Genomic DNA, 43,139 nt, shown 5'->3' with positions numbered 1-43,139 from the left:
GGGCGACTGAAGTCGCCCCAACAGTCTGCCGCGGCCCCTGCGGGAGACGAATGAAATCAATGGGCAGATTCAGGGTTTTGGACTGCTTGAATCCAGCCTCAACCCCACGCCCGTGAGAAAACCTCATCCAGCGCAGCGGTGATGACGTCCCCTTCGTCCGCAAGTGATCCGACTTTGGGGCCAAGTGTCTTGCAGTCCACCGACACGATATCCAGAGTGTCGAGGATCACTTTGATCCCTTCGATTGCGAAAACCGGATTGACCTTCGAGACGGGCAGCGAGCCCGCCAGAGGGAGCGGCACGACAATCCGCCTCAGGTGCCGGTCGAAGCTCGCCGACTGGACGATCACGACAAACGGGATGTGATCGCGAGTCCGACCAAGGTTGCGATGAACATCAAACTGGCTCTCAAGAAAGCGCAGGGCCGCCCCAAGTTTTTCTTGTCCCCCACGGGGGGCGGGCGGGGCGTAGCCCAGCCCTGGGGGTACTCATAAGCGGTTGTGTTCATCCGCAAAGGATTCATGAGCTTCCCTGTATCGGTTCCAGACGTCGCAGAGTGTGTCCCGCTCACGCTGCAGCTCCTCAGCCTCACGAATTTTTCCTGCGATGAACTCGGCAAGAAGGCTATCCACGGTCGCCGACAGATTGTCCGTGTACTGGCGAGCCTTGACGACCGTCCGCTCGTTCAAGGTCAGGTTGTACGGCCGCTTCGCCGCGTGTGTGGTGTTGCTGTTGATCTTCATGGGAGACCTCCTGTGCGCATTATATGCGCACTCCCCCCAGTGAATGGCCTCGCGCCGGTGGGCTGGACGGATGTCCGACACACATCCACCGGCGCAAGATCATCCGCTCAGCCCCGATGCCGCGGCGTCATGCCTCCAGCCTCAGGACCACCCGATGGCTTTGGCCGTCGTCCGCCAGCGGGATCAATCCATCGCTCCGGGCCATGCCATCCAGGCTCAGGCTCGTCACCTCGCCCGCCGCGGCGCGGGAAACCTCGATGTGGAACAGCGTCTCGCCGTAGCGGTACTGGATCGAGCAGCCCGACCAGTCGGCCGGCAGGCGCGGGGTGAGGCGCAGCACGGCGCCTTCCCGGTGCAGGCCCAGCAGCGATTCGACGGTGAGGCGGTACATCCAGCCTGCGGCACCGGTGTGCCAGCTCCAGCCGCCACGCCCGACATGGGGCTGGCGGGCGTACACGTCAGCCGCGACGACATAGGGCTCCAGCTTGTAGCGTGCGGCCTCTTCGGCCGAGCGGGCGTGATTCACCGGGTTGATCATCGACAGCAGTTCCCACGCCCGCGCCGGCGCGCCCAGCTCGGCAAAGGCCATTGCGGCCCACACCGCCGCGTGGGTGTATTGCCCGCCGTTCTCGCGCACCCCCGGCACGTAGCCGCGGATGTAGCCGGGGGACAGGCTTGACGTATCGAAGGGCGGGTCGAGAAGCTGGATCAGCCCGTCGGCCCGGCGCACCAGGTGGGTGTCCACGGCCTGCATCGCCATGCGCGCCCGCTTGGCGTCGGCGGCCCCAGAGAGCACCGCCCAGCTTTGCGACACCGAGTCGATCCGGCATTCCGGGTTTTCGCTGGAACCCAGCGGCGTGCCGTCGTCGAAGTAGGCGCGGCGATACCAGGCGCCCTGCCCGCTGCCTTCGTCCCCGTCCCAGCCGTGGGTTTCGAGCTTGCCGCCGAGGCGGGTGCGCTCGTCCCGGCACAGTGTGGCAAACACGGCGTCGCCGCGGGCCTCGGCCAGCCCGGCAAACTGGTCGAGCACCGCATACAGGAAGAAGCCCAGCCACACGCTCTCGCCCTTTCCCTCGATGCCGACCCGGTTCATGCCGTCGTTCCAGTCGCCGGAGCCCATCAGCGGCAGGCCATGCACGCCGAAGCTGAGGCCGTGGCGGATGGCCCGCACGCAGTGCTGGTAGATATCCGCAGCCTCGCCCGATACGCCGGGCAGATCGTAGTAGGAATCGTCGCCGAGGCTCACTGCGCGGCCGTCGAGAAAGCCCGCGGACTCGTCCAGCACGGCGCTGTCGCCGGTGACGCTCACGTAGCGGCACACCGCCAGCGGCAGCCACAGGTAGTCGTCCGAGCAACGGGTGCGCACGCCCCGGCCCGATGGCGGATGCCACCAGTGCTGCACGTCGCCCTCCACGAACTGGCGGCTCGCCGCGAGCAGCAGGTGGGCGCGCACCCGCGCCGGCTCGGCATGCACCAGGGCCATCACGTCCTGCAGCTGGTCGCGAAAACCGAAGGCGCCGCCGGATTGGTAGTAGCCGCCCCGCGCCCACAGCCGGCAGGCCAGGGTCTGGTAGATCAGCCAGCCATTGACCATCACGTCCACCGACGGGTCGGGGGTCTGGACCTGCACGGCGCCAAGGGTGTGGCGCCAGTAGGCGCGCACGCCATCGAAGGCCTGGTGGGCCGTGGCCGTGCCGCGGAAACGCTCCGCCAGCCGGCTGGCGTCCTCGTTGCCATGCCCGACACCCAGGCGGAAGACGATCTCCCGCGTGTGGCCGGCGTCCAGCTCGAAGCTGGCCTGGATGGCGGCGCACGGGTCCAGCCCGCCGCCGACCCGCCCGGACAGGCGCTCGCGCTGCAGCGCCGCCGGGTTTGAGAGGGAACCGTTGCGACCGATGAATTCGGTACGGTCGCCGGTGACGCTGTGCGAGGCCTCGTCGGTATCGAGAAAGGCCACGCACCCCGAAAATTCGATGCTGTAGGCGTTGCGGGCGAACAGCGCGCCGCTCGCCGGATCGATCTCGGTGGTCACGTGCATGGCCGATTTGTTGCGCAGATCGCCGAGCACCCATTCCACGTAGGCGGTGGCCGACAGGCGCCGCGCGCGGCCGGAATCGTTGCGCAGCTTGAGCACCGAAAACTTGACCGCCGCATCCAGCGCCACGAACACCGTGAGCTCCGAATGAATGCCGTCCACCCGCGTTTCGAAGATGCTGTAGCCAAAGCCATGCCGGATGACCCAGGCCGCTTCGGCGGCAGCGGCCGGCAGCGGCGTGGGCGACCAGACCTGGCCGGTCTCCTCGTCGCGCAGGTAGAGGGCCTCGCCGCCCGGGTCGCCGAGCGGGTCGTTGTGCCACGGCGAGAGGCGGAATTCGTGGGCGTTTTCGGCCCAGGTGTAGGCGCTGCCGCTTTCCGAAATCAGCGTGCCGAAGTGGGGGTTGGACAGCACATTGGACCAGGGCGCCGGCGTGTGGCGGCCGGGCGCGAGGGTGATGACATACTCCCGCCCGTCGGGGCTGAAGCCGCCCAGCCCGTTGGAGAGGATCCGCTCATCCTCCACCACCGCCGACGGCGCCTCCGGCCAGCGGCTGGAGCGGAACCGGCCCGGCACCAGCAACGGCATGCGTGGCTCGGCCCGCACCCGCTGGTCGAGTTGTTCCATGAGCGTGCCGCGGCCGTCGGTAATCACGGCGCGGGCGACGGCCTGGAACAGCAGCCTGTCCTCGGCGGAAATCTGTTCCACCGGACGCAGGAAGATGCCGCCCGGCTGCTCGCTCAGGCTGGCGCTGCTGCCCGAGGCGACCAGATCGATGATCTGTTCCTGCAGGCGCTGCCGGTAGCCGGCGTGATCCTCGTTCCAGATCACCAGATCCACCGCCAGCCCCTTCAGGCGCCAGTAGGCGTGGGCCTGCACGAGCTGGCGCACGAGTTCGATGTTGGTCGCATCGCCGATCTGCAGGAGCACGATCGGCAGGTCGCCGGAAATGCTGTAGCCCCACAGGCCCGATTGGCCGCGGCGGTTGCGGATCAGGAGCGCGGCGTCGACGCGCAGGGCCGGGCTGGCGTACAGCACGGCACCGGCAAGCCGGGCGTAGAGCTGGGCATCCGCTTCCACGGCGTTGATCTGCTGCAGCTCCACCTGGCAGTGGGTCCAGGCCAGATCGAACACCCGGTCGGAGAGATGACGGTCGCGGTACTTGCCCACCAGGCACACGGCCAGCTCGCGGTTGTCGGCCATGCCGGTGACGATATCGACGGTAACCGACTGTTCCGGTTCGAGGAAGAAGCGCTGGCGGATTGCAACGATGGGGTCGAGCACCGGGCCGTCGCGGCCGGACAGCTCGACGCCCACGTCCATCGCCCGGGGTGCGGCGGTGCTGCGCGTGCGGCCGATGAAGGCGGCGCGATCCGTCTCCCAGGACACGGCGCCAACGTCCACGCCGTGCACGGTCATCAGGTGCAGCATCCACGGTGTCGGCTCCTCCGGGGTGCGCGGCCGGCGCATGCACAGGATGGCCTGCTGCCGGGGCAGGATCTCGGTGGTCACGAACAACTTGCTGAAGGCCGGGTGCAGCGCGTCGGCGGCCGGCGGCGCAATCACCACTTCGGCGTAGCTGGTGACTTCGATCTGCCGGCGCTGCGGCGAGCGGTTGGTCAGGCGGACGCGGCGCAGTTCGATGTCGTCCTCGGGCGACACGACGATCTCGGTATAGGTTTCGATGTCGCCACCGCCTTCGATGGCGTCGCGACGGCGAAACTCGGCCCGCCCTTCGGAGAGGATCGCCTCGTAAGCCGTGGGCCGGCGGCGCGTGGGCTGGTGGGCGGTGCTCCAGAAAGCCCCGCTGTCCACGTCGCGGATGTAGCAGAAGGCGCCCTGGTTGTCGCAGGTGGCGTCCTCCTGCCAGCGGGTCACGGCCAGATCGCGCCAGCGGCTGTAGCCGCCGCCGGCGTTGGTCACCATCACGTGGTAGCGGCCGTTGGAGAGCAGCTGGACTTCGGGGGTGGGCGTGTCGGGGGTGTCGAACACGCGCAGCGGGGTTTCGAGCGGCGTGACCCGGGAATGTAGCTCCGAGAGTTCGGCCGCATGGGAGAACAGCCCCGAAGCGCGTGGAATGCGCTCCTGGAGCAGCGGCATGACGGCCTGGAACAGGCGCTCGGATTCGAAGCGGCGCTGCATCGGGCGGTCCAGCACCAGCCAGGCCAGGGCCAGCAGGCTCATGCCCTGGTGGTGGGCCATGAAGGCCCGCACGATGACCCGCTCCTGCCCCCGGCGCTGACGGCTCGGGGTGTAGTCGATGGCTTCGAAAAAGCCGAACTTGTCGACAAAGCCCTCGGCGGCCAGGCGCTGCAGATTGGCGCAGGCCGCCGCCGGGGCGACCATCAGCGCCATCACCGACGCGTAGGGCGCCACCACCAGATCCTCGGCCAGCCCGCGCTTGAGGCCCAGGCCCGGCACCCCGAAGGCGCGGTACTGGTAGTTGAGCTGGGCATCGACGGTGTTGTAGGCCGATTCGGACATGCCCCACGGCACGCCGCGCTGGCGGCCGTATTCGATCTGGCGGGCCACCGCGGCCTTGCCGGTCTGGTCGAGCAGGGTGCGCTCGTAGGTGGGCATCACCAGCTGCGGCATCAGGTACTCGAACATCGACCCGCTCCACGACAGCAGCACCGGCTCGCCGCCGGCCCGGGTAAGCAGGCGGCCGAGGGCGAACCAGCTTTCCTTGGGCAAGGCGCCCTGGGCGATGCCGACAAAGCTCGCCAGCCGCGCCTCCGAGGCCAGCAGGTCGTAGCAGCTGGCGTCCATGCGCCGCTCCTGCACGTTGTAGCCGATGGAGAGCAGATGCCTTGATGCATCGAACAGAAAATCGTAATCCATGATCGCCAGCGCGCCAGCCTGCCGGGCCAGCCCTTCGATGGCGGCGAGGCGGTCGCGGGCGCGGGCAGCGCCTTCGGCCATGCGGTGCATGAAATCCTCGAGCCAGGCGCGCTGGGCCGGGGTGGTTTCTTCGTCGAGGCGGCTCCGGATCAAGGCACAGAGCGGGCCACCCTGGGTTGCCAGGCTGCGCAGGGTCGGCAGCCCGGCCTCGGCGGCCACCTGGTCCGGCACGCCGCCCACGCCGCGGGGCGGATCAATAAGCAGCAGCCACGGCGCCAGGTATTCAAGCTCGTCCTGTGCCCCGCGAAGCTGCTGGAGCAGCGCCTGCGCCCAGCGCAGAACCTCGCGCCCGGTTTCGTCGGCGGCTTTCGGCCCGGCCTCGATCCCCGCCAGCAGATCGGTGGCACACGCGCTCAGCGCGGCAAGCCTCGCATGCAGTGCCGGCAGGGTTGCCGGCGGCGCCAGGCGGGTCGCCTCCAGCGCATTGCGGCAGGCCGACAGGCGCGTACCGGCGGAGGTGTCCGCCGCAAGCTCGAGCGCCTCGGCGAGCACGCCCAGGGTATCGCCAAGACCTTCGAATACCCGCGTGGAGGCGACGGGCTCGTCGGCCAGGGCCAGCAGGCCGGCACGCAGGGTCAGCAGATGGCCGGCCAGGTTGCCGCTGTCCACCGTTGAAACGTAAAGCGGCGGCAAGGGCTGCAGGGTCCGGGTGTCGTACCAGTTGTAAAAGTGGCCCCGGTAGCGGGGCAGCCCGTCCATGGTGCGCAAGGTGTTGGCGGTTCGCTCCATCAGCGGGCCGGCCAGGATGTAGCCGAAATCCCAGGCCGCCAGATTGGCCAGCAGGGCCATGCCCATGTTGGTGGGCGAGGTGCGATGGGCCAGCGTGGCGACGCGGTATTCCTGAAAGTTGTCGGGCGGCAGCCAGTTGTCGGCAGGGCCGACGAAGGTGTCGAAGTAAGACCAGGTACGCCGCGCGACCCGGCGCAAGAAGAGCGTCTGCTCGGCACTCAGGGCCGCCTTGCGGGCAGCCAGCGGCCGGCTGATCCACCAGGCCAGCGCCGGCGAAACAAACCACAGCAGCAACACCGGCGCGGCCACGGCCAGCGCGGACGGCGCCCACACGGCCAGACCGAGGCCCAACCCCACCGCCAGCGCCGGGCCAAAGCCCATCTGGATGAAGGTGGCGACGAGCCCGTCCCGGGAGCGTGCGCCGAGCTTCCGCTCGACCTCGCTGGACGGACACCATTCGAGCAGGCTGCGATGGCTCACGCCCATCCGCCACAGGGTGCGGACGATGGCATCCAGGCTGAAGGCCGCCTCGTAGGGCAGGCAGGCGAATTCGAAGCCGAGTTGTGCGGCCCGGCGCGAGGCCGAATCCAGCACCGCCGACAGGTGCTGGCCGAGCAGCACTTCATCCGGCTTTCTCAGCATGTCGAGCACGGCGGCGCACACGGCCGGCAGCACCACGATGCCGATCAAAAGCGCGGTCCACCGCAACGACGGCACCAGCAGCGCCCAGCCCAGCGCCAGCACCACCACCAGCGCCCCCGGCACAAGGCTGCGCCGCAGGTTGTCCGCGAGCTTCCACTGGGACAGGGTCGACAGGGGGTTGCGCTGGCGATGCTCGCCCGTGCCGTCGGGGCCATTGGCGCAGGCGCAGGGCACCTTGCGCAGCAGCCACGCGGCCAGTTGCCAGTCACCGCGAATCCAGCGGTAGCGGCGGCTCACATCGACGCGGTAGCGGGCCGGAAAATCTTCGTACAGCAGGCCGTCACTGAGCAGGCCGGCGCGGGCATAGCAGCCTTCGAGCAGGTCGTGGCTGAGAATCCGGTTGTCGGGAAAGCGGCCGCCCAGCGCCCGCTCGAAGGCGTCCACGTCGTAGATGCCCTTGCCGATGAAGGAGCCTTCGCCGAACACGTCCTGGTACACATCCGACACGGCGCGGGTGTAGGGGTCGATGCCCGGCTCGCCGCCGTAAAGGCGGGCGTAGCGCGAGCGGCTGGCCCCCGGCAGGCTGATGCCGATGCGGGGCTGGAGGATGCCGTAACCGGCCACGACCCGCCCTGCCCGCTCGTCGTACACCGGCTGGTTGAGCGGGTGGGCCATGGTGGCGACGAACTGCCGGGCCGCATCCCGCGGCAGCTCGGTGTCGGTGTCGAGCGTGATCACGTATTTCACGCCGGCGAGCGCCGCGGTGTCGCCAACGAGGGTGGCAAAACCGTCGCCCGAGCCGCCAAGAAGCAGCGCGTTCAGCTCGGCCAGCTTGCCGCGCTTCCTCTCGGCGCCCATCCAGCAATGCTCCTGCGGGTTCCAGCTGCGCGGGCGGTGGAACAGGAAAAAAATATCCCGGCCGGCCGTGGCGTAAGTTGCGTTGAGGGCCTCGACGCCGGCACTGGCCAGCTCCACCAGCGCTTCATCAGCGGGCAGCGACGCCTCGGCCGCGTCGAGAAAATCGGTAAGCAGGCCAAACTGCACGTGCTCGTCCCGGTTTGCCAGGAAGCGCACTTCCAGCGCTTCGAGCAGGCTTTCGACCCCCGATGCGCTGCTCAGCATGGTCGGCACCACCACCAGGGTGCGCGATTGCGGCGGAATGCCCTCGGAAAAATCCATCCGCGGCAAGGGCCGCGGCGTAACCAGCAGCGTGGCCAGCCAGTTGGTCAGCGCCACCCCGAGCTGGCTGGCCACCGGAATCGCCAGCACCGCCAGCGGCAGCAGCGCCCAGGCCGGCCAGCCGGCGCCCAGGGCCTCGTGGAGCAGCACGCCGCCAACCAGCGCCGTGATCAGGGCAATGCCGCCGAGGTAAATCAGCAAGAGCACGCGACGGGCCAGCCGGCGCAGGCGCTCCGCAAAGCCGGCACGCACTTCGGCCTCCCGCTCCAGCTCCGGCAGCCCCGCGTCGATGAGGTAATAGCCGACGTGGGCCCCGCGCTCCCCGGCCGTCGCCGCGCGGGCGAGGTCCACCGCCTGGCGGGCCACCTCGCGCTCGGTCAGGCGGCCCTTCTTCGCGATGTCCTCGACGGCATGGCGATAGCGGTCGCGGGTGGCAAAATCCATCCGGCCGTAAACATCGCCGGGGTCTCCCAGCAGGGTCTGCTCGACCAGGCTCAGGCTCTCGACGAAATCCCGCCAGTCCATGGCCCCGAGCACGCGCAGGCTGCCGATGCTGTTGCTGATGGAAAGCTGGTCGGCCGCCTGTTGCTGGTTTTCCGATTGCACCAGGCCGGCAATGGTCTGGCCCGACTGGGCCAGACGCTGTTCGACCCAGGTTAGCGGCAAGGCCAGCGCCGGCCCCCGGCCCTGCAGGCGGCGCGCCAGTTCGGCGACAAAGGCACCGCCCATCGGCGGCTCCGAGCGCACCATGTCGGCCACTACCAGGATCAGGCTTTCCGGATCGGTTTCGACGGCAGCGCTCATGCGGTCGGCCCATGAATCGGCCAGCCCCCGCTCGATCCAGCCAGCCGCAACCCCCGCGCTGACCCGCCGGAGGTTCTCGATCACGGCCAGCCGCAGCATGATCGGAATGGCCCACAGCTCCCCCAGCTTGAGGGGGCTGATGGTCTGGTAGGCCGCCACGAAGCGGGCGAGATTTTCCGCATCCACGCGGCCATCCCCGTGGGCCACCGCCTCGAGGGCAATGTCGTAGACCCGCGGCCGGCCGGCCGTTGCCGAGCCGCCGTCCAGGCGCGGGAGTTCGCGGCTGTAGCCCTCGGGCAGCAGCCGGCGGGCCATGCGGATCTGTTCTTCGATGAGATAGAAATTGTCGAGCAGCCACTCGCCGGCCGGAACGATGCGCCGGTTGTCGGCCACCGCGCTGGTAAGCAGCTTGCACGTGTCGAACAGCGTGGTTTCGTTGTCGTCCAGCCGGGCCAGCAGGCGGTCGGGCACCACCCGGCCCTGGGCAAGGAAGTGGGAGTCGGCCAGCACCTTGCCGTGCTGGGCCATCTGGTCGGCGCCGAACAACTCGGCGCGCAGCGGCGGCTCCGTGGCGACGGCTTGCCGCGGCCACATTCCACCCAGCCGGCCAAGCAAGCCGGCCTTGAACTCGCGATAGCTCATCGGCAGGACGCTCACAGGGGGACCACCACGCAGGGGGGCGGCACCTCGCGGCACCCGGAATCGAAAGCCAGAGGCTGCAATTGATGGGCAGAAGCCGCCATGGGACACCTTTAAGCAGTACCGCCATGCAACGGCTGACGATGGACCGGTGCTTGAGCCGGCGTCGCCTTCCGGCGGACCTGCAACCCACCGGAAAAAATGACCCTGGCAAAAGCACCAACACATCCTAACGGGAGCACTGCCGCGGGTCGGTGCGCTGTCGCACATAGGCCCGGCCCCGGCGGATTCGCCATGCCATGGCCCCCATGTGCGCCAACGCACCGACCGAACCCCCCGGCCAGTCCACCCTGAATCCAGAGCTTTGACGCGGCGTGCATCCGATACGCCGAGGATTCCGGCGCCCCGACTCCCCGGGAACGACATCACCGGCCTCCACAAGGCACGCCACGAGGAAAAAACGATGAAAAACCCACCCATGCCATTTGCCACCCTCAACCTCGACACGATGGAGGCCCGCAGGAAGGCACTGCTCGCCGGCATCACCATCCTGCCGGCGATCTTCCTTCTGCTCATGCTGAGCGGCTGTGCGAGCACCCCCGCCCCCACCGAGCAGATGGCCGTATCGAGCGCAGCGGTCGGCCAGGCCGGCAGCGCGGGCGCTGGCGAAATGGCCCCCGTCGAATTGCAGATGGCGCGCGAAAAACTCGACAAGGCCAAGCTCGCCATGACCAAGGAAAACTTCGACGAGGCCCGCAAGCTGGCCGAGCAGGCTCAGGTCGACGCCCAGCTGGCCGAGGCCAAATCCCGCTCCGGCACGGCCCGCAAGGCCGCCGGCGAACTGCGCGAAGGCGTTCGCGTGCTGCGCGAAGAACTCGACCGCAAGAACAAGTGATCGCCCCGACACGCCCCCTCAAACACAAGGAATGACCATGACCCAGAACCGGATCTTCGCGATGAGCCTCATCGTACTTGCAACCCTCGCCGGCTGTAGCTCGCTGCCCGCCAAGAATGCCCTGCTGGACGACGCCCGCAGCGACTACCAGCTTGCCCAGAACACCCCGCAGACCCGCGATTTCGCCAGCAGCGAGATGAAGCTGGCGGATGACGCCCTCAAGCAGGCCAATGCCGCCTCCGAACGGGGCGACAAGCCGGCCGACGTGGATCACCTGGCCTATCTGGCCAAGCAGCGGGTCGCCATCGCACAGGAAACCGGGCGCCAGAAAGCGGCCGAAAAAGCTGTCGACAACGCCGAAGCCAGCCGCGACAAGGTACGTCTGGCCGCCCGCACCACCGAGGCCGACACGGCCCGCCGCAGCGCCGACAGCGCGCGTCAGGACAGCGACGACGCCCAGGCCAGAAATCGCGCCCTGGAAGCCGAGCTGAAGGCCCTCAACGCCAAACAGACGCCTCGCGGCATGGTCATCACCGTCGGCGATGTGCTCTTTGATACCGACCGCTCCGAGATCAGGTCGGGCGGAAACCGCAACCTGGAACAGCTGGTCGCCTTCCTCAAGGCCTATCCCATGCGCAAGGCCGCCATCGAAGGCTTCACCGACAACACCGGCAGCGACAGCCACAACCGCGCCCTGTCGGGCCGACGCGCCGACGCGGTGCTCGCCGCCCTGGTGGACATGGGCATTGCCAGCGAGCGCCTCATCGCCCGTGGCTACGGCGAAGCCTTTCCGGTGGCCAGCAACGCCGACGCCACCGGCCGTCAGATGAATCGCCGGGTGGAAATCGTGCTGTCCGACGAAACAGGCAGGGTCAGCAGCCGCTGAACACCCGCGCCTGAACAGAAGGGGCCGGGGTGGCACATCGCCACTCCGGCCCCTTTTCGTAGCGTCTTTTGCTCAGTTTCGTAGGTCGGGTTAGCCCGCAGGGCGTAACCCGACGCCTCCACCTCGCATTCGATGTCGGGTTACGCTGCGCTAACCCCGACCTACTACCTGCTTTCTTCAGGGCTCCTGGGGCCGAAGGGGGCGCGCAAGGTGAGCAGGCTGCGGATTCGGGGCCGCTCGCACGACCCCCACGCAAAGGCCCAGGATGCCCAGTATCTTGTTCATCGTCTGCACGGTGCCCTCGCTGCGGCCCTGCTCGATGTCCTGCAGCGTCTTGGTTCCGACTCCGGCAAGCTTGGCCATCTCGGGGCTTGTGAGCCGGAGCGTCCGTTTGATGAAGACGACCGACTCACGCAGGGACCACTCGGGGTGCGCCAGCACTGTTTCAACCACGGTGCGCCGCAGCTTGATCTGCTCTGGCAGCGGGATAGGGTTGTAGCGCTTGTCCATCAGCGGACTTCCTTCATCTCGCGCGCAAGTCGGGCAAGCGTCCTTGCCAATGCCGCATGCACATCGGGTTCGAGCCCCATTGCGAGGCCATCCTCGATGATCCGATCAAGGCGCGGCCCCATGTCCTGCAGCCCGGCAACCAGGCACGCCCGGTTCAGCGGGCGCGCGCAATCGCGTGCAATGCCCTCCACGGTATCGAGCACCGTTGTCCAGTCCGGCCGGCTGGGGTCGGTTCTCTCGCACGCCCATCGCGTGCGTCTTGCAATGCCGTCGGGATGCAGGAACATCGGTGCAAAATCGAAAAGCGGCGTGAGCTCTACACGACCATCGAAGCTTCGCTGAATTGCGGTATTTCTGGCGTGGTTATCGGTGTTTTTCAAGGCCAGATTGGCAACATCCCGTTTGATGTATTCGAGCACCTGGGCTTGCGCGTCAGTGCAATAGCGCAGCAGACATTCAACAACCCGCTCGTGTGTCATAGAGGCGCCGAACCCAGGCGTATTGGTCAACGCGGCAACGCTCTCCTGCCCCAGCCTGATCACCCCGTGCTCCACGATCTGGCGGTCAAAGCGCGGGATGAACAGCACGCGCTCATTGAATGTGAGCTTTGCATGGACCCGCAAACCCAATTGCCCGGCAATATCCATGTAGATCGCTTCATGCCGCAGGATTTTAGCCAGCGCCGGGTTGGCCCCCCGGCCAAACTTGACGATGAAGTGCTCCATCGCATCTTCGTCGGCAACGGTATGGTCCAGGTAAAGGAGGCCATCCTTTGCGCGAGTCATGAGCAGCTTGGGCCACTCGCCCTGCACACCCGACGAGCCCGCGATAAAAAGCCCGTGACTGGCCAGATGCTCGGCAAACTCATCGTCTCGCGCCGCGACTTCGGCATCGGTGAAACCATAGCGGGGCCCCGCATTGTGCAGAAGCCAGGTCGCGGCTTCCTTTACCCGAAGGTTACCGATCGAGTTACCCGCGCCGGCCAGGAGCAGCGGCCAATCCGCGGGCGCCCCTGCCGTTTCCGGGAGATCGAGTCGGCGCAGCAGCTCTCCCCGACCAAACCCCTGAGGAAGCAGATCGAGGAGGATCACGGGCCAATGCGCGAATTCCACCGGTGCGAAGCTTACGGGGAGCTGGCTCGAGAGTGCATGCGCATCGATCGCGCCCTTATACATCCCGACCCAAGACCCATCGTAGCCGAGGTAGGTGGCCGCTTGACCGCCCTGCTCTTCGGGGCCGATCAGCGTGACACTGCCTACGTCATGCCACTGGCCATCGACATGCAGCTGGAGTTCGCAGTTTTTTTTCACCCTCTTATTTTAGTGTATTTCTATACAAAAAATAGGGAGGTGTCGCGATTTAATAGATAGAAATCTATACCATTTATATGTTTTGCCGGGTCAGTTCGATGTCGGGTTACGCTGCGCTAACCCGACCTACCCAGGGGCTGCTCGACGAAACAGTAGCTTGAAAAAACAGCTTCCTTTTGCTCAGCCCGGCTCCAGCAACTGCCCGAAAGCCTCGGCGGACAGCGGGCGGCCGAGGTGATAGCCCTGCCCTTCGTCGCAATGCTGGGCGCGCAGGAAGTCGAGCTGGGCCGGGGTCTCGATGCCTTCGGCGATCACCCGCTGCTTGAGGTTGCGCCCCATTTCAATCACCGCGCCGACGATGGTGGCGTCGTCCGGATCGGTGGCCACGTCGCGCACGAAGGACTGGTCGATCTTCAAGGTGTCGATGGGAAAGCGCTTGAGGTAGCTGAGGCTCGAATAGCCGGTGCCGAAGTCGTCGATGGCCAGCTTCATGCCCATCTTCTTGAGGGCGGCCAGCACCTGGGCGGACGAGGTCGCGTCGTGCATCAGGATGCTCTCGGTCAGTTCCAGTTCGATGAAGCGCGGCGCCAGGCCGGTTTCCGCCAGGATCTCGGCGACGCCGGAAATAAAATCCTTGTGGCGGAATTCGGCCGCCGAAATGTTGACCGAAATCGGCACCGTCGCCATGCCCGCGTCCTGCCAGCTGCGGACTTGCCGGCAGGCCTCGCGCAAGACCCAGCGGCCGATCGGCACGATCAGGCCGGATTCCTCGGCAATGGGCACGAATTGCGCCGGCAGAACGATGCCGAGCTGCGGATCCTGCCAGCGGATCAAGGCCTCGGCGCCGGTCATCACGCCGGAGGCCAGATCGATCTGCGGCTGGTAATGGAGCAGGAACTCGCCCTGCTTGAGGGCGCGGCGCAGGCTGCTCTCGACAAACAGGCGCTGGACCGCGCGGGTGTTCATGTCGGTGCGGAAGAACTGGTAATTGTTCCGCCCGTTGGCCTTGGCGTAGTACATGGCCGTGTCGGCGTTCTGCAGCACCGCGTCGGCGCTGCTGCCGTCGTCGGGATAAACGCTGATGCCGATGCTGAGCGTCACATGCAGCTCGTGCCCGCCGATGTGCTGCGGATGGGCGAAGGCCAGCAGCAGCTTGTCGGCGACGCGGGCGGCGTCGTCGATCCGCTCGATTTCGGACAGCAGGATCACGAACTCGTCGCCCCCCTGGCGGCACACGGTGTCGGTGTTGCGCACGCAGGCCACGAGGCGTTCGGCCACCGCCTGCAGCAACTGGTCGCCGATGGCGTGCCCCAGCGAATCGTTGATGTGCTTGAAGTAGTCCAGGTCGAGAAACAGCAGCGCCACCTGCTTGCGGCGCCGCCGGGCGAGGCCGATGGCCTGGGACAGCCGCTCGGTGAGCAGGGCCCGGTTGGGCAGCCCGGTAAGAAAATCGTGGTGGGCCAGGTGGGCCATCTTGGCGGCCATGGCCCGGGATTCGCTCACGTCGTGAAAGACGATCACCGCGCCCGTCACGCGCCCTTCGCGGTTATGGATGGGCGCGGCGGAATCCTCGATCGATGCTTCGATCCCGTCCCGGCGCAGCAGCACGCAGTCCGACGCCAGGCCGACGATGCGGTCCTCGCGCATGGCGAGCTGGGCCGGGTTCGGCGCCGTCTCGCGGCTGGCGCCGTCGACAATGTGGAAAACCTCCGCCAGGGGCCGGCCCAGGGCCTCGTCCCGTTGCCAGCCCGTCATGGTTTCCGCAACCAGGTTGAGGTAGGTGACGTTGCCCGCGGTGTCGGTGGTGAGTACCGCGTCGCCGATGGAATTGAGGGTTACCTGGGCCCGCTCCTTTTCGGCGAACAGGGCCTCTTCGGCCATGCGCAGCACCCGATCGGCGGCCTTGCGCGCGGTGATGTCCTCAACCGTCAGCACATGCCCCAGCGGGCCGGCGCCGTCGGTCATGGCGGCGGCATTCAGGCGTACCCAGACGATCTGTCCGTCGGCCAGCACAAAGCGCACTTCCGACTGGTAAGGCGTCGGCCCCACCGCGGCATTCCACCATTCGGCCAGCGCCCGCTGGCGATCTTCCGGGTGCACCGCAAGCTGCCAGTCGGAGCCCAGGGTGTGCTCGAAATCCAGCCCGACGATCTTTTGGTAGGCGGGATTGGTATACACGCAGGCCCCGTCCCGGTCGGAGACGAAGATGCCCAGCGGCGACGCGTCGCTCATCGCCCGGAAGCGGGCTTCGCTGCGCCGCAGGGCATCCCGGGCCGCCTTGCGGCCCAGCAGGTAATCCAGCGCCCGCGGCAGCCAGTGGGCATCCACGTGGCCCATGACGAGGTAGTCGTCGGCACCGTGCCCCACGGCGGCTCGGGCGGTCGCCTCGTCGCTGGCGGCGGAAAGCACCAGGATCAGCGCGTCCGGGGCCGCCTGGCGAATCTGCTCGAACACCTCGAAGCCGCGGGCGTCCGGCAGCATCAGATCGAGCAGCACCACGTCCACGGCGCCCTTTTGCAGCCGCAGCAGCGCGTCGGCGCAGAGGCCTACCGATTCAACGTGAAAAACCGGCCGCCCCACGCCGGCCAACACCTCCCGGATCCGCTTGGCGTCGACCGCGTCGGACTCGACCAGCAGAACACTTACCGGCGGGTTGATCATGGCAACGTCAGTGCAGGGCCGTGGAGCTGCCAATGGCCTTGCGGCGCAATACGGAAGCACGCAGATTGCCTTCCCAGCTGCAGCCCATCGCCGAACAGCGGTAACGGCGCAGAGCCACGAAAGCGCTCAACAGCACATCCACGAAACGCCGCGGCACCCGGTAAGCCGCACTGTGGCAACGGGGACATTCGACGTCGTGGTGATGGCGTACGGGGTCGCCGGCGGTCATGCACGGGGCGGAACCGTCTCCGTGGCGAGGGCATCCTCCCCCTCCCAGACCTTGAGCCTGGCCTTCGACTTGTTGGCCTGTCGCCGGCTTTCCCGGGCATTCAGGCTTTCGATCATCTGCACGGCAAAGACAGACAGACCCGCATCGTCCGGCGCCAGTGGCGGCGTAAAGCGCATGAAGCTGCTCATGATTCGAATCCTTCCGTCAAAACGCCGGCCCCGCCGGTCCGCCAGCCATGTGCGGCACCTGCGGGGCCAAACGGGGCGCGGCGTTCAATTTTTATTGAGTTCCTCGAAGCGCTTGATCTGCTCCTCGGCCTCGTCCTTGGTGACGCCATAGGCTTCCTGGATCTTGCCGGCCAGGGTGTCGCGCTTGCCGGCAATCACGTCCAGGTGATCGTCGGTGAGCTTGCCCCACTGAGCCTTGACCGTGCCTTTGAATTGCTTCCAGTTACCTTCAACGATGTCCCAGTTCATTTGAATCTCCTTGAGTGCGTTGCTTGGCTGGCCGGCGACATTGCCGGCCAGGCCTGCGGGTCAGCGGCGGTTGATCAGCACGCCGGCCAGGAAGCCGAGCACTGCCGCGCCAGCCAGCACTTGCCACGGGTGTTCCCGGACAAAGTGGTCGGTGACGTCTGCCGTGTGGCGAACCTGCCCGGTGACGTTGCTGCGGGCCTGGAGGAAACGGCTCCGCGCATCGCCCATTGCGTCTTCAACCGCAGTGCGGGCGCTGGCCAGGCCTTCCGTCGTGGAATGGGCAACATCGGTCAGCAGTGCGTCGGCGCTGCCGACCATTCCTTTGAAATCGTTCATGAACATCTCCTCCCGGCAATCGCCGGCATGTAATTCGGGGGCGCCTCGAGCGTCATGTCAGCCATGACGAAAAGCGTCCGGCGCGTCTGCCGTCACGGAGATCCGGACGGCGGACAGCTTTTGCCACAAGCCTGCCGAGGGCCATCGTGGCCTTCGACGCCCGCGCCGTCAGTGCGCCACCGAACACAGCCCGGCCGGAATCTGGCCGCGCCGTATGTGCGCTGTCGTACAGACCCCGCCCATGCCCGTATCCACAATGAATCGCTTATCAAGAAAGGAAGTCCATCATGCTGATCGTCTTCAAATCCGCCGCCAGCGGCGACATCATCACCTTCGAGAAGAACGCCCGGGAAATGCTCGATGTGCTCGGCAAGGACCGGGACGAGGGCAAAGGCATCGTCACCGTGGACCAGCTTCCGGCGGCCATCGACCGCCTGAAGCAGGCCATCGCCGAAGACTCGGCCCGTCATGCCGCAGCACCCGACGACGAAACGCCCGCCGCCAGCGGAGCCGGGGATGGCGTGAGTTTTCACCAGCGGGCGGTGCCGCTGCTCGACATGCTGGAGCGCGCCCTGAAAGACGCGGTGCCGGTTACCTGGGGGGTTTGAAATCCGCCCCCGGCGCCGGGCTGGCGGTCGCCACGGCCTGGCGCCGCGAGTACCACCGCATGAGCGGCTGCACCGAAATGCCGTGGACGAGAATGGATGCGGCCACGGTGAGCAGGGTCAGCGTGATGAGTTCGTTGGCCAGCGCGCCCTCAACCCCATGGTGCAGCGCATACATCAGGTAGAACACCGAGCCGATGCCGCGAATGCCGAACCAGCCGATCATCACCCAATGATGGCGGGGCAGTTTCCGGCCGGGCGTCAGGGCCAGCACGGCCAGCGGACGCAAAACCACGAACAGCAGCGGGATGAACCACCATTTGAGCAGCGACGGCATGGTGTAGGGCAGCATCGCCCCGATGATCAGCACGATGGCCGGTTCGGCCAGTTTTTCGAGTTGCTCGTTGAAGCCCTCCACGGCCCGGGTCATCGCCGCGCTGGCGTGGTGCGAGTGGCTTGCCCGCTCGTCCTCGCCCCGCGACGGATCCCCGCGGGGCGCCCTGCCGAGGGGCACCGAGCCCACCAGCGGCTGCTCCCGCACCCGGTGCAGGGCCAGCCCCGCCGCAAACACCGCAAGAAATCCCGATGCCTGGCACAGCTGTGCCGTGCCGTAGGAAACCGCGATGAGCCCGAGACACAGAAACTCGTGGAGCCCCATCGCGCTGTGGTGCCGCGTGCGCAGATAGACCACCAGCCGGCCGATCAGCTTGCCGAGGATCGCCCCGATCACCAGGCCGCCGGCCGTGGCCCACAGCAGATCCATCACCCACCAGTGCCAGCCGCCCTCGCCCAGATCGTGCAGCCCCATGAGCCCGAGGCCGAGCAGCACGAAGGGAAAGGCCGAACCGTCGTTGAGCGCGCCTTCGCCGGCGAGGCTGAAGCGGACCCGGTCGGGCCGGGTGCCCGGCTCCGCCTGAACCCCCGAAGCCAGCACCGGATCGGTCGGCGCCAGAATGCCACCCAGCAGCACCGCGGCCCCGAGGGGCAGATTCAGCCCCCACACGCCGACCGCCGCGATCAGCCCCACGGTGATCGCCATCGACGGAAAGGCCAGCCCCAGCGGGAGCAGCCAGCGGCGGTCACGCATCGGCACCCCGAGCTTGAGCCCGACCGCGAACAGCGAAATCAGCAGCGCCAGCTCGGCCATCAGCTCGAGCGTGCCCGCACGGAGCACGGGGTCGGGCTGGATCAGCCCCAGCCCTCCCGGCCCGAGGCCATAGCCCAGGCCCAGGTAGATCATCGCGCTGCTGAGGGGCAGGCGCTCCAGCAGCGTCCCCGCCAGCACCATCGTAACCAGAAGCACGCCGATGAAAAGGGACCAGTGAGCAGCAGACATGGGGAGGCACACCGAGGAATCGCGCGCGTCTCTCGTGTCGAGTGTCGCGCAAGCGTTGACTGTCATTCGGCAGCAATGCTGCGCTGTGCGTATCCGGGCTTCTGTGCGCTAGCGCCCCGACAGGCCTTTAGCCCGGCGCCACCCTGCGGGGAATCGCCCCTGGAAGAGCCCCTTGCCAGGAGCCCCCGCCATCAGGAGAGCCCCGTGTCGATTGCCCCCTCTGCTGCCAGTTGCAATCACCTGCTCGCCGCGCTGCCGCAGTGCGAGCTCCTGCAGCTGCTCGACAAGTGCGAAGCGGTGGATCTGAAGTTCGGCGAGATTCTCGCCGAACCGGGGGAGCCCATTCGCCATGTGTATTTTCCGACTCACAGCGCCATCGTGCTGGTGACGCTGATGGATGACCGGGCCAGCCTGGAAGTGGGGCTGGTGGGCAACGAGGGCATCGTCGGCACCGCGCTGGTCCTCGACATGGCGGTGTCGCCCCAGCGCGCCCTGGTGCAGGTGCCGGGCGCCGCCCTGCGCATGGAAGCCGACCTGTTTCGCCAGGCACTCGAGGCCAGCCCCGAGCTGCAGCATGTGCTCAAACGCTATGTGCATGCGGTGATGGCCCAGCTGGCGCAAACGGCGGGCTGCACCCGTTTTCACGTGGTGGAGGCGCGACTGGCCCGCTGGCTCCTGATGACCCAGGATCGCGCCCACGCGGACAGTTTTCATGTCACACACGAATTCCTGGCCCAGGTGCTGGGCGTGCGCCGCGTCGGCATCACCCGGGCGGCCACCACGCTGCAGGGCCGTGGCTTGATCCGCTATGCCCGCGGCAACATCACCCTCCGCGACCGGGCCGGCCTGGAGGCCGCCGCCTGCGGCTGCTACGCGGCTGACAAGCTGAGCTACGCCCAAAGCATGGCCCACCCACCGCTAAGGCCGGCCGCATGACGCGCCCTGCGCTGGTGATCACCTGCGAGCATGGCGGCAACCACATTCCGGCTGTCTATCGCCCGCTTTTTGAGGGGCAGGACGCCGTGCTGCAATCCCACCGGGGCTTCGACGCCGGCGCGCTGAAAATGGCCCAAACCCTGGCCGACGCCTTCGGCGCGCCGCTGGTGTCCGCCACCGTGAGCCGCCTGCTGGTGGATCTGAACCGCTCGACCCACAACCCGACGCTCCACGCCGAAGGGGTCCGCCGGCTGCCGGCAACGCAGCGCCAGGAGATCCTGACCCGCTTCTACCAGCCCTACCGGAGCCGCGCCGAACAGGCGATCCGGCAGGCCATTGCCGACAACGGCGCCGTCATCCACCTCTCGTCCCACAGCTTCACGCCGGAGCTGGACGGCAGGCTGCGCAAGGCCGACATCGGCCTCCTCTACGACCCGCGGCGCCCCGGCGAAGTGGCCCTGTGCCAACACTGGAAGGCCGCCCTCGCCGCCACCGCGCCGCAGCTCACGGTGCGCCGCAACTACCCCTACGCCGGCAAAGGCGACGGGCTGACCGCCTGGCTGCGGCGCTGCCTGACGCCGGATGTTTATATTGGCGTCGAGCTGGAAATCAACCAGAAACACGTGACCGCCGAAGGCGACTGTCCGGCGCTCCGCCAATGGATCGTCGAATCCCTGCGCGAAGCGCTCCCCCACATGCAATCCCATCCCCCCCGCGACAGAGGTTCCCCGCCATGAAAATCCGCATCGGTTTCAGCCTGACCTACGACTGCCCCCAGCCCACCCCGATGATCCTGAACCTGAGCGTGCACTTCTCGCGCATCGACGACATGATCGTCCCGGATCATCTGCTCGCCGACCCGCCCGTGCCGCTCACCGGCTTTCGCGACAGTTTCGGCAACTGGAGCACCCGGCTCGTCGCCCCCAAAGGCCTGTTCACGCTGTCCAACGACGCCCTTGTGCGCGACAGCGGCGAGCCGGACATCATCGCCCCCCAAGCCCGGCAGACGCCGGTGAATGAACTCCCCGACGACACGCTGATGTATCTGCTGGGCAGCCGCTACTGCGAGACGGATCGCCTGTCCGACGTGGCATGGAAGCTGTTTCACCACACGCCGCCGGGCTGGGCGCGGGTCCAGGCCATTTGCGACTACGTGCATGGGCACATCGAATTCGACTACGCCCACGCCCGCCCGACCAAGACCGCCTGGGATGTCTGGCAGGAGAAAGTCGGCGTGTGCCGCGACTTCGCCCACCTGGCCATCACCTTCTGCCGCTGCATGAACATCCCGGCCCGCTACTGCACCGGCTATCTGGGCGACATGGGCGCGCCTCCGCCCTACGGGCCGATGGACTTCGCCGGCTGGTTCGAAGCCTGGCTCGACGGCCGCTGGTACACCTTCGATGCCCGCAACAACGTGCCGCGCATCGGGCGCGTGCTGATTGCCCGCGGCCGCGACGCCACCGACGTGGCCATCAGCAACACCTTCGGCCCCAACACCCTGAAAAACTTCATCGTCCGCACCGACGAGGTGGACGAAGGCGCGTCCGCGTAAACGGGTTTCGAGGCCGCGATGAAACCCGCACATCACCCCGCTCGCAGCGGCATGGCACTGAACGACGCGTCAGCTTCCGGGCGCTGTGTGCCCCAGCGCACCGACCGGGGCACAGCCAGGCCTCATTCTCGATTCACGCCCCAAGTCCATCCCGGATCCAGGCGGCACAGGGCACAGGGCCTGAAATGCGCCCCCGGCGCGGGCATTCGACGCGCGCCGGGCAGGCAGCTGGCCAATCACTCAACGGAGGATTCCATGCTATATACCATCGCAATCGTACTGCTTGTCCTGTGGGTACTCGGCCTCGTCACCTCGACCACGCTGGGTGGCTTCGTCCACATCCTGCTCGTGATCGCCGTCGTGGTCATCCTGCTGCAAGTCATCAGCGGTCGCCGCAGCCTCTGAACACGCTACGCGAACCCGCTCTCTCAACCGCAACCGCCTTACACAGACACGCGCATGGCCAAAGGAAGCACGCCCAGCCCGAAACAGCCCGTTGAACCGAAGCACGCGGTCGACGCCGCCGGCAGCATGGCGCAGCCCGACTTTCCAATCGTCGGCATCGGCTGTTCGGCCGGCGGGCTCGAAGCCCTGGACGCCCTGCTGGGCGGCGCCCCGGCCGACAGCGGCATGGCCTTCGTCATCGTCCAGCACCTTGATCCGCATCACGTCAGCAACCTGCCCGACCTCTTGCAGCGCGCCACGCCGATGCCGGTGTTCGAGGCCGGCGAGCGCATGCTCGTGCGGCCCGGCTGCGTCTATGTGATTCCGCCCAACAAGGATCTGTCGCTGCTCCACGGCGTTCTGCACCTGCTCGAGCCCACCGAAAAACGCGGCCTGCGCCTGCCCGTCGACTTCTTTCTGCGCACGCTGGCCGACGATTGCCAGCACCGGGCCATCGGCGTGATCCTCTCCGGCATGGGCTCCGACGGCATGCTCGGCCTGGGTGCCATTAAAGAAAAAGGCGGGCTGACCCTCGCCCAGGAACCCGCCGACGCCCGCTCCGACAGCATGCCGGGCAGCGCCATCGAGGCCGGCGTGGTCGATATCGTCGCCCCCGCCGGCGAGCTGGTGGCGCGCATCGCCGGCTATCTGCGCCACGCCCCGACGCATCCGTACGCCGAAGCGACACCCGCAGCCGACACCCAAAGCGCCCTCGAACGCATCGTCCTGCTGCTGCGCAACCGCAGCGGCAACGATCTCTCGCTCTACAAGCCCAGCACGCTGCACCGGCGCATCGAGCGGCGCATCGGGCTGCTCCAGCTCGACAGCATTGCCGACTACGTGACCTACCTGCGCAACAACCCGCAGGAACTCGATCTGCTCTTCAAGGAAGTGCTGATCGGCGTCACCAGCTTCTTCCGCGATCCGGCCGTGTGGGAATTCCTGCGCGACACCGCCCTCCCCGCCCTGCTCGAAAAATACCCGGGCGGCCATGTGATGCGCGCCTGGGTGCCGGCCTGCTCGAGCGGCGAAGAAGCCTATTCGCTGGCGATCGTCTTCAAGGAAACCCTCGAACGCCTCAAGCCGGACGGGCACTTCGAGCTGCAGATCTACGCCACCGACCTGGACGGGGATGCCGTCGACAAGGCCAGAAAGGCCTTCTACCCGGTCAACGTGGCGGCCGACCTCACGCCGGAGCGGCTGGCCCGCCACTTTGTTGCCGAAGAAGGCGGCTACCGGGTCAAACGGGAGATCCGCGAAACGGTGATCTTTGCACCGCAGAACGTCATTTCCGACCCGCCCTTCACCCGGCTCGACATCCTGTGCTGCCGCAACCTGCTGATCTACTTCGGCCCGGCGCTGCAAAAGAAGGTTCTGCCGCTGTTCCACTACGCGCTGAATCCCGACGGCATCCTCGTGCTCGGCAGCGCCGAAACCACCGGCGGCTTCACCGATCTTTTTGCGCCGATGGAGAAGAAGACCCACATCTTCAAGCGCATCGACCAGGGCGCACGCTCGCCCTGGCTCAACTTCCCCACCCGGCCCCTGATCAGCGCGCCGGAGGCCGCCGGCGGACGGCCCGAGCAGCGCGAGAGCGTCGAGCACCTGACCGACCAGCTGATCCAGCAGAACTTCGCCCCGGCCGCCGTGCTGGTCAATGGCGACGGCGACATCCTCTACATCAGCGGCCGCACCGGCAAATACCTCGAACCGGCCGCCGGCAAGGTCAACATCAACCTCCACGCGATGGCCCGCGAAGGCCTGCGCGACGCCCTGTGCGGGGCGATCCGCAAGGCCCAGCACGATCCGGCCCCGATCCACCTGAACGGCCTGCAGGTGGACAACGACCGGCACAGCCTGACCGTCAACATCATCGTGCAGGGCCTCGACAAGCCCGAGCCCCTGCGCGGCCGCGTGCTCGTGGTGTTCACCGACGTCGAGAAACCAGCCGGAGGCCGCAAACGCCGCCAGAACCCGGTTTCGGACCGGGAGGCCGCGCTGGTGCTCGAACTGAACCAGCTGCGCGAAGCCCTGCGGATCAACCAGGAAGAAATGCAGGCCTCGGTCGAAGAAGCCCGCTCGGCCAACGAGGAGCTTCAGGTCACCAACGAGGAACTCACCACCTCCAAGGAAGAGCTGCAGTCGATGAACGAAGAACTGCAGACCATCAACGCCGAGCTGCAATCCAAGGTGGACGACCTGACCTGGGCGCGCAACGACATGACGAACCAGCTCAACAGCACGGAAATCGCCACCATCTTTCTCGACAACGACATGAAGCTGCGGCGCTTCACCACCCACGCCACCCATCTCTTCAAATTGATCCCCAAGGACGTGGGACGCCCGCTCTCCGACATCGTCACCGACCTGGATTACCCCGGCCTGCAAAACGATGCGCTGGCCGTGCTGACGACCCTGATCTTCAGCGAAAAGCAGATCGGCACCCGGGATGGCCGCTGGTACCGGGTGCGCATCATGCCCTACCGAACCCAGGACAACGTGATCGACGGCGTGGTGGTCACCTTCATCGACATCACCGCGATCAAGCAGCTCGAAGCCAGGCTGCGCAAGTAAGGAAGCCGTCCATGCCCTTCAATGAATCGCCCGAAGAAAAACGGCTTAGAACCGATCTGCGCAAGAGCGCCGAGGAGCGGCTGCTGAACGCACCGCCACCCTGCCCGGACGAGACCGATGTGATGCGCCTGCTGCACGAACTGCAAGTGCACCAGATCGAGCTGGACATGCAGAACGAAGAACTGCGCAGCGCCTACGCCCGCGCCGACGACGCGCTCGAGCAGATGACCGAACTCAACGCGCAGCTGGAAAGACGGGTGGCCGAACGCACCGCGGAACTGCTCACCGCGCTTGACGCGGCCCGGGCTGCCGATCAGGCCAAGGGCCGCTTTCTGGCCAACATCAGCCACGAAATCAGGACGCCGATGACCGGCATCCTGGGCATGGCCTACCTGCTGCGCCGCAGCGGCCTCAACACCAAGCAACTCGGCCAGCTCGACACCATAGAGATCGCGGGCAATCACCTGCTCGGCGTCATCAACGACATCCTCGATTTCTCCAGGATCGAAGCCGGCAAACTCCAGTTCGAACACACCGACTTCAACCTCGCTGCCACGATTCAGGACACGCTCGCCATAGTCGCCGACATGGCCGCGGCCAAAGGGCTGCAACTCACCAGCGACATCTCGGGCATGCCCGCGCTGCTCTGCGGCGATCGCCGGCGGCTGGCCCAGGCGCTGCTCAACTACCTGGGCAACGCGGTCAAGTTCACCTACCGGGGCAGCGTGACGCTCACCGGCTCCGTTCTCGAAGAAACGGAGCACGACTGCCTGCTGCGTTTCGAAGTCTCCGACACCGGCATCGGCCTGACGCCGAAAGATATCGCGCCGCTCTTCGAAGCCTTCACCCAGGTCGACAGTTCAAACACCCGGCCATTCGGCGGCACCGGGCTGGGGCTCGCCATCACCCGCGGCATTGCCCTGCAAATGGGCGGCGACGCGGGAGTCACAAGCTCCCCGGGCGCCGGTAGCCACTTCTGGCTGAGCGTCCGGCTGGGCAAGGCCGGCCCGCACGAAACGCCCGCCGAAGCCCCGGCACCCTGAAAGGCGCTGCGGACGCAGCGACCCGGGCGGCACCACGCAAGCCCCAATCAGCCCCCGCTCTCCGACGCGGCGATTCCGCATGGCGGCAAGGCCGCGTTCAAGCTCAAGTCCGGCCTGACCTCGATTCCGTCGCCCACGCCCGTCACCCCCACCAGGCGGCGCATCGCATTCACCACGGCATCCCTCTGCCAACGCCAGTCCACCGTGCCGGACAAGGTGATCCAGCCGTTTGCAACCTGGATTGCAACGTAATCCGTCGGCACCTCCGTGATCGACTGCAGGGTTTCGCTGGCCGAGTGCATGAGCTCGGCATCCCCTCGCCGGCAGAACGGTGTCAACGGCAGGAAAATCCGGCCACGCATCGAGCCATCATCATTTGAACGCAGGAGAGGCCCCGCGTCCGCGCCCCTCACGCTCCAGAAGCCAATCCGGGGGCGTGTATGGCAGGGCTCGAAGCGAGGTTCCGCACTTACGTCTGCCGAAAGTTGCGCATCGCGTTTCATCTTCTTGCCCCCCCTGCAAATGACCATGGGTCAATCTGCCCGGAATACCCGCAATGCTCAGTGCGCCAGCGCACTTAACGGGGCGCCACCCGGAGCGCGCCCTCACGACACAGCGCTCAGGCCGGGCAGCTTGGTCTGCTGTCGTCACCGGCCGGAGGAAGCGACACCGCCCCCGCGTGGCGAGCCGCGCCGGTGATGTCGATCACCACCATACGGCACTCCCGTCCGTCGTCGTCCGTAATGGCTTCGATTCGCACCCGCGCCGCGGGGCGACGGCTTGTCGGCATGAGCGGAATCTCGCAAGCCTGTCGGGTCCGGCTCTGCAGAACCGCATCGAAAAAAGCGGTGAATTGCGGCACAAACGCCGGTTCGACCGAGGCGGCGAAACGGAAACGTCCCATCTGCGAACGCTTGATGCCGAGCAGGATCGCCCCCGCCAGATTGACTTGCAGGATGACGCCCTGGGCATCCAGGTTGAAATAGGCGACCGGCGCGAAATCGTAAATGTCCGCGTATTTCTCGCGCAGGGCGTCGGCCTCCTGGTAGGCGTGCTGAAGCTCTTCGTTGTGCATCTCCAGTTCGATCTGGTGCACCTGCAGTTCGTGCACCAGATGTGCCGTGTCCCACGGAGTGGGCGGCGCGGCATCCGGAGCCGCCGCCTGCGCCTGGCGGAGGCGGGCTTCGGCGCGCTGGCGCAAGGTGGACGGGTTGGGCCGGACCCGGTGCCGGGCCAGGCTCGCCGCCGTCATGGCAAAGAGCCGCTCGTATTCGAGCTTGACCGCCCCGTAGCATTCGCACACCCGGGCCTCCAGCCCGGCGCGGTCGATGACCGTGATGTGCCCCCGCCGATAGTGGATCAGCCCGGCCGCCTGCAGTTTTCCGGCGGCCTCGGTAACGCCCTCCCGGCGCACCCCCAGCAGGTTGGAAATCATCTCCTGGGTGACATCCAGCTGATTGCCCGGAATCAGGTCGAGGCTGAAGAGCAGCCAGCGGCATAACTGCTGGTCAACCGAATGGTGCCGGTTGCACAGCACATTTTGGGCGATCTGGGTGAGCAGAGCCTGGGTGTAACCCAGGCCAAGGCGGTGCAGACCCACCCCCTGATCGATCTCCCAGGAGAGCATTTCGGCGCGCAGGCGATAGGCCTCACCCGCGCACTGCACGACCACCTTGTAATTGGTGGTCTCGCCCCCCAGCACCAAGGGAATGCCGACCATCCCGTCATTGCCGGTCATGGCCACCTCGACGGTAGAACCGTCCTCGGTGGTGGAAATCAGTGAAAAAACGCAGGTGGTGGGAAAGTACGCGAACAGCAGACTGTCACCCGACTCGTAAAGCGTCTTGCCAACCGGGAAGTTGACCAGTTCCAGATCGTCCTCCAGCCGCGAAAACTCGTCGGCCGGCAGCGATGCGAGAATCCGGTTCAGCTGGAGCGCCTGGGCTTCAGTGGGCATTTTGATGTGGCTCGATTGGGTGTACCTGATGGGTCCTGCCTGGGGGCCAGCTCAGCCCGACAGATGCAGCATAGACCATAAAGTCTATTGTTCTCCTGTCAGCCCAAATCGGTTTTGACGAAAGCCAAGCAGAAAAGCTGGCCGGGTGAGTGTCACGGCCCTCAGCGTCCGCACGCAAATCGCCTTGTTTTTCGGAAATCCGGCCAGCGACGGGCGCCGTTGTTGTCTATATTAGATATTGCTTATGTTTAGACTGATATAACCAACAACCGCCGAAGGAGACCGTATGGCCAATATCATCGTTATCGGCGCCGGAATAGGTGGCGTGCCTGCGGCCTATGAGTTGCAGGCAAAGCTGGGAAAGTCGCATCACGTCACCGTAGTCAGCGCCAACGAATACTTTCAGTTCATTCCGTCGAACCCCTGGCTGGCCGTCGGCAAACGGGTGCGGGACGAGATTACGGTGGAGCTGCGGCCCCACCTCGAGAAGAAGGGCATCGCCTTCATCGCCCAGCCCGTCGAGTCGATTCTGGCCGACGAAAACCGCCTCACGCTTGCCGACGGTACAGCGCTGGATTACGACTACCTTGTGATCACCACGGGCCCGCGCCTGGCCTTTGAAGAGGTGGCGGGCTCGGGGCCGGTTAGCGGCTTCACCCACTCCATATGCACCATCGACCACGCAGAGCGGGCATTTTCGGCCTACGAGAATTTTCTGCTCGACCCCGGGCCGGTGGTCGTGGGAGCGATGCCGGGCGCCAGCTGCTTTGGCCCGGCCTATGAATTCGCTTTCATTCTGGACGCCGATCTGCGCAAGCGGAAACTTCGCCACAAGGTTCCCATCACCTACGTGACCAGCGAGCCCTACGTCGGCCACCTGGGTCTGGGTGGCGTCGGCGATTCGAAATCGATGCTCGAAAGCGAGTTTCGCAACCACGACATCAAGTGGATAACGAACGCCAAAACCACCCGGGTCGAGGCGGACAAGCTGTTCACCACCGAACTCGATGGCTTGGGCAATGTGCTGCGCGAGCATGAACTGCCCTTCCGGTTTGCGATGATGCTGCCGGCCTTCAAGGGTGTCGACCCGGTGGCGGCCGTTGCCGGATTGTGCAACCCGCGCGGCTTTGTATTGATTGACGAATACCAACGCAGCAAAAAGTACCGCAACATTTTCTCGGCCGGCGTGTGTGTCGCCATTCCGCCCGTGGAAGTCACGCCGGTGCCCACCGGCGCGCCAAAAACGGGCTACATGATCGAGACGATGGTGACCGCCATTGTCGAGAACATCGCCGCAGACATTGAAGGGCGAGCCGCAAGCGCCAAGGGCACCTGGAACGCCATCTGCCTGGCCGACATGGGGGACACGGGCGCCGCCTTCGTGGCCCTGCCCCAGTTGCCACCGCGTAACGTCAATTGGTTCAAGAAGGGCAAGTGGGTGCACCTGGCCAAGATCGCCTTCGAGAAATACTTTCTGCACAAGGTGCGCACGGGTTCATCCGAGCCTGTCTATGAGAAGTACGTGCTGAAGGCGCTGGGTATTTTCCGTCTCGAAGAAAAGTAATCCCCACAACCTGCAAACCCGGGCTTTCAGCGGTCGCGGAAGGCCGGCTTGCGCTTTTCCAGGAAGGCGGCCATGCCTTCCTTCTGGTCGTTCAGCGCGAAGGTGGCGTGCAGGGTGCGGCGCTCGAACAGCAGGCCTTCGTTGAGCGGGCTTTCCCAGGCGCGGTTGACCGACTCCTTGAGCATCATCAGCACCGGCAGCGAGTAGCCGGCGATACCCTGGGCGGCTTTCAGGGCCTCGTCGAGCACCTGCCCGGCCGGGAAGATACGCGATACCAGCCCGGCCCGTTCGGCTTCCTCGGCGTCCATCGTGCGGCCGGTCAGGACGAGGTCCATGGCCTTGGCCTTGCCGACCGCGCGGGGCATGCGCTGGGTGCCGCCGGCCCCCGGAATGACGGCGAGCTTCACTTCGGGCAGTGCGAAGCGGGCGGTGTCGGCAGCAAAAACGATGTCGCACATCATCGCCAGCTCGCAGCCGCCACCCAGCGCCAGGCCCGACACGGCGGCAATCACCGGCTTGCGGAAGGTTTTGAGACGCTCCCAGTTGCGGGTGATGAGATTGCCCTTGTAGGCATCCATGTAATCCAGCGGGCGGATGGCCATGATGTCGGCGCCGGCCGCAAAGGCCTTGCTTGATCCGGTCAGGACCACGCAGCGGATCGCTTCGTCGTCCTCGAAACGGTCGAGCGCCGCAGCCAGGGCGTTCATCACCTCGTCGTTGAGGGCGTTGAAGACTTCAGGCCGGTTGATGCGCAGAAGGCCGACCTGGCCGATGATTTCTACGAGAACGGGTTCGCTCATGCTTCGCTTTCAAATAGGCATTCCGTACAGCGGAAAAAAACGTTGAGACGCGGCCCGGAAACGCAAATCCGGGCCGCAGGGCAGATCGCCTCGCGGCGCTCAGTCCACGTCGCCGAAAGCCTTGGCGACGGTGCGGAGCTTGAACTTCTGCAGCTTGCCGCTCGGCGTGCGCGGCAGGTCGTCGACGATTTCGAGGCGCTCGGGGAAATACTGCTTGGTGAGCTGTAGGCGCTCGAAATAGGCGGTCATCTCCTCGAAGCTGAAGGTGGCGCCCGGCTTGAGCGACACAAAGGCGCAGACGCGCTCGCCGAGCCGCTTGTCGGGGTAGCCGACCACGGCGACGACGGCGATGGCCGGGTGCTTGTAGAGCAGGTTCTCGATTTCGACGACCGGGATGTTCTCGCCGCCACGGATGACCACGTCCTTCGAGCGCCCGGTGATGCGGAGGTAGCCCTCGGCGTCGATGGTGGCCACGTCGCCGGTGTCGAACCAGCCGTCGGCGGAGGTGGCGTTGAGCTGCGGCCGCTTGAGGTAGCCGCCGAACTGGGAGGCACCCCGCACCAGCAGCGAGCCGCTCTCGCCCGGGGGCAGGTCGAGGCCATTGACGTCCACCACCTTCACTTCCATGCCGGGCAGCGGGCGGCCGTCGGAAATGCCGGATTTTTCCATCGCGCGGGACGGCTCGGTCACCGTCACGGCCCCGTTTTCGGTCATGCCCCAGGCGGAACACAGACGCATGCCGAGCACGTTCTGGGCGCGCTCGATGAGCACCGGCGGAATCGGCGCGCCGGCACAGCAGAACTTGTTGAAGCGCGCCGTGGTGGTGTCGCCCGCTTCGACCGCACCGCACAGATCGGAGACAAAAGGCGAGGACGCCATGCTGAAGCTGACGTTTTCGTCGCGCACGATCTGCAGCGCCCGACGGGGCTCCCAGACGTCCTGCAGCACGGTGGTGGAGTTGAGGATCAGCGGCAGCATCGCCAGGTAGCCGTAGCCCGTGAGGTGAGCCATCGGCGAGGCGCCGAGGATGATGTCGTCCGGCCCCAGCTCCATCGTCTCGCGGTAGGCGTGAAGGTTGGAAAACAGGGTGTTGGAGGTGTGCATCACGCCCTTCGGCTCGCCGGTGGTGCCGGAGGTGTACATCAGCAGCAGCACGTCGTCGGGGCCGATGCCGGGGCCGCTGAGCGCGGGCGTGTCGTCGCGCATCAAACGGGATTCGAAACTGTCGTCGCCCTCGCCGCCGATGACGATCAGATTGGTGAGGTGCGGCAGATCGCCCAGCATGCCGCGGGCCATGGCCTCGTGGTCGAAGCCGCGGAAGAGCTTTGGCACGATGAAAACCTTGGATTCGCCGAAGTTGAGCATGAAGGTGAGTTCGTGCTGGCGGAAGATCGGCATCACCGGATTGGCCACCGCGCCGATGCGGGCGCAGGCCAGGCACAGAACGAGAAACTCCCAGCAATTGGGGAGCTGGAAGGTGACCACGTCCTGACGTCCGACGCCCAGGCTGGCGAGGCCGCGCGCGACGCGGTCGACCCTTGCGTCGAGTTCGCGGTAGGTGAGGCGCACCGGCTCGCCTTTATCGGCCGCGTAGGCGACGACGGCCGGCTTGTCCGGGCAGTTTTTGAGCGCCCGCTGAACATGGACGTCGATGGTCTCGTCGCGCCACAGGCCGGCGGCTTTCATCGGCGCCATGCGCGGCGCGAGCAATACGGGATCGAATTTCATTTTGTCTCCTGGAAATCGGTTTGGTGTGGTGTGGCGCGACCGGCCTCGACGCCGGGTGCGCCACGCAGAAAGCCAATGACATTTCCGGCACGACCGGGGAACTGACAAAGCGAGCCAGGCCACGGGCCGGGAGCACTCTGGATTTCCTCTTTTGCATGCCATGCCGCGAGTTCCGGCCCGTCATCAAAAACGGCGTCCCGCGGTGGCTCGCAACGTATCGCCCCGCCCCAACTAAGTCAACATATTTACTTATACGCACACACTCAGACATGAAAAACAAACTTGCATCGCAGCAAATTTTGAATTTATTTATTTGATTAATATTAGTTTTTTGATTTTTGCTATCGCACAATCTAAAACCGATGCGAAATTACAATCGGGCAATTTACGACAATACATTGACAGATTTAAAGTCAATTCCTAGAATCCAGTCACTCGCTACCGGAAAGGATTCAAGATGGACTTCAGCCTCACCGACGACCAGAAAGCGCTGGTCGAATCAGCCAGCCGCTTTGCAAGGGAACGACTCGCCCCGGATTACCGTGCCCGCGAAAAAGCCGAGCGCGTCGAACGGGAGATCGCCATTGAAATGGGTGAGATGGGCCTGCTCGGCCCCGAACTGCCGGAATCCTTCGGCGGCCTGGGTGTGGACTGTGTGACCAGCGGGCTGCTGCTCGAGCAGATTGCCTACGGCGACTTCAACGTGTCCTACGTCAATCTGCTCACGTCACTGTGCGGCCAGATCGTCGCCAACTACGCCCGCCCCGACATCGCCAAGGAATGGCTGGACCAGGTGATCAGCGGCAAGAAGTTCATCGCCATCGCCCTCACCGAACCGAGCGCCGGCTCCGACGCCGCGCGGCTCAAGCTGAAGGCCGTGCGCGACGGCGACGACTTCATCCTGAGCGGCGAGAAAACCTCGATTTCAATGGCCACCCAGGCCGACGTGGCGGTGGTGTTTGCCCGCACCGGCACTGAAGCCGACGGCGCCCGCGGCATCAGCGCATTTTTGGTGCCGATGGATCTGCCCGGCATCTCGCGCACCGCCTTCGACGACATCGGCACGCGCCCGGTCGGCCGCGGCTCGATCTTCTTCGATGGCGTGCGCATCCCGCAGCACATGATGCTCGGCGACGAAGGTCAGGGTTTCATCCAGGTGATGCAAGGCTTCGACTACAGCCGCGCGCTGATCGGCCTGCAGTGCATGGGCGTGGCGCGGGCATCCCTCGACGAAGCCTGGCGCTACGTGCAGGAACGGGAAGCCTTCGGCAAGCCGATCGGCGAATTCCAGGGCGTCAGCTTTCCGCTGGCCGAGGCGGAAACCTATTACGAGGCCTGCCGCGCCCTGTGTCTGCGCACCCTATGGCTGAAGGACCAGCATCTGCCCCACACCGCCGAGGCGGCGATGTGCAAGTGGTGGGGCCCGAAGCTGGCCTGCGAAATCATCCATCAGTGCCTGCTGACCCACGGACACGGCGGCTACGGCAGCGACTACGACTTCGGTCAGCGCTACCGCGACGTGATGGGCCTGCAGATCGGCGACGGCACCGCGAACATCATGAAGATGATCATCGGGCGCCAGAAGATCGCCGAACACCGCATTTAAATCTGGGCCATGTTGCGCTGCAAACGGCTCAGGTAATGGATGAAGGTCAGCCGGTCGTCAAAGGAAAAACCCTTGAGGGCGGCGTCGTAGAAGGTGTGGATGGGTTCGGCGATGGCAGCCCACAGGGCTTCGCCCTTCGCGCTCAGCTTGACCTTGCGGGAACGGCGGTCTTCCTCGCTGGTGAGGCGTTCGATGAGTCCGTCGCGCTCCAGCCGGCCGAGGAGCCCGGTGAGGTTCTGCCGGCTGACCAGCAGGTAGTGGGACAGCTCATTGACAGTCATGCCCGCCGCGGCCTGGGGGCGTGACAGGGCACCGAGCACCGACCATTGCTGGGTCGTGATTCCAAACTCGTCGAGGGCCTGGGTGCCCTTGGTGTGCAGGGTGTTGGCGGCCTGAAAGAGACGGAAGAACAGGCGGTTGTTGATCTCGATGCCAGCGAGGCTCTGTTCGGTGGTGGGGTCAGTCATCAAGGTGGGACGCGGAGCAGGTGAAGCCGCATTGAAGCGCAAAGCAAGACATAAACGCAACCAAACGCAGCATCAAAGGAGAGCAGCATGCGAGGCATCAAAGGAAAAGTAAGCATTGTTACCGGCGGCGCGGGCGGCATCGGCGCGTCGATCTGCCGGCGCTTCGCCGAGGAGGGCGCCATCGTCGCCGTCTTCGACATCAACCAGGACGCCGCCGAAGCCGTCGTCACCGAAATCCGCGCCAAGGGCGGCAGCGCCGCAGCCTTCGGTGTGGATCTCACCAGCCAGGAATCGGTCGTGGCCGCCGTGACGGCCGCCGAGGCCCAGCTCGGCCCGACCGACATCCTGGTGAATAACGCCGGCTGGGATCACGCCGCCCCCTTCCTCAAGACCGACAAGGCCCTGTGGGACAAGATCGTCGCGGTGAACCTCTATGGCCCGCTCTACATGCACCACGCCGTGCTCAAGGGCATGGTCGAACGTGGCCGCGGCAAGGTGGTGAACGTCGCATCCGACGCCGCCCGGGTCGGCTCCTCCGGCGAAGCGGTGTACGCCTTCTGCAAGGGTGGCCTGGTGTCCTACTCCAAGACCATGGCCCGCGAACTGGCCCGCAAGCAGATCAACGTCAACGTCGTCTGCCCCGGCCCCACCGACACTGCCCTCTTCCGCGATTTCGCCGGCGAAGGCGAACAGGGCGAGAAGCTCAAGGGCGCGCTGGCCAAGGCCATCCCCTTCGGCCGCCTTGGCCAGCCGGACGATCTGCCGGGCGCCGTGCTGTTCCTCGCCAGCGAAGATGCCGCCTTCATCACCGGGCAGATCATCAGCGTCTCCGGCGGCCTGACGATGGCCGGCTAGGAGGGGGCGAATAAATCTACTGCGCGCCCCGATCTCGCAACTCCGGTGCTCGCTGTACGCCAGTACAGCTCCGCTCCTCATTGCGACCTCGGGCCTGCTCGCGACGATTTCTTCACCCCCTCCCGCTTCGCGAAAAACAACAAGCACAAACCCTCATCTGTCAGGAGACACACCATGGAATACACGGACATCCTCTACACAAAGGCTGATGGCATCGCCACCATCACCATCAACCGCCCGAAGGCCTACAACGCCTTCACCGCCAACACCTGCGAGGAAATGATCCACGCTTTCAAGGATGCGGACTACGACCGCAGCATCGGCGTGGTCGTGCTCACCGGCGCCGGCGAAAAAGCCTTCTGCACCGGCGGCGACCAGGGCACCCAGGACGGCGGCTACGGTGGCCGCGGCATCATCGGCCTGCCGATCGAAGAAGTTCAGAGCGCCATCCGCGACTGCTCCAAGCCGGTCATCGCCCGTGTCAATGGCTTTGCCATCGGCGGCGGCAACGTGCTGGTCACCATCTGCGATCTGGCCATCGCCTCCGACAACGCCCAGCTCGGCCAGGCCGGCCCGCGTGTGGGCTCGGTCGATCCCGGTTTCGGCACCGCCCTCCTCGCCCGCGTCGTCGGAGAAAAGAAAGCCCGCGAAATCTGGTATCTGTGCCGCCGCTACAGCGCCCAGCAAGCCCTCGAGATGGGCCTCGTGAATGCCGTGGTGCCGCAGGACCAGCTCGACGCCGAAGTGAAGAAGTGGTGTGACGAGATCGTCGAGAAGAGCCCGACCGCCATCGCCCTGGCCAAGAAGTCCTTCAACGTCGATACCGAGATGATCCGCGGCATGGGTGGCCTGGCCATGCACGCCCTCAAGCTGTACTACGAAAGCCCCGAATCCGCCGAAGGCGGCAATGCCTTCCGCGAAAAGCGCAAGCCGGAGTTCCGCAAGTACGTGAAGTAAGCGCGCGTCCGCAGCGGTCGGCCCCGGGGGCCGGCCCTGCCCCGCTTTGCCCCTCAGCCAGCCATTGGAAAGCATCATGATCAGAGACCAGGAAACCCTCAACCTTCTGCTGGACACCATTTCCCGCTTCGTGCGCGAGCGCCTGGTGCCCAACGAAGCGCGCGTCGCCGAGACCGACCGGATTCCGGATGAGCTGGTCAGCGAGATGAAGGCGCTCGGCCTCTTCGGCCTGTCCATCCCCGAAGAACACGGCGGCATGGGCCTGACGATGGAAGAGGAAGTGCTGGCCACCTTCGAGATCGGCCACACCTCGCCGTGCTTCCGCTCGCTGTTCGCCACCAACAACGGCATCGGCGGCCAGGGCATCGTCATCGACGGAACGCCCGAGCAAAAAGCCCATTACCTGCCGAAGCTGGTGACCGGCGAACTCATCGGCTCCTTCGCCCTCACCGAACCGGACAGCGGCTCGGACGCCGCCAGCCTGCGCACCACTGCAATTCGTGACACAAGCGGTGACGGCGATTTCTACGTGCTCAACGGCACCAAACGCTACATCACCAACGCCCCCGAAGCCGGCATCTTCACCGTGATGGCACGCACCGATCCGGCCAAAAAGGGCGCCGACGGCATCTCCGCCTTCATCGTCGAGCGCGGCGCCCCGGGCCTGTCCCTCGGCCAGCCCGATGAAAAGATGGGCCACAAGGGTTCCCACACCTGCGACGTGATCTTCGAGGATTGCCGCGTGCCGGCCGCCAACCTGATCGGCGCCACGGAAGGCATCGGCTTCAAGACCGCCATGAAGGTGCTCGACAAGGGCCGCATCAACATCGCCGCCATTTCGGTGGGCGTGGCCGAACGCATGCTCGAGGACGCGCTGCGCTATGCCTGCGAGCGCAAGCAGTTCGGCAAGCCGATCGCCGAGTTCCAGCTCATCCAGGCCATGCTGGCCGACAGCAAGGCCGAAATCTACGCCGCGCGCTGCATGGTGCTCGACGCCGCCCGGCGCCGCGACCAGGGCCTCGACGTGGGCACCGAAGCCTCTTGTGCAAAAATGTTCGCTTCGGAAATGTGCGGCCGCGTGGCCGACCGGGCGGTGCAGATCTTCGGTGGCGCCGGCTACCTTTCCGAATACGGCATCGAGCGCTTTTACCGCGACGTGCGCCTGTTCCGACTGTTCGAGGGCACCACCCAGATCCAGCAACTGGTGATCGCCCGCAACATGATTCGCAATCACGCGGGCTGAGCCCCGCGACCGCTCCAACCCAGACCAACAGCTACAAGGAAGAGACAATCATGAGTTTCCAATGGGACGACCCGCTGCTCCTGGACCAGCAACTGACTGACGAAGAACGCATGATCCGCGACACCGCCCGCGCCTACTCCCAGGAGAAGCTGGCGCCCCGCGTGCTCGAAGCGTTCCGCAATGAACACACCGACCTGGCGATCTTCCGCGAGATGGGCGAACTCGGCCTGCTCGGCGCGACGATCCCCGAGGAGTACGGCGGCTCCGGCCTCAATTACGTGAGCTACGGCCTGATTGCCCGTGAAGTGGAGCGCGTCGATTCCGGCTACCGCTCGATGATGAGCGTGCAATCGTCGCTGGTGATGGTGCCGATCTTCGAGTTCGGCAGCGAAGCCACCAAGCGCAAATACCTGCCCAAACTGGCCACCGGCGAATGGATCGGCTGTTTCGGCCTCACCGAACCGAACCACGGCTCCGACCCCGGCTCGATGATCACCCGCGCCCGCAAGGTGCCCGGCGGCTTCAGCCTCTCCGGCGCCAAGATGTGGATCACCAACAGCCCGGTGGCCGACGTGTTCGTGGTGTGGGCCAAGGACGACGAAGGCAAGATCCGCGGCTTCGTGCTCGAAAAGGGCTGGAAGGGCCTGTCCGCTCCGGTGATCCACGGCAAGGTCGGCCTGCGCGCCTCGATCACCGGCGAAATCGTCATGGACGAAGTCTTCTGCCCCGACGAAAACGCCTTCCCGGACGTGCGCGGCCTCAAGGGCCCCTTCACCTGCCTCAACTCGGCCCGCTTCGGCATCGCCTGGGGCGCGCTGGGCGCCGCCGAAGACTGCTGGCACCGCGCCCGCCAGTACGTGCTCGACCGCAAGCAGTTCGGCCGCCCCCTCGCCGCCAACCAGTTGATCCAGAAAAAGCTCGCCGACATGCAGACCGAGATCACCCTCGCCCTGCAAGGCTGCCTGCGCCTGGGCCGCATGAAGGACGAGCACATCGACTCGGTTGAAATCACCTCGATCATGAAGCGCAACTCCTGCGGCAAGTCCCTCGACATCGCCCGCATGGCCCGCGACATGATGGGCGGCAACGGCATCTCCGACGAGTTCGGCGTGGCCCGCCACCTGGTCAACCTGGAAGTCGTGAATACCTACGAGGGCACCCACGACGTGCATGCACTGATCCTCGGCCGCGCCCAGACCGGCATCGCCGCCTTCGCCAACTAAGCCCACCCTGCCTGACCTGAGAGACGACCCAATGACCAACACCCGCTTGAGCACGGCCGTCGATCAGGTCATGCTCGACCGCCACTCGATCCGCGCCTTCCTCCCCACGCCCGTTGCCCGCGACGAGATCGAGGACATCCTCCGCGTCGCCGCCAATGCGCCGTCGGGCAACAACATCCAGCCCTGGCGCGTGCATGTGCTCACCGGCGCCACGCTGCAAAAGCTCATCGACGGGGTATGTGCCGCCTTCGACGCCGCCGACGGCAGCCACACGGCGGAATACAACTACTACCCCACCGAGTTCTTCGAGCCCTATCTGGCGCGCCGGCGCAAATGCGGCGGCGATCTGTACGGCGTGCTGGGCATCGCCCGCGGAGAAAAACCCCGCATGCGGGCCCAGATGCGCAAGAACTTCGAGTTCTTCGGGGCGCCGGTGGGGCTGATGTTCACCATCGACCGCCGCCTCGCCCAGGGCAGCTGGCTCGACTACGGCATGTTCATGCAGAACGTGATGCTCGCGGCCACCGCCCGCGGCCTCGCCACCTGCGCCCAGGCGGCGTGGATCGACTACCACCGCATCATCACCGAACTGCTGCAGTTGCCGGACAACGAGCAGGTGGTGGCGGGCATCGCGCTCGGCTACGCCGACCCGGCGGCGCCGGAAAACGCGCTCCTGACCGGACGCGTGCCGGTGTCGGAGTTCGTCAGCTTCCACCCGTAAAAACGGAACGGCGGAATGCGCACGCCGCAGGGCTTCAGGCGCTTTCCGCGGTTACCAGGTAGCGCTCGAAACGGGCTCGCCAGCCGGCGTCGATCACCACCGGGCGGAGGCTGTCCAGCGACATCATCGCGACCACCAGCTCGCCCCGGAAGCGCAGCCGCGCCTCCGCCGTGGCGCGCACCTCGATGGTCATCGACGACGCACCGATTCGCAGGATGCGCAACGAGAAGTCGAGCACGTCGCCGTAGCGGCTGGGAATCATGAACTCCATCTCCAGGCGCACCACCGGCAGGCCAAGGCGCAGCTGCTCGTGCATCTGGTGAAAGCTCACGCCGAGCCCGTCCTTGCACCAGTCCTCCACCACTTCATTCACCAGCTCGACGTAGCGGGGATAGAAGCCGATGCCGGCCGGATCGCAGTGGGCAAAGCGGATGAGTTTGCAGGCATGAAATTCCATTTTTCTGTTCGACCGTCGCTCGTTGCACCCCGAAAGTGGGCGACGGGGATTTTAAACGCCGTTCCGCCCAGCGGAACACACCAGACAGGAATCCGAAAATGAACGAAGTCATCGTCGAACGCCCGTCCGCGCACGTGGCCGTGATCCGGATGAATCGTCCGGAAGCGCGCAACGCGCTGAACCAGGCCGTGCGCAGCGGGCTGGCCGAACACTTCACCGCGCTGAGCCAGGACCGGGAAGTGCGCTGCATCGTGCTGACCGGCGGCGACACGGTTTTTGCCGCCGGCGCCGACATCCGCGACATGGCCGACCGCGGCGCGGTCGAGATCATGCTGCGCAACACCCACACGCTGTGGCAAACCATCGCCGCCTGCCCGAAGCCGGTGATCGCCGCGGTGAGCGGCCTCGCCTGGGGCGGTGGCTGCGAACTGGCGATGCACGCCGACATCATCGTCGCCGGCCGCAGCGCCTCGTTCTGCCAGCCCGAGGTCAAGGTCGGCATCATGCCGGGCGCCGGCGGCACCCAGCGGCTCAACCGCGCCGTCGGCAAGTTCAAGGCCATGAAGATGGTGCTCACCGGATTGCCGGTTTCGGCGGATGAAGCCTCGGCCATGGGCCTGGTCAGCGAAGTGGTGGCGGACGCCGAAGTGCACACCCGCGCGCTGGAACTCGCCCAGCTCATCGCCAGCCGCCCGCCGCTGGCCGTCGCCCAGATCAAGGAAGTGCTCATCGCTGGCGAAGACGCCTCGCTCGAAACCGGCCTGATGCTGGAGCGCAAGGCCTTCCAGCTGCTGTTCGCCAGCCGCGACCAGAAGGAAGGCATGCACGCCTTCCTCGAAAAACGTGATCCGCAATTCACCGGGGAATAAAACCATGCTGAACACCACCACCGGCGAACTCGTGCTGGGCATCGTCGGCACCGGCCTGATGGGCCGCGGCATCGCCCAGATTTCCGCCCAGGCCGGCATCGATGTGTGGCTCTTCGACGCCCGCAGCGGCGCCGCCGAAGAAGCCCACGCCGCCGTCGCCGCCACCCTCGACACGCTGGCCGCCAAGGGCAAGCTCGACACCGCGGCCGTCGCTGCCGCCGTCGCCCGCCTGCACGTGGCCGACGCGCTTGCCGACCTGGCCGGCTGCCGGATCGTCATCGAAGCCATCGTCGAAAACCTCGACGCCAAGCGCGACCTGTTCCGCCAGCTCGAAGACGTGGTGGCCGACGACTGCATTCTCGCCACCAACACCTCGTCGCTGCCGGTCACCAACATCGCCGCCGCCTGCCGTCTGCCCGGCCGCGTGGGCGGCTTCCATTTTTTCAGCCCGGTGCCACTGATGAAGGTCGTCGAAGTCATCGACTCGGTGCTCGGCGAGCCGTGGATTGGCGACGCGCTGAGCGGCCTTGCCCGGCGCATCGGCCATCGCCCGGTGCGCGCCAGCGACACGCCGGGCTTCATCGTCAATCACGCCGGCCGCGGCTATCTCACCGAATCCCTGCGGGTTCTCGGCGAAGGCATCACCCAGCCCGCCGACCTGGACCGCATCATGCGCGGCGCTGGCTTTCGCATGGGCCCGTGCGAGCTGCTCGATCTGACCGGCCTCGACGTGTCGCACCCGGTGATGGAATCCATCTACGGCCAGTATTACCAGGAGCCGCGTTACCGCCCGTCGCCGATCACCCGCCAGCGCCTCGCCGCCGGCCTGCTCGGCCGAAAGAGCGGACGCGGCTTCTACATCTACTTGGACGGCAAGGCGCTGCCCGTGCCCGAAGAAGCCATTCCGCCAGCCGGCCCCACGCCGGTGTGGGTCAGCCGGCGCGATCCGGCCCGGCGTGACCAGGTGCTGGCCCTCATCAAGGCCTGCGATGCCCGCCTCGACGACGGCGAAACCCCCGGCGCCGATTCGGTGTGCATCGTGCTGCCCCTCGGCCATGACGCCACCACCGCGGCCCTCGCCGAAGGGCTCGACGCCCGCCGCACGGTGGCCGTCGACCCGCTCGGCCTTGCCCGGCACATCACCCTGATGAGCACGCCGGTCACCCTGCCGGCCTTCCGCGACACCGCCCGAGCCGCCCTCGGCCACGCCGGGCTGCCGCTCACCACGATCCACGACAGCCCCGGCTTCGTCGCCCAGCGCGTGCTGGCGATGATCGTCAACATCGGCTGCGACATCGCCCAGCAACGCATCGCCACACCGGACGACATCGACGGCGCCGTCACCCTCGGCCTCGGCTATCCGAAAGGCCCGCTGGCCTTCGGCGATGCCCTCGGCGCCCAAACCGTGCTGGACATCCTCGACGCCCTCCACGGCTTTTACCGCGATCCGCGCTATCGCCCCAGCCCGTGGCTGATCCGCCGCGCCCGCCTGGGCGTGTCCCTGCTGACTCCCGAAAACTGAACGCCGCAAAGGAAAAAAATCGTGCTCGACGCCTATCTCTACGCCGGACTCCGCAGCCCCATCACCCGCCACGCCGGCCAGCTCGCCAACCTGCGCCCCGACGATCTGGCCGCCACGGTGATCCGTGAAGTGGTCGCCCGCTCCGGCTTTAGCCCCGAAGACATCGAGGACGTGGTCCTCGGCTGCGCCTGCCAGGCCGGTGAGGACAGCCGCAATCTCGCGCGCCATGCCGCCCTGCTCGCCGGCCTGCCGCCAGAAGTGGCCGGCCAGACGGTCAACCGCCTGTGCGGCAGCGGCCTCGCCGCCGTGCTGGACACCGCCCGCGCGGTGAGCTGCGGCGAAGGCGGGCTCTACGTGGCCGGCGGCGTCGAAAGCATGACCCGCGCGCCCTTCGTCGTTGCCAAGTCGGAATCCGCCTTCGGACGCGACTTCAAGGTCTTCGACACCACCATCGGCGCCCGCTTCCCCAACCCACGCCTTGTCGAGCAATACGGCAACGACACGATGCCCGAAACGGCCGACAACGTCGCCGCGCAATTCGGTCTCGGCCGCGAGGATTCCGACCGCTTCGCCGCCCGCTCCCAGGCCAAATACGCCGCGGCCAGGGCGGCCGGTTTTTACGAGGGAGAAATCCTCCCGATCGCCGTTCCAACCGGCCGCAAGACGCCGCCGGCAATGGTTTTCGATGACGAGCACCCACGTCCCGAAAGCGATTTCGACAGCCTCTCCAGGCTCAAGCCGCTGGCGGCCGGCGGCGTGGTGACCGCCGGCAACGCCTCGGGCATCAACGACGGTGCCGCAGCGGTGCTGATCGGCAGCGCGGCAGCCGGCGAAAAAGCCGGCCAGAAGCCGATCGCCCGCATCCTCGCCGGAGCGGTCTGCGGCGTGGCACCGCGCATCATGGGCGTCGGCCCGGCCTACGCCATTCCAAAGGCCCTTGAGCGGGCCGGGCTAAGCCTCGCCGACATGGACGTCATCGAGATCAACGAAGCCTTCGCGCCCCAGGTGCTGGGCTGCCTGAAGCTGCTCGGCCTCGCCTTTGACGACCCGCGCATCAACCCGAACGGCGGCGCCATCGCCCTCGGTCACCCGCTCGGCGCTTCCGGTGCCCGCATTGCGCTCACGGCCGCCCGCCAGCTGCATCGCTGCGGCGGCCGCTACGCCGTGCTCAGCCTGTGCATCGGCGTCGGCCACGGCATCGCCGTCGTCATCGAACGGGTTTAAGCCAAGTTACGTAAAAACGGGGAGGGTTCGCCCTCCCCGTTCTCTTTAGCGGCTGTCCGGCACGAACAACAAGGCCTGCCAATCCTCGTCGACCACAAAGGCTTCGATGCCCGGACCGAACAGATTGCGCAAGACGCGCCTGACCCCCGTCTTCAGAATTCGCCTCATTTCAGCCCCCGTGCAAGTGATCATTCGTGATGATCGTAAGCAAACCCGATGACAGGCAGGCGACGGGAATCTTGCAGGCGTGCGACGACATCCGGCAGGGCGCCGGGCCAGAAAACGAAGCAAAGTGGACGATGGAGGGAAAACAAGCTTTGAACCGCGGCCACGCCGACCTGCGGATCACCAACGGAAGCTCAAAAGACAAACAGAAGCAGAAATGCAAACGGGGAAAACGAATCATCGTTTTCCCCGTTTTTTATCTGGAGCGGCAGAAGAGTCTCGAACTCTCGACCTCAACCTTGGCAAGGTTGCG

The 43,139-nt window shown here is 66.1% G+C and carries 38 protein-coding genes; 20 read left to right on the top strand and 18 right to left on the bottom strand.

What is annotated here, in order from left to right:
- Positions 1-98: 98 nt before the first annotated feature.
- From Q1W26_RS13900 to Q1W26_RS13890, 3 genes are all read right to left on the bottom strand, one after another.
- Positions 99-422, bottom strand: coding sequence for a CcdB family protein (locus Q1W26_RS13900; RefSeq protein ID WP_300441275.1), 324 nt, complete (start codon positions 420-422; stop codon positions 99-101).
- A 66-nt stretch (positions 423-488) separates the two neighbouring features.
- Complete coding sequence (locus Q1W26_RS13895) at positions 489-743, bottom strand: type II toxin-antitoxin system CcdA family antitoxin (RefSeq protein ID WP_300441272.1); 255 nt, start codon at positions 741-743, stop codon at positions 489-491.
- A 127-nt stretch (positions 744-870) separates the two neighbouring features.
- A complete protein-coding gene (locus tag Q1W26_RS13890; protein WP_300441269.1) occupies positions 871-9,690 on the bottom strand; it encodes a glucoamylase family protein in 8,820 nt (2,939 codons plus the stop codon).
- 445 nt (positions 9,691-10,135) lie between these two features.
- On the opposite strand from Q1W26_RS13890, the gene Q1W26_RS13885 reads away from it, so the two are divergent.
- Positions 10,136-10,567 (top strand): DUF4398 domain-containing protein, encoded by a 432-nt coding sequence (locus tag Q1W26_RS13885; RefSeq protein ID WP_300441266.1) that lies wholly within the window; start codon positions 10,136-10,138, stop codon positions 10,565-10,567.
- Positions 10,568-10,604: 37 nt separating this feature from the next.
- Positions 10,605-11,453 carry an OmpA family protein gene (locus Q1W26_RS13880; protein ID WP_300441263.1) on the top strand — a complete coding sequence of 283 codons (849 nt, stop codon included), beginning with the start codon at positions 10,605-10,607 and terminating at the stop codon, positions 11,451-11,453.
- A gap of 177 nt (positions 11,454-11,630) precedes the next feature.
- Here Q1W26_RS13880 and Q1W26_RS13875 read toward each other — a convergent pair whose 3' ends face one another.
- From Q1W26_RS13875 to Q1W26_RS13845, 7 genes are all read right to left on the bottom strand, one after another.
- On the bottom strand, positions 11,631-11,963 hold the full coding sequence (locus Q1W26_RS13875) for a hypothetical protein (RefSeq protein WP_300441261.1): 333 nt from the start codon (positions 11,961-11,963) through the stop codon (positions 11,631-11,633).
- Entirely contained in the window at positions 11,963-13,273 is a 1,311-nt protein-coding gene (locus tag Q1W26_RS13870) for a HipA domain-containing protein (protein WP_300441258.1), read from the bottom strand. Before Q1W26_RS13870 ends, Q1W26_RS13875 begins: the two co-directional genes overlap by 1 nt.
- 180 nt (positions 13,274-13,453) lie before the next feature.
- Positions 13,454-15,934 (bottom strand): EAL domain-containing protein, encoded by a 2,481-nt coding sequence (locus tag Q1W26_RS13865; protein WP_300441256.1) that lies wholly within the window; start codon positions 15,932-15,934, stop codon positions 13,454-13,456.
- Between the two features lie 7 nt (positions 15,935-15,941).
- A complete protein-coding gene (locus Q1W26_RS13860; RefSeq protein WP_300441253.1) occupies positions 15,942-16,163 on the bottom strand; it encodes a hypothetical protein in 222 nt (73 codons plus the stop codon).
- On the bottom strand, positions 16,160-16,351 hold the full coding sequence (locus Q1W26_RS13855) for a hypothetical protein (protein WP_300441250.1): 192 nt from the start codon (positions 16,349-16,351) through the stop codon (positions 16,160-16,162). The genes Q1W26_RS13860 and Q1W26_RS13855 overlap by 4 nt, the downstream gene beginning before the upstream one ends.
- An 84-nt stretch (positions 16,352-16,435) precedes the next feature.
- Positions 16,436-16,639 carry a CsbD family protein gene (locus Q1W26_RS13850; RefSeq protein ID WP_300441248.1) on the bottom strand — a complete coding sequence of 68 codons (204 nt, stop codon included), beginning with the start codon at positions 16,637-16,639 and terminating at the stop codon, positions 16,436-16,438.
- 60 nt (positions 16,640-16,699) lie between these two features.
- Complete coding sequence (locus Q1W26_RS13845) at positions 16,700-16,975, bottom strand: hypothetical protein (RefSeq protein WP_300441245.1); 276 nt, start codon at positions 16,973-16,975, stop codon at positions 16,700-16,702.
- A gap of 287 nt (positions 16,976-17,262) precedes the next feature.
- Here Q1W26_RS13845 and Q1W26_RS13840 point away from each other — a divergent pair, with 287 nt between their 5' ends.
- Positions 17,263-17,583 carry a DUF1840 domain-containing protein gene (locus tag Q1W26_RS13840; protein WP_300441243.1) on the top strand — a complete coding sequence of 107 codons (321 nt, stop codon included), beginning with the start codon at positions 17,263-17,265 and terminating at the stop codon, positions 17,581-17,583.
- Here Q1W26_RS13840 and Q1W26_RS13835 read toward each other — a convergent pair.
- The gene (locus Q1W26_RS13835; RefSeq protein ID WP_300441240.1) at positions 17,567-18,916 is read right to left on the bottom strand and encodes a sodium:proton antiporter; all 1,350 of its coding nucleotides are present in this window, start codon (positions 18,914-18,916) and stop codon (positions 17,567-17,569) included. The two genes, Q1W26_RS13840 and Q1W26_RS13835, sit on opposite strands and share 17 nt — an antisense overlap.
- Positions 18,917-19,120: 204 nt before the next feature.
- On the opposite strand from Q1W26_RS13835, the gene Q1W26_RS13830 reads away from it, so the two are divergent.
- From Q1W26_RS13830 to Q1W26_RS13805, 6 genes are all read left to right on the top strand, one after another.
- On the top strand, positions 19,121-19,852 hold the full coding sequence (locus tag Q1W26_RS13830) for a Crp/Fnr family transcriptional regulator (RefSeq protein WP_300441238.1): 732 nt from the start codon (positions 19,121-19,123) through the stop codon (positions 19,850-19,852).
- Entirely contained in the window at positions 19,849-20,589 is a 741-nt protein-coding gene (locus Q1W26_RS13825) for an N-formylglutamate amidohydrolase (RefSeq protein WP_300441235.1), read from the top strand. Before Q1W26_RS13830 ends, Q1W26_RS13825 begins: the two co-directional genes overlap by 4 nt.
- A complete protein-coding gene (locus tag Q1W26_RS13820; RefSeq protein ID WP_300441232.1) occupies positions 20,586-21,407 on the top strand; it encodes a transglutaminase family protein in 822 nt (273 codons plus the stop codon). Before Q1W26_RS13825 ends, Q1W26_RS13820 begins: the two co-directional genes overlap by 4 nt.
- 255 nt (positions 21,408-21,662) lie before the next feature.
- Positions 21,663-21,812, top strand: a complete 150-nt coding sequence (locus Q1W26_RS13815) for a lmo0937 family membrane protein (protein ID WP_300441229.1) — start codon at positions 21,663-21,665, stop codon at positions 21,810-21,812.
- 54 nt (positions 21,813-21,866) lie between these two features.
- On the top strand, positions 21,867-24,425 hold the full coding sequence (locus Q1W26_RS13810; RefSeq protein WP_300441227.1) for a chemotaxis protein CheB: 2,559 nt from the start codon (positions 21,867-21,869) through the stop codon (positions 24,423-24,425).
- Positions 24,426-24,436: 11 nt separating this feature from the next.
- Positions 24,437-25,468 carry an ATP-binding protein gene (locus Q1W26_RS13805; RefSeq protein ID WP_300441224.1) on the top strand — a complete coding sequence of 344 codons (1,032 nt, stop codon included), beginning with the start codon at positions 24,437-24,439 and terminating at the stop codon, positions 25,466-25,468.
- Between the two features lie 47 nt (positions 25,469-25,515).
- On the opposite strand, the gene Q1W26_RS13800 is transcribed toward Q1W26_RS13805, so the two are convergent.
- Together Q1W26_RS13800 and Q1W26_RS13795 are read right to left on the bottom strand one after the other, a co-directional pair.
- Complete coding sequence (locus Q1W26_RS13800; protein WP_300441221.1) at positions 25,516-25,830, bottom strand: BON domain-containing protein; 315 nt, start codon at positions 25,828-25,830, stop codon at positions 25,516-25,518.
- A 257-nt stretch (positions 25,831-26,087) separates the two neighbouring features.
- A complete protein-coding gene (locus Q1W26_RS13795; protein WP_300441219.1) occupies positions 26,088-27,425 on the bottom strand; it encodes a helix-turn-helix domain-containing protein in 1,338 nt (445 codons plus the stop codon).
- Positions 27,426-27,711: 286 nt separating this feature from the next.
- Between Q1W26_RS13795 and Q1W26_RS13790 the strand changes: the two genes are divergently transcribed.
- Positions 27,712-28,989: an FAD/NAD(P)-binding oxidoreductase gene (locus Q1W26_RS13790; RefSeq protein WP_300441216.1), complete on the top strand. Its 1,278-nt coding sequence runs from the start codon at positions 27,712-27,714 to the stop codon at positions 28,987-28,989.
- 26 nt (positions 28,990-29,015) lie between these two features.
- On the opposite strand, the gene Q1W26_RS13785 is transcribed toward Q1W26_RS13790, so the two are convergent.
- Together Q1W26_RS13785 and aliA are read right to left on the bottom strand one after the other, a co-directional pair.
- A complete protein-coding gene (locus Q1W26_RS13785) occupies positions 29,016-29,789 on the bottom strand; it encodes an enoyl-CoA hydratase (protein ID WP_300441213.1) in 774 nt (257 codons plus the stop codon).
- Positions 29,790-29,888: 99 nt separating this feature from the next.
- Positions 29,889-31,517 carry a cyclohexanecarboxylate-CoA ligase gene (aliA, locus tag Q1W26_RS13780; protein WP_300441210.1) on the bottom strand — a complete coding sequence of 543 codons (1,629 nt, stop codon included), beginning with the start codon at positions 31,515-31,517 and terminating at the stop codon, positions 29,889-29,891.
- A gap of 457 nt (positions 31,518-31,974) precedes the next feature.
- On the opposite strand from aliA, the gene aliB reads away from it, so the two are divergent.
- Entirely contained in the window at positions 31,975-33,123 is a 1,149-nt protein-coding gene (aliB, locus tag Q1W26_RS13775) for a cyclohexanecarboxyl-CoA dehydrogenase (RefSeq protein ID WP_300441207.1), read from the top strand.
- Here the strand turns inward: aliB and Q1W26_RS13770 are convergent.
- Entirely contained in the window at positions 33,120-33,590 is a 471-nt protein-coding gene (locus Q1W26_RS13770) for a MarR family transcriptional regulator (RefSeq protein WP_300441204.1), read from the bottom strand. The genes aliB and Q1W26_RS13770 overlap by 4 nt on opposite strands.
- Positions 33,591-33,677: 87 nt before the next feature.
- Here Q1W26_RS13770 and badH point away from each other — a divergent pair, with 87 nt between their 5' ends.
- From badH to Q1W26_RS13745, 5 genes are all read left to right on the top strand, one after another.
- On the top strand, positions 33,678-34,445 hold the full coding sequence (badH, locus tag Q1W26_RS13765; protein WP_300441201.1) for a 2-hydroxycyclohexanecarboxyl-CoA dehydrogenase: 768 nt from the start codon (positions 33,678-33,680) through the stop codon (positions 34,443-34,445).
- A 174-nt stretch (positions 34,446-34,619) separates the two neighbouring features.
- Complete coding sequence (badI, locus tag Q1W26_RS13760) at positions 34,620-35,402, top strand: 2-ketocyclohexanecarboxyl-CoA hydrolase (protein ID WP_300441198.1); 783 nt, start codon at positions 34,620-34,622, stop codon at positions 35,400-35,402.
- A gap of 76 nt (positions 35,403-35,478) precedes the next feature.
- Positions 35,479-36,645, top strand: coding sequence for an acyl-CoA dehydrogenase family protein (locus Q1W26_RS13755; protein WP_300441196.1), 1,167 nt, complete (start codon positions 35,479-35,481; stop codon positions 36,643-36,645).
- A 50-nt stretch (positions 36,646-36,695) separates the two neighbouring features.
- The gene (locus Q1W26_RS13750; protein ID WP_300441194.1) at positions 36,696-37,868 is read left to right on the top strand and encodes an acyl-CoA dehydrogenase; all 1,173 of its coding nucleotides are present in this window, start codon (positions 36,696-36,698) and stop codon (positions 37,866-37,868) included.
- Positions 37,869-37,899: 31 nt separating this feature from the next.
- Positions 37,900-38,589, top strand: coding sequence for a nitroreductase (locus tag Q1W26_RS13745; protein ID WP_300441187.1), 690 nt, complete (start codon positions 37,900-37,902; stop codon positions 38,587-38,589).
- A gap of 34 nt (positions 38,590-38,623) precedes the next feature.
- Here Q1W26_RS13745 and Q1W26_RS13740 read toward each other — a convergent pair whose 3' ends face one another.
- A complete protein-coding gene (locus Q1W26_RS13740; RefSeq protein WP_300441184.1) occupies positions 38,624-39,046 on the bottom strand; it encodes a thioesterase family protein in 423 nt (140 codons plus the stop codon).
- A gap of 98 nt (positions 39,047-39,144) precedes the next feature.
- Between Q1W26_RS13740 and Q1W26_RS13735 the strand changes: the two genes are divergently transcribed.
- Genes Q1W26_RS13735 through Q1W26_RS13725 form a run of 3 tightly spaced genes read left to right on the top strand, consistent with a single transcriptional unit; the run spans position 39,145 to position 42,661 of the window.
- The gene (locus Q1W26_RS13735; RefSeq protein ID WP_300441181.1) at positions 39,145-39,915 is read left to right on the top strand and encodes an enoyl-CoA hydratase; all 771 of its coding nucleotides are present in this window, start codon (positions 39,145-39,147) and stop codon (positions 39,913-39,915) included.
- Between the two features lie 4 nt (positions 39,916-39,919).
- Positions 39,920-41,437 carry a 3-hydroxyacyl-CoA dehydrogenase gene (locus tag Q1W26_RS13730; RefSeq protein ID WP_300441178.1) on the top strand — a complete coding sequence of 506 codons (1,518 nt, stop codon included), beginning with the start codon at positions 39,920-39,922 and terminating at the stop codon, positions 41,435-41,437.
- A gap of 21 nt (positions 41,438-41,458) precedes the next feature.
- On the top strand, positions 41,459-42,661 hold the full coding sequence (locus Q1W26_RS13725) for a 3-oxoadipyl-CoA thiolase (protein WP_300441175.1): 1,203 nt from the start codon (positions 41,459-41,461) through the stop codon (positions 42,659-42,661).
- A gap of 45 nt (positions 42,662-42,706) precedes the next feature.
- Here Q1W26_RS13725 and Q1W26_RS13720 read toward each other — a convergent pair whose 3' ends face one another.
- Entirely contained in the window at positions 42,707-42,829 is a 123-nt protein-coding gene (locus tag Q1W26_RS13720) for a hypothetical protein (RefSeq protein ID WP_300441172.1), read from the bottom strand.
- 26 nt (positions 42,830-42,855) lie between these two features.
- Between Q1W26_RS13720 and Q1W26_RS13715 the strand changes: the two genes are divergently transcribed.
- Positions 42,856-43,139: hypothetical protein (locus Q1W26_RS13715; RefSeq protein ID WP_300441169.1), on the top strand; the 284-nt coding region annotated here is incomplete at its 3' end.

This window comes from Zoogloea sp. (assembly GCF_030157465.1).
Classification (GTDB): Bacteria; Pseudomonadota; Gammaproteobacteria; order Burkholderiales; family Rhodocyclaceae; genus Zoogloea.
Note: the sequence above shows the minus strand (reverse complement) of the source record. Positions and strands in the feature narration are given on the sequence as shown.

Excerpts from the sequence above, each read along its gene's own strand:
- Q1W26_RS13745 (WP_300441187.1), top strand. The coding sequence starts at position 37,900 with ATGACCAACACCCGCTTGAGCACGGCCGTCGATCAGGTCATGCTCGAC.
- badH (WP_300441201.1), top strand. The coding sequence starts at position 33,678 with ATGCGAGGCATCAAAGGAAAAGTAAGCATTGTTACCGGCGGCGCGGGC.
- Q1W26_RS13720 (WP_300441172.1), bottom strand. The coding sequence starts at position 42,829 with ATGAGGCGAATTCTGAAGACGGGGGTCAGGCGCGTCTTGCGCAATCTG.
- Q1W26_RS13860 (WP_300441253.1), bottom strand. The coding sequence starts at position 16,163 with ATGACCGCCGGCGACCCCGTACGCCATCACCACGACGTCGAATGTCCC.
- Q1W26_RS13790 (WP_300441216.1), top strand. The coding sequence starts at position 27,712 with ATGGCCAATATCATCGTTATCGGCGCCGGAATAGGTGGCGTGCCTGCG.
- Q1W26_RS13735 (WP_300441181.1), top strand. The coding sequence starts at position 39,145 with ATGAACGAAGTCATCGTCGAACGCCCGTCCGCGCACGTGGCCGTGATC.
- Q1W26_RS13750 (WP_300441194.1), top strand. The coding sequence starts at position 36,696 with ATGAGTTTCCAATGGGACGACCCGCTGCTCCTGGACCAGCAACTGACT.
- Q1W26_RS13855 (WP_300441250.1), bottom strand. The coding sequence starts at position 16,351 with ATGAGCAGCTTCATGCGCTTTACGCCGCCACTGGCGCCGGACGATGCG.
- Q1W26_RS13815 (WP_300441229.1), top strand. The coding sequence starts at position 21,663 with ATGCTATATACCATCGCAATCGTACTGCTTGTCCTGTGGGTACTCGGC.
- Q1W26_RS13795 (WP_300441219.1), bottom strand. The coding sequence starts at position 27,425 with ATGCCCACTGAAGCCCAGGCGCTCCAGCTGAACCGGATTCTCGCATCG.
- Q1W26_RS13755 (WP_300441196.1), top strand. The coding sequence starts at position 35,479 with ATGATCAGAGACCAGGAAACCCTCAACCTTCTGCTGGACACCATTTCC.
- Q1W26_RS13835 (WP_300441240.1), bottom strand. The coding sequence starts at position 18,916 with ATGTCTGCTGCTCACTGGTCCCTTTTCATCGGCGTGCTTCTGGTTACG.
- Q1W26_RS13805 (WP_300441224.1), top strand. The coding sequence starts at position 24,437 with ATGCCCTTCAATGAATCGCCCGAAGAAAAACGGCTTAGAACCGATCTG.
- Q1W26_RS13785 (WP_300441213.1), bottom strand. The coding sequence starts at position 29,789 with ATGAGCGAACCCGTTCTCGTAGAAATCATCGGCCAGGTCGGCCTTCTG.
- badI (WP_300441198.1), top strand. The coding sequence starts at position 34,620 with ATGGAATACACGGACATCCTCTACACAAAGGCTGATGGCATCGCCACC.
- Q1W26_RS13895 (WP_300441272.1), bottom strand. The coding sequence starts at position 743 with ATGAAGATCAACAGCAACACCACACACGCGGCGAAGCGGCCGTACAAC.
- Q1W26_RS13825 (WP_300441235.1), top strand. The coding sequence starts at position 19,849 with ATGACGCGCCCTGCGCTGGTGATCACCTGCGAGCATGGCGGCAACCAC.
- Q1W26_RS13845 (WP_300441245.1), bottom strand. The coding sequence starts at position 16,975 with ATGAACGATTTCAAAGGAATGGTCGGCAGCGCCGACGCACTGCTGACC.
- Q1W26_RS13840 (WP_300441243.1), top strand. The coding sequence starts at position 17,263 with ATGCTGATCGTCTTCAAATCCGCCGCCAGCGGCGACATCATCACCTTC.
- Q1W26_RS13800 (WP_300441221.1), bottom strand. The coding sequence starts at position 25,830 with ATGCGTGGCCGGATTTTCCTGCCGTTGACACCGTTCTGCCGGCGAGGG.
- Q1W26_RS13850 (WP_300441248.1), bottom strand. The coding sequence starts at position 16,639 with ATGAACTGGGACATCGTTGAAGGTAACTGGAAGCAATTCAAAGGCACG.
- aliA (WP_300441210.1), bottom strand. The coding sequence starts at position 31,517 with ATGAAATTCGATCCCGTATTGCTCGCGCCGCGCATGGCGCCGATGAAA.
- Q1W26_RS13865 (WP_300441256.1), bottom strand. The coding sequence starts at position 15,934 with ATGATCAACCCGCCGGTAAGTGTTCTGCTGGTCGAGTCCGACGCGGTC.
- Q1W26_RS13810 (WP_300441227.1), top strand. The coding sequence starts at position 21,867 with ATGGCCAAAGGAAGCACGCCCAGCCCGAAACAGCCCGTTGAACCGAAG.
- Q1W26_RS13880 (WP_300441263.1), top strand. The coding sequence starts at position 10,605 with ATGACCCAGAACCGGATCTTCGCGATGAGCCTCATCGTACTTGCAACC.
- Q1W26_RS13875 (WP_300441261.1), bottom strand. The coding sequence starts at position 11,963 with ATGGACAAGCGCTACAACCCTATCCCGCTGCCAGAGCAGATCAAGCTG.
- aliB (WP_300441207.1), top strand. The coding sequence starts at position 31,975 with ATGGACTTCAGCCTCACCGACGACCAGAAAGCGCTGGTCGAATCAGCC.
- Q1W26_RS13770 (WP_300441204.1), bottom strand. The coding sequence starts at position 33,590 with ATGACTGACCCCACCACCGAACAGAGCCTCGCTGGCATCGAGATCAAC.
- Q1W26_RS13820 (WP_300441232.1), top strand. The coding sequence starts at position 20,586 with ATGAAAATCCGCATCGGTTTCAGCCTGACCTACGACTGCCCCCAGCCC.
- Q1W26_RS13730 (WP_300441178.1), top strand. The coding sequence starts at position 39,920 with ATGCTGAACACCACCACCGGCGAACTCGTGCTGGGCATCGTCGGCACC.
- Q1W26_RS13740 (WP_300441184.1), bottom strand. The coding sequence starts at position 39,046 with ATGGAATTTCATGCCTGCAAACTCATCCGCTTTGCCCACTGCGATCCG.
- Q1W26_RS13885 (WP_300441266.1), top strand. The coding sequence starts at position 10,136 with ATGAAAAACCCACCCATGCCATTTGCCACCCTCAACCTCGACACGATG.